The sequence below is a fragment of the Methanomicrobium sp. genome, assembly GCF_055145805.1.
Genome location: NZ_JBSREC010000057.1, coordinates 1 through 45,545 on the forward strand (window position 1 = coordinate 1; position 45,545 = coordinate 45,545).

General features: G+C 41.7%; 42 protein-coding genes, 1 rRNA gene and 1 pseudogene. 26 read left to right on the forward strand and 18 right to left on the reverse strand.

The window, feature by feature from the left end; translation table 11 throughout:
- Both ACTB1O_RS04665 and ACTB1O_RS04670 read right to left on the reverse strand, forming a co-directional pair.
- Positions 1-565: pseudogene (locus ACTB1O_RS04665) on the reverse strand (efflux RND transporter permease subunit); the annotation flags it as partial.
- 133 nt (positions 566-698) lie between these two features.
- The gene (locus tag ACTB1O_RS04670; RefSeq protein WP_462993977.1) at positions 699-1,136 is read right to left on the reverse strand and encodes a hypothetical protein; all 438 of its coding nucleotides are present in this window, start codon (positions 1,134-1,136) and stop codon (positions 699-701) included.
- A gap of 268 nt (positions 1,137-1,404) precedes the next feature.
- On the opposite strand from ACTB1O_RS04670, the gene ACTB1O_RS04675 reads away from it, so the two are divergent.
- A complete protein-coding gene (locus ACTB1O_RS04675; RefSeq protein WP_462993978.1) occupies positions 1,405-2,154 on the forward strand; it encodes a TrmB family transcriptional regulator in 750 nt (249 codons plus the stop codon).
- Between the two features lie 20 nt (positions 2,155-2,174).
- Positions 2,175-2,774, forward strand: a complete 600-nt coding sequence (locus ACTB1O_RS04680; RefSeq protein ID WP_462993979.1) for a DUF2115 domain-containing protein — start codon at positions 2,175-2,177, stop codon at positions 2,772-2,774.
- A 5-nt stretch (positions 2,775-2,779) separates the two neighbouring features.
- Here the strand turns inward: ACTB1O_RS04680 and ACTB1O_RS04685 are convergent, their stop codons facing one another.
- On the reverse strand, positions 2,780-4,909 hold the full coding sequence (locus ACTB1O_RS04685; RefSeq protein WP_462993980.1) for a PAS domain S-box protein: 2,130 nt from the start codon (positions 4,907-4,909) through the stop codon (positions 2,780-2,782).
- Positions 4,910-5,259: 350 nt separating this feature from the next.
- Here ACTB1O_RS04685 and ACTB1O_RS04690 point away from each other — a divergent pair, with 350 nt between their 5' ends.
- Positions 5,260-6,852 (forward strand): hypothetical protein, encoded by a 1,593-nt coding sequence (locus ACTB1O_RS04690; RefSeq protein WP_462993981.1) that lies wholly within the window; start codon positions 5,260-5,262, stop codon positions 6,850-6,852.
- A gap of 76 nt (positions 6,853-6,928) precedes the next feature.
- Positions 6,929-7,678 carry a 2,3-diphosphoglycerate-dependent phosphoglycerate mutase gene (gpmA, locus tag ACTB1O_RS04695; protein WP_462993982.1) on the forward strand — a complete coding sequence of 250 codons (750 nt, stop codon included), beginning with the start codon at positions 6,929-6,931 and terminating at the stop codon, positions 7,676-7,678.
- Between the two features lie 42 nt (positions 7,679-7,720).
- Here gpmA and ACTB1O_RS04700 read toward each other — a convergent pair whose 3' ends face one another.
- Positions 7,721-9,088 carry a PKD domain-containing protein gene (locus ACTB1O_RS04700; protein ID WP_462993983.1) on the reverse strand — a complete coding sequence of 456 codons (1,368 nt, stop codon included), beginning with the start codon at positions 9,086-9,088 and terminating at the stop codon, positions 7,721-7,723.
- Positions 9,066-10,847, reverse strand: coding sequence for a YIP1 family protein (locus ACTB1O_RS04705; RefSeq protein WP_462993984.1), 1,782 nt, complete (start codon positions 10,845-10,847; stop codon positions 9,066-9,068). Before ACTB1O_RS04705 ends, ACTB1O_RS04700 begins: the two co-directional genes overlap by 23 nt.
- Positions 10,848-11,283: 436 nt before the next feature.
- On the opposite strand from ACTB1O_RS04705, the gene ACTB1O_RS04710 reads away from it, so the two are divergent.
- The 3 genes from ACTB1O_RS04710 (at position 11,284) to ACTB1O_RS04720 (ending at position 15,142) form a co-directional block, all read left to right on the forward strand.
- A complete protein-coding gene (locus tag ACTB1O_RS04710; protein ID WP_462993985.1) occupies positions 11,284-12,606 on the forward strand; it encodes a PEGA domain-containing protein in 1,323 nt (440 codons plus the stop codon).
- Positions 12,607-12,704: 98 nt separating this feature from the next.
- Positions 12,705-13,586 carry a bifunctional methionine sulfoxide reductase B/A protein gene (locus ACTB1O_RS04715; protein WP_462993986.1) on the forward strand — a complete coding sequence of 294 codons (882 nt, stop codon included), beginning with the start codon at positions 12,705-12,707 and terminating at the stop codon, positions 13,584-13,586.
- 95 nt (positions 13,587-13,681) lie between these two features.
- Positions 13,682-15,142, forward strand: coding sequence for an MFS transporter (locus ACTB1O_RS04720; RefSeq protein ID WP_462993987.1), 1,461 nt, complete (start codon positions 13,682-13,684; stop codon positions 15,140-15,142).
- An 8-nt stretch (positions 15,143-15,150) separates the two neighbouring features.
- Here the strand turns inward: ACTB1O_RS04720 and ACTB1O_RS04725 are convergent, their stop codons facing one another.
- Complete coding sequence (locus ACTB1O_RS04725) at positions 15,151-16,872, reverse strand: response regulator (RefSeq protein ID WP_462993988.1); 1,722 nt, start codon at positions 16,870-16,872, stop codon at positions 15,151-15,153.
- A gap of 184 nt (positions 16,873-17,056) precedes the next feature.
- The gene (locus ACTB1O_RS04730) at positions 17,057-17,839 is read right to left on the reverse strand and encodes a DUF2115 domain-containing protein (RefSeq protein WP_462993989.1); all 783 of its coding nucleotides are present in this window, start codon (positions 17,837-17,839) and stop codon (positions 17,057-17,059) included.
- 107 nt (positions 17,840-17,946) lie between these two features.
- Here ACTB1O_RS04730 and ACTB1O_RS04735 point away from each other — a divergent pair, with 107 nt between their 5' ends.
- From ACTB1O_RS04735 to ACTB1O_RS04795, 13 genes are all read left to right on the forward strand, one after another.
- On the forward strand, positions 17,947-18,597 hold the full coding sequence (locus ACTB1O_RS04735; RefSeq protein WP_462993990.1) for a metal-dependent transcriptional regulator: 651 nt from the start codon (positions 17,947-17,949) through the stop codon (positions 18,595-18,597).
- Positions 18,598-18,624: 27 nt separating this feature from the next.
- Positions 18,625-20,478, forward strand: a complete 1,854-nt coding sequence (feoB, locus tag ACTB1O_RS04740) for a ferrous iron transport protein B (protein ID WP_462993991.1) — start codon at positions 18,625-18,627, stop codon at positions 20,476-20,478.
- A gap of 100 nt (positions 20,479-20,578) precedes the next feature.
- Positions 20,579-21,034: a hydrogenase maturation protease gene (locus ACTB1O_RS04745; RefSeq protein WP_462993992.1), complete on the forward strand. Its 456-nt coding sequence runs from the start codon at positions 20,579-20,581 to the stop codon at positions 21,032-21,034.
- A 125-nt stretch (positions 21,035-21,159) separates the two neighbouring features.
- The gene (locus tag ACTB1O_RS04750; RefSeq protein ID WP_462993993.1) at positions 21,160-21,813 is read left to right on the forward strand and encodes a hypothetical protein; all 654 of its coding nucleotides are present in this window, start codon (positions 21,160-21,162) and stop codon (positions 21,811-21,813) included.
- On the forward strand, positions 21,810-22,349 hold the full coding sequence (locus ACTB1O_RS04755; RefSeq protein ID WP_462993994.1) for a hypothetical protein: 540 nt from the start codon (positions 21,810-21,812) through the stop codon (positions 22,347-22,349). Before ACTB1O_RS04750 ends, ACTB1O_RS04755 begins: the two co-directional genes overlap by 4 nt.
- 30 nt (positions 22,350-22,379) lie before the next feature.
- Positions 22,380-23,183 (forward strand): cell division ATPase MinD, encoded by an 804-nt coding sequence (minD, locus tag ACTB1O_RS04760; protein WP_462993995.1) that lies wholly within the window; start codon positions 22,380-22,382, stop codon positions 23,181-23,183.
- Entirely contained in the window at positions 23,173-23,367 is a 195-nt protein-coding gene (locus ACTB1O_RS04765; RefSeq protein WP_462993996.1) for a hypothetical protein, read from the forward strand. Before minD ends, ACTB1O_RS04765 begins: the two co-directional genes overlap by 11 nt.
- A gap of 34 nt (positions 23,368-23,401) precedes the next feature.
- Entirely contained in the window at positions 23,402-23,647 is a 246-nt protein-coding gene (locus tag ACTB1O_RS04770; protein WP_462993997.1) for a 4Fe-4S dicluster domain-containing protein, read from the forward strand.
- A gap of 2 nt (positions 23,648-23,649) precedes the next feature.
- The gene (locus ACTB1O_RS04775; protein WP_462993998.1) at positions 23,650-24,213 is read left to right on the forward strand and encodes a hydrocarbon binding protein (contains V4R domain); all 564 of its coding nucleotides are present in this window, start codon (positions 23,650-23,652) and stop codon (positions 24,211-24,213) included.
- 13 nt (positions 24,214-24,226) lie between these two features.
- Positions 24,227-25,144, forward strand: coding sequence for an NADH-quinone oxidoreductase subunit B family protein (locus tag ACTB1O_RS04780; protein WP_462993999.1), 918 nt, complete (start codon positions 24,227-24,229; stop codon positions 25,142-25,144).
- The gene (locus tag ACTB1O_RS04785) at positions 25,141-26,511 is read left to right on the forward strand and encodes a Ni/Fe hydrogenase subunit alpha (protein ID WP_462994000.1); all 1,371 of its coding nucleotides are present in this window, start codon (positions 25,141-25,143) and stop codon (positions 26,509-26,511) included. The genes ACTB1O_RS04780 and ACTB1O_RS04785 overlap by 4 nt, the downstream gene beginning before the upstream one ends.
- Positions 26,512-26,541: 30 nt before the next feature.
- Positions 26,542-26,889: a roadblock/LC7 domain-containing protein gene (locus ACTB1O_RS04790; protein ID WP_462994001.1), complete on the forward strand. Its 348-nt coding sequence runs from the start codon at positions 26,542-26,544 to the stop codon at positions 26,887-26,889.
- Positions 26,886-27,596: a roadblock/LC7 domain-containing protein gene (locus tag ACTB1O_RS04795; RefSeq protein WP_462994002.1), complete on the forward strand. Its 711-nt coding sequence runs from the start codon at positions 26,886-26,888 to the stop codon at positions 27,594-27,596. Before ACTB1O_RS04790 ends, ACTB1O_RS04795 begins: the two co-directional genes overlap by 4 nt.
- Positions 27,597-27,626: 30 nt before the next feature.
- On the opposite strand, the gene nadC is transcribed toward ACTB1O_RS04795, so the two are convergent.
- From nadC to ACTB1O_RS04820, 5 genes are all read right to left on the reverse strand, one after another.
- Positions 27,627-28,484 (reverse strand): carboxylating nicotinate-nucleotide diphosphorylase, encoded by an 858-nt coding sequence (gene nadC, locus ACTB1O_RS04800; RefSeq protein WP_462994003.1) that lies wholly within the window; start codon positions 28,482-28,484, stop codon positions 27,627-27,629.
- 4 nt (positions 28,485-28,488) lie between these two features.
- Positions 28,489-29,385 (reverse strand): quinolinate synthase NadA, encoded by an 897-nt coding sequence (gene nadA, locus ACTB1O_RS04805; protein WP_462994004.1) that lies wholly within the window; start codon positions 29,383-29,385, stop codon positions 28,489-28,491.
- A gap of 18 nt (positions 29,386-29,403) precedes the next feature.
- Positions 29,404-30,162: an aspartate dehydrogenase gene (gene nadX, locus ACTB1O_RS04810; protein ID WP_462994005.1), complete on the reverse strand. Its 759-nt coding sequence runs from the start codon at positions 30,160-30,162 to the stop codon at positions 29,404-29,406.
- Positions 30,163-30,356: 194 nt separating this feature from the next.
- Positions 30,357-31,532, reverse strand: a complete 1,176-nt coding sequence (locus ACTB1O_RS04815) for a serine hydrolase domain-containing protein (protein WP_462994006.1) — start codon at positions 31,530-31,532, stop codon at positions 30,357-30,359.
- Positions 31,533-31,696: 164 nt separating this feature from the next.
- On the reverse strand, positions 31,697-32,050 hold the full coding sequence (locus ACTB1O_RS04820; RefSeq protein WP_462994007.1) for a DUF3427 domain-containing protein: 354 nt from the start codon (positions 32,048-32,050) through the stop codon (positions 31,697-31,699).
- A gap of 9 nt (positions 32,051-32,059) precedes the next feature.
- Here ACTB1O_RS04820 and ACTB1O_RS04825 point away from each other — a divergent pair, with 9 nt between their 5' ends.
- From ACTB1O_RS04825 to ACTB1O_RS04835, 3 genes are read left to right on the forward strand one after another with little or no spacing between them, the layout of a single operon-like run.
- Positions 32,060-35,068, forward strand: coding sequence for an MASE3 domain-containing protein (locus ACTB1O_RS04825; protein WP_462994008.1), 3,009 nt, complete (start codon positions 32,060-32,062; stop codon positions 35,066-35,068).
- Between the two features lie 2 nt (positions 35,069-35,070).
- A complete protein-coding gene (locus ACTB1O_RS04830; RefSeq protein WP_462994009.1) occupies positions 35,071-37,347 on the forward strand; it encodes a PAS domain S-box protein in 2,277 nt (758 codons plus the stop codon).
- Positions 37,348-37,349: 2 nt separating this feature from the next.
- Positions 37,350-37,952, forward strand: coding sequence for a response regulator (locus ACTB1O_RS04835; RefSeq protein ID WP_462994010.1), 603 nt, complete (start codon positions 37,350-37,352; stop codon positions 37,950-37,952).
- A 328-nt stretch (positions 37,953-38,280) separates the two neighbouring features.
- Here ACTB1O_RS04835 and ACTB1O_RS04840 read toward each other — a convergent pair whose 3' ends face one another.
- The gene (locus ACTB1O_RS04840) at positions 38,281-38,574 is read right to left on the reverse strand and encodes a hypothetical protein (protein ID WP_462994011.1); all 294 of its coding nucleotides are present in this window, start codon (positions 38,572-38,574) and stop codon (positions 38,281-38,283) included.
- Positions 38,575-38,674: 100 nt separating this feature from the next.
- Between ACTB1O_RS04840 and ACTB1O_RS04845 the strand changes: the two genes are divergently transcribed.
- The gene (locus ACTB1O_RS04845; RefSeq protein ID WP_462994012.1) at positions 38,675-38,989 is read left to right on the forward strand and encodes a hypothetical protein; all 315 of its coding nucleotides are present in this window, start codon (positions 38,675-38,677) and stop codon (positions 38,987-38,989) included.
- Positions 38,943-39,311: a very short patch repair endonuclease gene (locus tag ACTB1O_RS04850; protein WP_462994013.1), complete on the forward strand. Its 369-nt coding sequence runs from the start codon at positions 38,943-38,945 to the stop codon at positions 39,309-39,311. Before ACTB1O_RS04845 ends, ACTB1O_RS04850 begins: the two co-directional genes overlap by 47 nt.
- Before the next feature lie 23 nt (positions 39,312-39,334).
- Here the strand turns inward: ACTB1O_RS04850 and ACTB1O_RS04855 are convergent, their stop codons facing one another.
- The gene (locus ACTB1O_RS04855) at positions 39,335-40,399 is read right to left on the reverse strand and encodes a DNA cytosine methyltransferase (RefSeq protein WP_462994014.1); all 1,065 of its coding nucleotides are present in this window, start codon (positions 40,397-40,399) and stop codon (positions 39,335-39,337) included.
- A 55-nt stretch (positions 40,400-40,454) separates the two neighbouring features.
- On the opposite strand from ACTB1O_RS04855, the gene ACTB1O_RS04860 reads away from it, so the two are divergent.
- A complete protein-coding gene (locus ACTB1O_RS04860; protein ID WP_462994015.1) occupies positions 40,455-42,113 on the forward strand; it encodes a restriction endonuclease FokI C-terminal domain-containing protein in 1,659 nt (552 codons plus the stop codon).
- 173 nt (positions 42,114-42,286) lie between these two features.
- Here ACTB1O_RS04860 and ACTB1O_RS04865 read toward each other — a convergent pair whose 3' ends face one another.
- From ACTB1O_RS04865 to rrf, 4 genes are all read right to left on the reverse strand, one after another.
- Positions 42,287-42,523 (reverse strand): ABC transporter permease, encoded by a 237-nt coding sequence (locus ACTB1O_RS04865; protein WP_462994016.1) that lies wholly within the window; start codon positions 42,521-42,523, stop codon positions 42,287-42,289.
- Between the two features lie 128 nt (positions 42,524-42,651).
- Complete coding sequence (locus ACTB1O_RS04870; protein ID WP_462994017.1) at positions 42,652-43,137, reverse strand: hypothetical protein; 486 nt, start codon at positions 43,135-43,137, stop codon at positions 42,652-42,654.
- Positions 43,138-43,389: 252 nt separating this feature from the next.
- Entirely contained in the window at positions 43,390-44,484 is a 1,095-nt protein-coding gene (locus tag ACTB1O_RS04875; RefSeq protein WP_462994018.1) for a KamA family radical SAM protein, read from the reverse strand.
- A 960-nt stretch (positions 44,485-45,444) separates the two neighbouring features.
- Positions 45,445-45,545: ribosomal RNA gene (gene rrf, locus ACTB1O_RS04880) — 5S ribosomal RNA — on the reverse strand; the annotation flags it as partial.

A 45,545-nucleotide genomic window follows, 5' to 3' on the forward strand; every position in this document is an offset into this window, starting at 1 on the left:
TGTGCTCTTCCGATCTGGCAAGACCGATGAGAGTCCCCATACTGCTGCCCATATCCTCCTGCATCTCAACCGAAAATGCAGGGCTTCCGGAGGCTGTTATAGTTATCCCTGCCGGTGGCGGTGAAAATGATAAAAGTGAATCTATGCTGTGTACGATACCTGTCTGTGATTCATCAGAAATTCCGGCCTCAAGAGGAATGGATACAAGTGTCATCGTCTTTGACGGAACAAGCAGACTTACATATTCTTCAGGTGCAGAATCCAAAATAGCACTTATATCAGCCTTGTTCTGCGGCAAAACCCCTCCGTTTTGCTGCTTTAAAAGATCAGGAAGACCTGTTACACCGGCAATATATCTCTCGTTTATTATGTCCTCTTCAAGAGTTTCGAGATATTTTATAACATCAGGTGTTGTTATATCCGCACCCTCAACAATGAGAATTATTGAATCCGATCCAAATTCATCTGCGTAGTGGACCATCAGGGACCCGACAGGTTTGTCAGTGTAAAGATAGGTCTCAGTCCCGGTCTTCATTGTCGTCAGCGTGGCGCCGTACATCGCCATTAACAGTACTGCGACTACTATCCCCGCAACAAGAAACGGCCTTTTATTAATGGAGCCCGCTATTAACTCAAATGGTGATCTCAGGATAATCAGGCCTCCGCCATGTATTCCGTATATTTATTATTCATATTTTTCAGGCCTTCAGAGAAGAATATTCCTTAAATATTTCATTTTTATCAGGAATAATTGTTTTTGTCAGATCGTGGAAAATATCATATTCCGGCATGTAATCGGCAATAATTCCTGCGGTGATTTCAGCCGCAATCTGACTTTCATCTTTTTTTGAAATTACAATCCCCATACTTTTTGCATAGCTGCACATCTTTTCATTATCAAAAATTACAAAACTGCCGCCGGACTGCAATTTTGGTTTATTTATCATCCCTGTTACATCCTTTAAGAGGTATTCGGAGATGCTGCCCTCATTTACAAATATAAGATGCAGAAATTCCGTAAAATGCATATAAACCCGCGGCGGGGTAAATCCTGCATCTTCCCAGATTCCTGCAGTCTCCGGACAATTATCCTCAGGAAATGAATAAACGCTACAGGAATTAATTACTCTCCTCATTTTCAAACTTCTCCAGACTAAAAACCCATGTTCAGATAAAAACTCCCGTGCAGTCTTCAAAATCTTATAGATCTTTTGAGGAATCAGATATTAAAAGATCTACAACTACAGGAGTTTCTATCCAATACCCAGGCAATCCGGGCTTTTAAAATAATGTTGTTCTGCTAAAAACCTATCAGATAATTACATCTCTGCTTCGCATTTTCTGCTGCTTAAATTATATAACACACAGATGCGTATTAATTATATTAAACTTAGGGAGTTGTAAATGGTTGAAAGCGTAATAAATACCCTTAAAAAACTGGGATTCACAGAATATGAGGCTAAAGCCTATATTTCACTCACGGGTTTCGGGATGGCAACAGCCCGTGAGATTCATGAACAGAGCGGCGTTCCCCAGGGAAGAATATACTCGGTTTTAAAGAGTCTTTCCGACCGAAATTTTATCGAAGTTCAGGAGGGAAACCCGTCATATTACTATGCCGAAAATCCGGGTGAAATACTTGGTAAACTAAAAACAGAGATGAATAATTCAATAAACGAGTCAATAAATTATCTCTCAAATCTTCATCTCAACTCAAAACCCCCTTCAATGATATGGGCGATTCACTCGGAATGGGGTATAAAAAACAGAATAAAAACCCTCATGCTAAGTGCAGATAAAGAGATTCTTATCTGGGTGCATGACTATTCCCTCTTCGGGTGGATAAGGCCGGAGTTAAAAAAGATAAAGAAAAAAATAAATGTTGAGATATATGCAAAAAACAAGGCTGATTTTACCGGAACAAATCTCAGGGTGACTGAATTCAGCGATATGATGAATTCTCTTGAAAGAGGAATTGCATCCATAGAGAATAAAAATATGCCAACTCCCGAGGGGAAACTGTTTATGATTATTGACGAATCAACAGGATTTTTTATTGGAAAAACTGAAGGAAAAGTCATAGGAACAGTAATTCAGATCCCGCAGCTGACTTACATGTTAAAAACACTGATGATGAGTCTTGATAAGAAATAAAAAATTACTGGTTTTGAAATATGGTGTCCCGGGCTGAAGACTACAAAAAAATAATGCAGGTCGCCGATACGATGAAAACGTTTCGGAAAAAAGGTGAGCTCGGCCGTTTTCTGGCAGAAGAGCTTCTTAAGTATCATATGCATGATCTCCAGATAATTGCTGCAAGAGCAAGGGATGAGATAGATATACTTCCGATGCCGTACAGGGAAAAATTCAGACCACATGCGAAGAAATGGTTCTTCGGGCGCTATCACAGACTTATTCTTAATTACCGGGAGGGTAAGTTTGAAAAGAGCAATGAGCCGATTACAGATTTAAAGACCTATCTTGAATTCTGCGACATGATACCAAAGGGCTGCTTTGACCCGGATAAAGAGAAACACAGACTTGTCGAAGAAAAAAAAGCGCCTTATTACGATCTCTTCTACTACCTCCTGAGTGCATTCGCAATGTTTGTCACAGATGAGCCGGGCCATCCTGTGGGAACACCTTTTCCCGGCGGTTTTGAGGTTACAAAAAATGAAAACGGATTTTTCTGCCCGATACGTGATAAGGAAGAGGAAATATTCCATTCAATATGCAACTTCTGTCCTGCAAAACAGGACGAAAAAAACCTCTGAAATAATTATTTATTATTCTTTTTAGGCCACTTCATAACCCATTTTGTTCCGTTATCTCCTGAAAAAGAGACAGTTCCCATAAGCTGGAGTCTGACAATATTTGAGATTACTTTCATTCCAAGTGTAGAGGACTCCTCCGGAACAATATTTTTTGGAATACCGCAGCCGTCATCTGCAATAACAAGAGAATAATCATTCCCGTCACACTGCATATCAATTGTAATTTTACCCTCAGACATGCCGGAAAATGCGTATTTCATCGAATTAGTCAGTATTTCATTTATAACAAGGCTGCAGGGAATTGCAGAGTTTATGTCAATAATACACCCGGAAGTATCTATATCAAGAGAGATCACTGCAGCGGGTGAATAGGAGATAAGAACAGACTCAAAGAGGCTTCTGAAGTGCTCATCAGCATCCATCCCTGCAACATTTTCGGAATGATAGAGGCTTTCGTGAACGATAACCATCGACTGAATTCTGTTTTCCGCCTCATTTAAAAAGTTCAGTGCATCCTCATCCTTTATTCTGCTCTTTTCAATCTCAAGGATTCCGGATATGACGGCAAGATTGTTTTTCACCCTGTGATGAACCTCCTGGAGAAGAACATTCTTCTCCTCAAGTGACTTTCTTAAGTTCTCCTTTGTCATCTTTATATCAGTAATATCCTGCATTACACCAAGTATTATAGCAGAATCATTTTTTGGGTCCTTTATCGCCACCTTGCTTACTATCATATTTCGCGGGCTTCTGTTTTTAAAGGAAAGTCCGGATTCATATATCTGTATTCCTGACATCGAAAGGGTCATATCATCTCTTTTGGTCTGTTCGGCAGCTGATTTCTCATCTAAAAATTCAGATGCGGTTTTTCCTAAAATGAAATCCTTTTTCTTTCCCAGCAGATTTGCAAATGCCCGGTTGCAGCCGATATATACACCGTTTTTATCTTTATAGTAAACAGGAAGGGGTATTGTTTCAAGGAGAGTTTCAAAAAATTTTGCCTGTTCTGCAATTTTTATCCCGGCATCGACATCCTTTGTAATATCAAGAATTGTTCCCAGGGAACGGATAATTTCCCCGCTTTCAGTTGTGTAGTGATGACATCTGGAATGAACCCATCTTTCCTCCCCGTCTCCTCTGATAATGATGTATTTCATAGAAAAGTCCTTTTTTTCATATACTGAACTTTCATATTCCAAAAGGTACTTCTCCTGATAATCAGGGTGAATGAATCTTTTAAAATCATCCGGGTTTATTGTCATATCAGAAGAGCGGGGTATCATAAATATCCTGAATGTCTCATCCGACCATGACTGAATACCGGTCGTTGCATCAATTTCCCAGTATCCGAGACGGGCAATCTTCTGGGACTCTTCCAGTTTCCACCTGTTCTCAAGGATCTTCTTTTCCACCTCCAGTCTGGTTTCAATATTATGGGCAACTGTTACGTGGACAGTTTTCTTCCCGGTCTCATAAGTATGGGTACTTAATTCAAACGGAACTTTCGTGCCGTCTTTTTTCGCAATCATTACATTGAATGAATCAGGATAATTGAAACCGTGATACTGTCCGGCAAGGCTTACTTTTTCCCTGTCTTCAGGTACGGCAAGATCTTTTAAAGATAGTTCCAGGAATTCCTTCTTTTTATACCCAAGTGAGTCACAGGCCATAACATTACAGTCTGTAATATTTTCGGTATATCTGTCATTATCTGTTTCACTTACAAAAATCGCATCCGAGAGATTGTTAAAGAGATTAAGATATCTGATCTTCTCAGAATACATCTGCTTTGAAAGATAAGAGACCACTCCGCCGGTGATAATAAAAATTAAGATTCTTACGACAGCATCAACATATAAACCGGAGACCGGTTCAATCATTATCCAAAACGTAATAAAATACGATATTGAGATGATTGTGGCAAACATGACACCTTTTCCGGGATATCTGTAGGCAAAAAGAATTATCGGGATATATAACAGACTCGGAAAGACTGTTACCCGGGATATGTTATGGAATACCAAAATTATAAAAAAAGAAAGAAAAGTACTGATAATTATTCCATAATCAAGGATATTGTAACCTTTCCGGCACAATTTATCTATCTTCCAAAAGGCATTCGTATTATTATCCAACTCACATATCCCCCATAGTATATGGTTTTCAAAGAGAAATTTACAGATAATTTACCAGTTATAAACTCTGCAAAAAATTATTGTCCCCCCGCAAAAAACCTGAACACTTTTTTTGATTATTTCTACCGGAAAGGCAGTCAGCTAATTCTAAACTTATGCATAACAATAATATAAACTATATCCTGATTTTTATTTTAATAAAAAACCCCGTTTAAAAAAGATTTTTTAGCTATATATCTGCAAAATCCCATATTTCATGGCTTTTTCCCGGGATTTTACATTTTGGTATTATTATCATTTATCAGGGAATCATTTATGATTTCATTTGTCCTACATTTTAAACAGTAAATATGTACAAACCTCAATTAAATCCCGGAGAAGAAATTATCAGAATTTCACCGGATGTCACTGTAAAAAACGCTTCTTTTGACGCAGTTCTTACAAATAAAAGAATAATTTTTGCAAAAAAAACAGATGATCTCTATGAGAAAAAAGAGCTTGTATTTCCCCTAAATCTTGTAAGGAGATTTGAGCCCCGGGCTGATCAGGCAGGAACACCGACAATTGAATTTTCAATCCAAAAGCCGGCCGGAGATCTTGGGGATCTTATCTTAAGATTCACCCAGACAGGAGATTACCGCTATTCAGAAAGAGACGACTGGATTGAAAAATTAAAACGGGTAGCCCCTCCCGAACCTGATATGCGGTCACCGGTTTCAGGTTTTCAGCCGCAGCAGAGACCATCGCAGACTCCGCCGTATACACCACAGTATGAAGATATTCCCGGAAGAGACCAGGGATTCACCAATGCCCCCTATCCTCCCCCCGGGGAAAGATTTGGCCAGGTGCCGCAACCTGAGCCACAGCAATATGGTGAACAGACACGTTATCCTCCACAGGGGATGCCGCCTGTTATGCCCGGAGAAGACAGAATACCACCCAGGCCCCCTCAAAGAATGCCTGTACCGCCGGCAAATGAGCAGCAGGCCTCCCGGGCCCCGTCTTTCTGCCGTTTTTGCGGCGCAAACATGCCTGCAGGGTCAATGTTCTGCCCTTCATGCGGTAAAAAGGCTGAGGCAGCAGCAACACCGGCACAACAGGAATACGCAAGACCCCCCGCGCCACCTTCAGGGCAGCGTCCGCCTGTTCCTCCGGTCTCAGACCCTTATGCACAAAGAAGACCACCGGCACCACCATATGGTGCACCGGCGGGGGGAATCACTCTTGCAGACGACCCTGATTACATGAATTTAAAGAGGCAGGCGAGAGGAAAACCACCAAAGCAGAGCAGAACACCATCTCCGGGTAAAATTCAAAAAGAACAGCAGAAAGCATACCGCCTTGCCGAAAAGCAGAGGTTAAAAGATGCAAAACTTGCTGAACGGGAACACAAAAAAGGGAGGAGAGGATCAGGGAGAGAGGATTACGATCCTTACGGCTACAAAGAGAGCAGAATACCGGAAGGTCTTCCGAAGATTCTGGGAATCATTGTGGCAGTCGTTGTTGTTCTTGCAGTGGCTGCATACGCTGTTAACAGCGGAATGCTGGCAGGTTCCGGATCATCTGCTGCGCCATCAGGTACTGCTGCAACAGTTTCACCCACAACTTCGACCGGCTCTGCTACCGGCGGCACAACCACCGTCTCTGAGAGCTTTGGAACATGGAATATTCAGATAATCTATTCAGGGGAATGGTCGGGAAGCTACACAGTAAACGGAGTTACAACAACAATAACAGATGATGAAGGATTAACTGAGATGTTTGGTTATAAGCAGATCACACTTAACAGTCCTTCAGGAACAATTGAGGTGAAAGCTACAAAAGAAGACAGCGGAACAGGTGTTTTAATGGTCGACATTATAAACCAGAAGGGAAAATACGCTGCATCCGAGAGCACAGGCTCTGAATACGGAACAGTTACCGCATCCGCAACAGTATCATAATAACCATAACCTATACAATCACTTTTTTTCTACTATCAGCACAAACTAATTATAAATACCCGGAGTTTTTTTTAAAATGTACAAAATCGTCCTGCTTCGCCATGGTGAAAGCGTTTGGAACAAGGAGAACCGTTTTACGGGCTGGACTGATGTTGATCTCTCAGAGAAGGGTCTTTTGGAGGCACATTCGGCCGGAGAACTTCTGAAAAAAGAGGGCTACACATTTGACATGGCGTACACATCTGTTCTGAAACGGGCAATAAGAACGCTGTGGATAACACTTGATGAGATGGATCTCATGTGGATTCCCGTTGTCCGCTCATGGAGACTAAATGAACGCCATTACGGAGCGCTTCAGGGACTCAACAAGGCAGAAACCGCTGCAAAATACGGCGACGACCAGGTCTTTATATGGCGCAGGAGTTATACCACGCCCCCTGATAAGCTGACACAGGATGACCCGCGAAATCCGGCAAACGACAGACGCTATAATGAACTCAGACCTGAGGAGATGCCGCTTACAGAGTGTCTTAAGGATACAGTTGCAAGGGTTTTGCCAATCTGGGAGAAAGAGATTGCAACTTCTGTAAAATCAGGGAAAAGAATCTTAATAGCCGCCCACGGAAACAGCATAAGAGCGCTTGTAAAAATTATTGATGAGGTCTCGGATGACGATATTGCGCAGGTGAACATCCCGACAGGAGTTCCTCTTGTGTACGAACTTGATGAAAACCTAAAACCACTCCGTCATTATTTCCTCGGGGATCAGGAAGCGATAAAAGCCGCAATGGATGCCGTTTCAAAACAGGGAAAGGCAGAAAAATAATTTTTTTTGAAAAATTTTTTTCCTTTTTTATTTTTGACTTTTTCAGGATAAATGGGTCATTAAATAGAGATATTCCTTGTAAAAACCATATAATCTCCCGATCTCTGTTCTGAAAAATTCCGTTCCCGGAATTCCAAATATCTTTGTTCCGGGCACAGTGAGAGCGGAATTTACAGCAGTGGTTGTGACTTCTGTGGTATCAATGTCATAAGTGGGAGCCGCAGTCGTTGCGGTGGATTTAGGGGTTGCGGTGAGTGTCGGTGTATCAGTTGAAACCTCAATATAATCTTCTTTGGTTAAACTATCCTTATATCCATCCGGCCCTGTGATTGTCAGTTTTATATCATATAATCCTGGATATCGGAAAATATGTTCAGGATTTGCAGTATCATCACTTTTACCATCCCCAAACGTCCAGTAATATGAAGTTATATCTCCTGTTGAAGTACTTGTGAATTTTACAGTCAGAGGTCCTTTTCCTGAACGCTGATCAGAATCTGCATAAAATGAAGCTGTCAGATTTTTAACAACAATATTCCTCTCATCCGTACTTGACTTTCCGTTTCCTGTCGCTGTGAGCACAACAGTATAATTGCCAGGCTTTTGGAAAGTGTGCTCTGGATTCTGATCATCGGAGAGAGAAGTATAATCACCAAAATTCCAGCTCCATCCGGAAATGTTTCCTGCCGCAATTGTCGACTGGTCAGTAAATTTAACAGACAAAGGTGCCTTTCCTGTGGTAACATTAGTAGTGAATAATGCAACAGGCCAGGGTTTTGTGACAATAATGTCCTTTGAAGGTGTACTTGTCTCTCCAATACCCCGGGTCACAGTCAGTACAACTGAATAAACATCATCTGTTTCAAATGTGTGAGTGACAGTGGCGGTTGCAGGATTGTCATCACTTTGATCCCCAAAAGTCCAGCCCGTTATAAGATGCCTCCCCAGAGTTGTATCTTCAAAAGTAACCGTCAGAGGATAAGATCCTGATGTGACAGACGCAGTAAAAGATCCTATCAATTCCGGCTCTTCAAGAGTTATCAATCGGGATGTACTAACAGTCCCCCCTCCGTATGTCTCATCTTTTGTCACATTTAATGCAATCATGTATTCAAGTGGTTCACTTATTGAAGGAAAAGAATCTGCAGAATATGTATGAGTCACAGTCTGGCCTGTTCCAACAGCACTCCCGTCTCCAAAATTCCATACCCACTGACTGTCTTCTGTTGCAGTAGCATCTGAAATTGAACCTGTAAACGTAACTTCAAGATATGAATCATTATTGATATTTCCCTGCTGTTCTGCAAATGAAACATCAGCCGCCGACGCACAGCCTGCCATTAAAGCCAGTGCAATAAAAAAGGTAACAAAAATCCGGAATCTTATCTCACGCACCTCCGAATATCGCAAAACTACTCTCTCCTGATATTATAAAGAAATAAAATACTATCAGTGCCAGAACGGCAGGAATTGCGGCTGCAATCAGAGCCTGCATCCCCGACAGGTCATATGTCTCACCAATACCTGTAAACTGGAGATAAAATGCCCATAAAGGCATCAGAAATATTCCGATAACCGGAATTATCCCGCCCGCAATAAAAGCAACAGATGAGTACATTGCAATTCTTATGCCGTCATTTATCTCACTTCTGTACCCGAGTATCCCCACACTCAAATGCAGAAGTACTCCGTAAATCAGCGTCATTACAGCAAGAAATACAGCCATCTCAACTGCGAAGAAGAACGCTGTCCCAAATTCCGCAAATGTACTCAGAACAGGATATGTTGCCGGATCTAAGGACTTTGTATACCAGTTTAAAAACAGGGTATTTCCCAGCGCAAATATCAGAATTGAGATTATAAAGACCGGCGCTGCATCAACTGCATCCTGCCCCTTTGTCATCTGATATGTACGGCCCGGTGATGTGATGAATCCGATAAGTCTTCCGGCAGCGGAATTCTCTGACATGAGCGGCCCTCCGCCACTCTTTCCAAAGATATCCTCTCCGGCAGGCTTTCGTCTTCTTGGCGCCTTTTTGACCCTCGCCTTTTTTTTGGGAGCCCTTCTTTTCTGAGGTGCCGGTGCATACATCGTATCACTCCCGTATGGATCACCGGCACCATAAGGTTCAGAGTCAATAATTCCACCCGAAGACATGGAATAATCAGGATTTGGTGCATGTGACTGTGGATTAGGGATGTGATCTGCTATAGAAGAACCACAGTTTCCGCAGAATTTCGAACCGGGGGGAAGAGGGGCGTTGCACTGCGGACATACATCCGGAGAACCTCCAAAACCGGGTGGTCTTGCAGAAAAACCTCCCTGAGGCGGGACAAATCCTGACTGCGGGGTGCATTCGGCTTCTGTCGGCCTGTAAAGTTCACCCACGCTTCCGGTTGCAAGAATATCCTGAATTGCACGGGTCCAGGTCTCACGCTCACCCCACCGGTTTTTGTCATACCATTGTGAAAATTTAAGAACCATTCTCCTGATATTGCCGTTCTGGGCTTCAACAAGAAGAGCTATTGCAGGCTCTCCCTGATCTCCGGTTTCGCCCTCGGCACTTCTGACTGCCGCCAGCGGAATAGAAGACGGCTTATTGGTACGGTTTGGATCTGTAAGTGTAATCTTTTCGATTGTAAGAGAGACTGTATATTCCTGTGATTTTACTACCACATTTGCAGCAGTAAGAATGGCATCTCCGGGACCCCGTGCCGGTGCCTGTCCGAAATCTCCGGGATTCTGATATGGCTGACCCGGCTGACTCTGCTGACCAAAGCCAAAATCTCCCCCTGGAAATCCGGACTGCGGGGGCTTTGGTGCAGTTCTGACAGTCGTCCGGGATTCTGATATGACACCCTCAAGAACTTTTTTCAGCTGATCGCGTTCCTTATCCCTGATTCCGGAAAATTCCTGTGTGAAGGCAATTACCATCTTCTTCTGGCTGCCGTCAGGTGCTGAAAGGGATAGTTTGAGCACAGGATCGTCTGCAAAATTCGTTCCCTTACCTACTGAGCGGATTACCTGAAGTGGAACAATAACAGGAGATGTTTTTCCGCCATTGTCCTTTAATAATAAAAGCCTCTTATTCGTCAGAAACAATCTGAAATCTATTGATTTCACTTCTACATTTGGTATTTCGGCGAGAACACCCTCATCACCATCCAAATCAGGAAGATTCGTTATGATCACCCATATATATTATCCGTATACGGAGAGGACACTTCGTCCCCCGCATTGTTATTTACAGCTAATCTCAGAAGATATCTTCTTTACAATGAAAAACAACTGCGACATCTTTTAGCAGGCAACTCATGAAACGGGCGTTTCAAAAGTATTTCATTAAAAATTCAAAATGTCTTATGCTCTTATTATAATGAAATAGTTCTCTTCCGGAATTATGAATAGATTTGTATTTATAGATAAAAGGGTTTGCTGTCGAAAAGAAAGGATTAAACCCCTTCTGACATTCACAGAGAATATACGCCGGATTAATCCCTGACAAATCCCCAGGTATTAAAGACCCTTGTTTGGGATTTTTCTGAACTCTAAAAATCCCCCACTCTCAGCAATGTATATCTTTTTGGAAATGGATTAGATTATTATGAAGCAGAATATTATATCCGGAATGCTTGTGCTTGCTATCGCCTCTTTATGCGCATTATCGGCTCCTGCCGGTGCTGTCGGCGGTGATCAGGCATGGTACAACGTCCACTGCAATATAGATGGTGCAAACGTCTACTTCGACGGCAACTACATGGGCCAGACAGCTGCCGGTGTCCTTTCTGTCGGAGTTTATACTACAGGAACACCTTATTCACAGGTTTCTGTTCAGAAATCCGGATATTACACAGGCACAACAAACCTTCCTGCAACACCTGCTGCGGGACAGACTGCCGACGTATATGTAACACTGAATCCAATGCCAACAACAAGTCCCACAGGCTCTGATACCGGCGGATTATACATAACAACCTCACCAACAGGTGCAAGAATCCACTTAAACAACGTCTACCAGGGAGTATCCCCTATCTCACTTTCAGGACTCAGACCTGATACATACACTGTGGAAGCGGAAATGAGCGGATATGAGACTGCACAGACAAGTGTTTCTGTCTCCGGCGGATATACGCAAAACGTCTTTCTGAGTCTTTCATCACCGGGATCGGTATCAGTGACCTCCGAACCCACAGATGCCTATGTTTCAGTAAACGGAAAAAATGTCGGAAAGACTCCTTATGTTATCACCGGCCTTTCATCAGGAAGCCATGAGATAGTGGTCTCAAAGAACGGGTACTACAACTACAAAAAGACTGTAAATGTAATCGAGGGAACACAGCTCTCAGTCTATGCAGTCCTAAACCCGATATCGGTCAACAACGAGATACTTGTGACATCCGATCCTTACGGGGCAAAGATCTTTTTAGACGGAGTCTATGTCGGGGAGACGATGAACGGTGTCTCATATCCTGTGGAAAACGTTGCACAGGGACAGCATCAGGTAAAACTGACGCTTTCAGGATATCCCGACTACGTCACATATGTGACAATGACAGGGACACCTGTTAATGTCTTTGCTGAAATGGGATCAACTCCTTCCACAAATACAGGCTCACTGACAGTATCCTCAACACCAACAGGTGCAATGATATTTTTGGATGATGTGTACACCGGAACACTGACCCCTTATACAAAAACCGGTGTTTCGCCCGGAGAGCACACGGTAATGCTGCGTCTCTCGGGATATTCAGATACATACTCTAAAATTACAGTATATGCAGGACAGACAGCAACTCTTTCCATGGGACTTGTGCCTGCGGGTTCAGGCAGTACGACACCTGTTCCAACACAGTCGTCTCCCGGATTTATTGCAGTTCTTGCTTTTTCAGGAATATTTGCGGCATATATTGTGATGAAAAAACAATAACCTCCCCCCTTACTTTTTTTAAATTTTAAAACACCGGTTTCATCATCAGTTATATATCCGGCGAGAGTTATCTAAGGATAAATAACGGAGGGGTTGTAATGTCAGAAATCCGGAATAATAAAGACGGATACAGGGAGCTTGATTCAGAGGAAAGAAGGATTATAATCAATAAAGGAACCGAGCTTCCGTTCAGGGGAAAATATTTTGATTTTTTTGAGGACGGAATCTACACCTGCAAAAGATGCGGTGCAATGCTTTACTCATCAAAGGATAAGTTCAAATGCGGATGCGGGTGGCCTTCATTTGACGATTGCATGAAGGGAGCAGTGAAAAAATCCGAGGACGCTGACGGAGTCAGAACAGAGATTTTATGTGCAAACTGCGGTGCCCATCTGGGTCATGTATTCAAAGGCGAGCACTTAACGCCCAGAAACATAAGGCACTGCGTAAACTCGGTTTCACTTTTATTCATTCCAAAAAATCAGATTAATTTTGGAGAGGCTTATTTTGCCGGAGGATGCTTCTGGGGAGTGCAATTCTGCATGGAAGATATTGACGGCGTTATTTCAACATCAGTCGGTTATATGGGAGGAAATGTGTTAGATCCAACTTATTCAGACGTATGCACCGGAAAGACAGGCCATGCCGAGACAGTCTTTGTCTGCTATGACCCTGTAAGAATTACGTTTGAGACACTCACAAAACACTTCTTTGAGATTCATGATCCGACACAGACTGACGGACAGGGCCCTGATGTAGGAAGCCAGTACAGATCGGCGATATTCTACACAAACAACGAGGATAAAAAAGCTGCGGAAAAGCTCAAAAAAAGACTTGAAGACAAGGGTCTTTTTATTGCGACGATAATTGAACCGGCCGGGCATTTCTGGAAGGCTGAGGACTACCACCAGGATTATTTTAAAAACAAGGGAATAAATCACAGCTGCCATATTCCCGTCTTTAAGTGGGACGGACCTTAAAAAACCAAATCCGTTTCATACAGCATTAAAAATGAGTCATTTTAATTACATTTAAGGGAAGAATATCTTTCCCTGAAAAAATACCGGACAGCACAGTGAAAAGACAAACGATGATTAAAAACAATAAAATTCTTCTTTTTACAATAGCCCTTGCAGCTTTTATGGGCTCGCTTGACGTAACAATAGTCAATATTGCCCTTCCTTCAATATCGTCGGGCTACGGAATATCAACCGGACTTGTAAGCTGGGTATCCCTTGTATATCTAATTGTTCTGAGCAGTTTCATGCTCATGTCCGGAAAAATTGCTGCCAGCTGCGGATATAAAAAGATGTTTGTCCGGGGATTTGTTATATTTACGACAGGCTCACTTCTATGCGGCGTTGCCCCTCTTATATTCAGTGCATTTCTGCCTCTCATTCTTTTCAGGATTTTTCAGGCGCTCGGGGCATCTGTAATGTCCGCTCTTGCACCGGGAATGGTTGCACTTTATCTTCCCGGGGATATGAGGACGAAAGGTCTTTCCTTCATTGTAATTATGGCATCGGCAGGACTTGCGGCAGGACCTTTCCTCGGAGGCATTCTCACAGAGTATGCCGGATGGCACTGGGTTTTTTTAATAAACGTGCCTGTCGGAATTCTGGCAGTAATATGCGGAGTCCTTCTTATTCCAAAAGACACTGCCACGGGAAGTTTAAAGGGTTTTGATGTTGCAGGCTCCTTTCTGATTTTATTATCTCTTTCCGCCGGTATATTTGCGGTTAACATGGGCAGTGAGCTCGGATGGAATTCAATTATCATAACAGGCGCAGCACTTATATCAGTAATATCCCTTGTATTATTTTACTTAAATGAGAGAAAGCACAAAAATCCGCTGCTTGACCTGAAGATGTTTAAAAGCAGGGCTTTTTCTTATGCAAACTCCGCTGCCCTGATAATAATGCTCGTATTTACCGGAGCATCATTTTTATTCCCGTTCTATCTTGAATACATAGAAGGACTCAGCCCGTCAGTATCCGGAATTATACTCATAATACCATCGGCTGCAATGATTGCAGGCGGCGTTCTTGCAGGAGTTATCTCTGATAAGGCGGGCAGCAGAAACCTGTGTACCGCATCGGCCGTTCTCTGCGGCATATCCTTTGTCCTGTTCACAATGCTCTCTGATGTCACATCATATCTCTTCCTCTTTTCAGGTCTGTTTCTGCTCGGACTCTCAACAGGAATATTTATTCCGGCAAACAGCAGCCTCCTGTTTTCACATTCAAAGGATTATGAGCCGGGGGTTGTATCGGCACTCATGGTAACTGTAAGGGATACAGGTGCATCATTTGGTGTCGCCGTCTTTGAAACGGTGTTTGCTGCAGTCATCTATTCTAAAATATCAGCAGCAGGAATCACGGGTACTGCTCCTGATATGATAAACACAGAAATTCTTGCAGAAGGATTTAAGTACACATTCCTGGCAGGTGCAGTTATCTGTATTCTCGCAGTTATATTCTCATTATATGCAAAAGTGCCGGATGAAAAAAAGACTGAAAAATTAGTGAATCATTAAAGGGAATATTATTCAGAGTAAATCTTTTCAGGAATCTCAATTACGAATTTTACTCCCTGCCCAAAAATACCGGTTTCATGAATTTCAAGACCTGTAATTGAAAGAATCTCCCTTATAAGAAACAGACCAAGGCCTGTGTTTTTGCCGTAACCCTGTTTGAAGATTATGCTTTTTTCCTCATCTTTGATACCGACACCGTCATCCTCATATATGAGTCTGATTCCATGCGGTGTTTTCTCAGAATATAGGAATATTTTTGATATTTTCCTGCCGTACCTGACTGAATTTTCAATGAGATTGTAAAATACCTTTTCAAGAAGGGGATCAGCAAAAATTTTCAGATTCCCGCACCGGTTTACAATATTTATCCCTTTCAGATCAAGGCTTTTTTCTGCCATTTCTATCAGATCTGTCACATTCTGCCATTTCGGTGCCTGGAGGCCAACATCCTGATAATCTCTTGTAAAGCTTATCTGGTGATATATGGTGTCTGCCGCTGCCTTCTGCTTTTCAAGGAAAACTCTCTTTTCTCCATCTTCTGAAAGATCCAGAGATATTTCAAGATATCCCTGGAGAATTGTCATCTGATTGAGGATATCATGCCTCGTAATGCTGTTTAAAAGATTTATTTTTTTATTCGCCTCAATCAGACTCTTTTCAGTGATCTTCTGATCAGTTACATTTGTTGATACAACAGTTACAGCAACCACATCACCTGTTGAAATATCCTTAACGGGGCAGAATCTTCTTGTAAAATGCGAGTTTCCGGACAGATACTCATCTTTTAGCAGCTCACCGGTTTCAAAGACCTGACTTACTATACGGGAGAAATTCTCATTCTTGCCTTTGGGATGAAACTCATCATAGCTTCTTCCGATGAATGTATCTTCAGAGTTTATCCCGAGTCTTTGCAGATGTTGTGTGTTAATTGAAAGATATTTGCAGTTCTCATCGACTATGTATATCGAATCATCCTCAATATCCCCGGCTGTTTCTGTTATATCCTTTGAAATAACACTGGATGCAATTATCTTTTCGTCATTTATACTTCTTACAGGACTGAAAACCCGGATATATTTCCTGTCGCCTTTTTCATATATCTCCTCAAATTCTTCTCCGGTAGAAAATACTTTAAAGACTTTGTCTGAGAACCTTTCGGACTCTTCAGGAGTATGAAAATCCCCATACCTTATGCCCCTGTACATTTCACTCGTTCTGCCAATTCTCTCAAGATGTTTTTGATTCATGAAAAGGTATCGGCAGTCCGCATCCACCATATATATTGAGTCGTCCATGGACTCGATTAGTGAGCGGTATTTTGCCTCATGGAAATTATCATCGTTTCTGCCTCCTTTATGAGTCGCAGCCATGGATATTATCTCTTCAAGCCTGTTTACCTGTTCAGAAAAGTTCTGGTTTTTAAGCAAAAAATAATCAACACCCTCGTTTATGGCATCGACTGCAATTTTATCCCTGCATAATCCGCTTAAAAGAATAAACGGAACTTCACTCCCGGATTCTCTTAGATTCCTGAGAAGCTCAATACCAGTCATCCCGGGTATATTGTAATCCGAAATTATCGCATCAAAATCAGATTCAGAGACTTTTTTGATGGCCTCATGTGGAGAAGTGCAACACTCAAGCTTTATATCCCCGTTATTCTTCCCGATAAGCCCTTCAAAAAGCTCCAGAACAACCGGCTCATCGTCAACAACAAGAACAGACTTCAAAATTAAACCTCAGAATTTTTTAAAATTTTAAATTTATTCAAAATTTTAATTGGTTTTTTACAAAGATAAAATTTGAGTTTGTTCATAATCAAAGAAAAATTAAAGTCAGGGAAAGCTATTTCTTCTCGTTTTGCATGAAAGGAGAAGAAATATTGATTGAAGTTTATTTCTTCTTTAAGGGAATTTATCCCTTAAAATTTGTAAAATAGTTCTGTATATGCCCTTGCTTTTTTCTCTTATCACGCTGTTTTTTGGTATAAAGAAGCATTGACTCGGGAGACTGTTTTGCCGGACAGAAGGGGCATATTGAATATATAACATCGTCTGCCTTATCCCTTACAGGACAGTAATATGTTTTGTAATCCTTCTCCACCTCATGCCTGCCCGGGAAAGGCGTTCCGACAGGATGGCCCGGCTCTTCCAGTACAAACATCCTGAAACCGGCCAGAAGAAATTTCAGAAATAAAAGCTGCGGATCGCCCTTTGAAGCCTTTGCCCTGCATGCCTCAGGAACCATAAGCCAGTACTGGGAAGACTCTTTTACAGGTGCCGAACGATAATCCGAATAATTCCTCTTATCTTTCATAATTCTTATATTGTGATGTGTGTCGAATATCTGCTCATGCATCTTTTTTAAGAGTTTTCTCCTGTAATTCTCATTGATATGGATGGTTTTTTCTGTTATATTTTCCATCATATGGCGGAGGGCTTTTAGGGGAAACTTTTCAACCTCACATCCGATCACATCAATCAGCTGGTTTTTTGAATTTGCCTCTGAAAGAACAGTGCAGACAATTGTAATATTATGAATATTTTCGGAGTATTTTGAGAGAACCGGACCTGCATCCTTAATATCAACACCCGATGTTCTCAAAAGAAGAGAATATGCCAGAGCGTCATCTCTCTCTTTTTTTTTCTTCTTATCATCTCTGTCTAAAATAATTCCAAATAAAGACCGGAACCTCAAACCCTCTGCCACCTCTTAATTTAATATCTGTATGATTTTTAGGTTTTTACTCTTTTTCCTAATAATACCAATCTTTTTCTTATTTTATGCAGACATTATGTAGATCTATGCAGACAAACGAATCCGAAGATTACCTTGAGGCAATAATTAATCACTCATTCATATCTATAACACAAAATTCCCTTGAGAATCTTTCAAAAGTTCTGGAAAAGAAACCTTTGGAGATAGAAAAGGATTTGTCTGAACTCCAAAAACTCGGATATCTGATAATCGGGGAAGACAAAAGTGTTACTCTGACAGACGAGGGAAGAAAAACCGGAGAATGTATAATAAAAAAACACCGCGTTTTAGAGTCATTCTTAACAGAAATGCTTGGGATGGAGCCTGATGCCGCGTCAAAGGAGGCATGCACACTTGAACACGGCGCATCAGACGATACAATAAAACGTCTCCAAAACTATCTCGGAGGTCCCGGCAGATGCAGAAGACAGAGAAAGGAAAATGAAGGATTCTGTTATGCAGATAACTGTTCGGGCTCTCCTCTTACATGTTTTTTTGAGAATGATACAGTAAAGATACTCTGCACAAAAGGGGGTCCGGGACGCACAAACAGACTTCATGATCTCGGAGTGATACCGAAAGAGACGATAAAAATTAAACGAAGGCTCTCGAACGGGGCGATGGTTGTCACAATCAAATCATGCGAAGTGGCATTAAGTCCCGAGATTGCATCATCGGTCTTTGTTGAGAAAATATAAATAATAAAATAAAAAGGAGGACTTTTTTTGAAATTTGGTCTTATCGGGAATCCTAATGTGGGAAAATCCTTAATTTTCAACATTCTTACCGGAATCGGTGTTGAGATCTCAAACTTTCCCGGAACAACTATCGGAATGTATTCCGGAAACGTCTGCTATCAGCGTGAAAAATTTGAAGTCGTTGATTTTCCCGGTGTTTACTCACTGGACGGACTATCAGAGGAAGAATCAGAAGTCCGCCGCTGTCTCATAAACAAAGATGTTGACACGTTAATTGCAGTACTTGACGCAAATCACCTTGAGAGAAATCTCTACCTGCTGTTGCAGATTGCCGAGTTTGGGATTCCCACAGTTGTTGTCTTAAATATGACAGACGAGGCAGAAAAGAAGGGGCTTTTTATTGATACAGAAAAACTCTCTGAAATACTCGGATGTGATGTTCTTGCAACAGCCGCTATTGAAGGGAGAAATATTGAAAAGATAATTCCCCTGGCTATTGAGAAGTCATGCACACCAAAACACAGCGTACCTTATGACAAACATATAGAGGCAGCTGTGAGAAGTCTTGAAAAGATTGGCGGCTGTGAGAGAGTCGAGGCACTTTTATCAATTCTGGGAATAGGAGAAGATGAAGAACTAATAGATTCTGCAAAGACAATTTCAAAAGAGATTGAAGAGCAGCACAGGATGTCAGTCCACCAGATTATTGCCGCAAACAGGCATAATGACGCCAAAAATATTGCAGATAAAGTGGCAAAACATGGAGAGTCAAAAATTACGGGAAACATCGACAGACTCCTTACAAGAACAATTCCCGGTGTGCCGATTATGGCAGTTGTTCTCATATCAACGCTTCTTTGTGTATTTATTATCGGATCATTTTTAGAAGAGATAATAGTCGGATTGTTTGATGAATTTTTGATTGCGCCAATGTACACACTTGGTCTTTCACCTTTCTGGGAGCAGATTGCATTCTCGCTTTTGATTGCAGTTGAGGCAGGACTCGGTATTGCATTTCCGTTTGTCTTTGTTTTCTATATGATTGTATCAGTCCTTGAAGACACCGGCTATATGACAAGGGCGGCATTTCTCGCTGACAGGGCAATGCACAAAGTCGGGATGCACGGGCAGGCCTTAATTCCGATGGTTCTCGGATTCGGATGCAACGTTCCGGCCATAATGAGTATCAGGCAGCTTTCAAAGAGAGAGAGATTTATTGCATCATTTCTTATCACAATGGTTCCGTGTTCTGCCAGAACCGTGATAATAGCCGGAATTGTGGCAGTATTTGTCGGAATCACAGCAGCTCTTTCGATATACCTTCTGGTATTCGTTTTAATAATCCTCACAGGATTTGTCCTCACAAGATTTGCCCCCGGTGATCAGTTCGGGATGATTCTTGAGATGGTTCCGATGAGAAAACCGAGACTTAAGCAGACCCTCCAGAGGGCGTGGCTCAGAATGAAGGAATTTTTATTCATAGCAATGCCGCTTCTGCTTGTAAGCAGCGTTTTTCTGGGAGTGTTACAATACACAGGCGCAATACAGGCATTTCAGGACATATTTGCGCTGTATATGGAATCTCTCCTCGGCCTTCCCGCTTATGCCTCAACATCACTTCTCTTTGGAATACTAAGAAAGGAGATGGCATTTGAGACACTTGCAATACTGGCAGGAACAGCAGATTTGGGATCTGTAATGACTTCGGCACAGCTGTACATATTTGCAGTTGTGAGTGTCCTCTTTGTCCCGTGCATATCAACAATAGCTGTTCTTTACAAAGAGATGGGACTTAAGATTGCGTTTATGGTGTCTTTCTACACGCTATGTCTCGGACTTTGTGCAGGAATAATTCTGAATTTTCTTTTTTCAGTGATTTAGAGTGGAAATATTCTCATCTCATTTTGCTCTTTTAACAAAACAGTATACAACCGGCCCATTCGTCAGAAATATAGCCAAAAAGAACCAAAAAGGATTTAAGATGAACAGATCTGTAAAAAAAACAAGAATATTCGGGTGTGGAAATCCTCTTATGGGAAATGACGGAGCCGGAGTGCGCACTATACAAAGACTCAGAGAGATAAGGCCTGATCTTGATCTGGTGGATGGCGGAACAGGAGGTCTGGGTCTTATCGGGGATATGGACGGGTTTGACCGGATTATAATTGTTGATGCCATGCTTGGAATCGGGAAGAAAAAAGGCGATATCAAAATATTTTATGATACTCCGCCTGTGATTCCGTCCACAATGTCTCTTCATGACGCAGGAATATCCGAGGTTATTGAGGTTGCAAAGGAGATTATTCCGGGAATTGAGATAATAACCATAGGAATTGAGGTTGATTTCGTTGAAGAGTACAGCGAGGATATCGACCCCGAGGTTATGGAGGGAATTGAGAAAGCATGCGGGAGTATAATAAAGATTTTTGAAAAATAAAATAGCTTTTTAAAAAAAAACACAAATCTCCGTTTTTTATAATCAAAAACAGATTATTATCTATAAATTTTTTACAAAAATAAAATAAGAAGATTAATATTAGTGATTATACATCAGTGATCATTATGCAACTGCCAAGGGGCAGATTTGAACGGTTTGTTCGCAATGTTACAATAAGGGATATTTTCAACGAACTTGGTGAAAACAAATTTTCCGGTTGCTGTTCGGGAATATTCGGAGAATCTCAGGGGGAGCTGATCTTTGATCAGGGAGAAACAATTCTTGCTGAATCTCAGGACAATTCAGGTTCAAAAGTCCTCTTTGAAATTTTTTCCGATCCGGACGGCCTTGTTACGGCAGAGTTGTCAGTGTACAATGAGTCACAGATCAAACTTTCAAAAGAGTTTAATCCGAAGTTTCTAATAAGCCAGGAAGATTTTAATTTGGCAGTTTCATCACTTTGCGCAGAAAAATTATCCAAAAAAAAGGAAACTGAGCGAAAAGAAAAGCCTGCTTCAAAAAGTCCAAAAACTGAACGAAAAGAAAAGTCTGCTTTTATAAGTCCGAAAACAAAGCCCGCAGAGTCTGCCGGCAGTATTCAGGACGAAAAAGCCGGTGAAAAAAAGGAAGAGGAAGAGGGGGAATTTGAGCTTTCACTCAATGAATCCGATCTTGAATCAATAAACAAGAACTTCCGTGAGAATGCAAGGGAAATTCTGAAGAGAATCCATCTTGACCATCTTATTGAAAATGAAAAATCCGGAGACAAAGAAGAATGAACATTGATCCAACAATATATGCAAATCTGATGCTTACAGCTATTGCAGTATTACTGTTTTTATTATTTTTAACAGGCATTCTGATCCTGGTCCGCCTTAAAAAGGCATTTCCTGTTAAAATTGAGGAAAAAACAGAGAAGCTGCTCAAAAAGGCACAGAAAGGAGTTATTAACGAGGAACCAAAGGAAGAAGAAAAAGAGGAGGAATCTGATCCCTCAAAGATGTACAGGGACAAATCCATTGAACAGAATTTAATTGAGCTTTTTAAGCACTATAGTCTGACCTCTTTTACAATGGCAACATCTGACGGCCTTGTGATAAGTTCAACCGATCCAAATCCTGACGAGGATGCGGCAAATTACAGTTATCTGTATCTTCAGGGAGAGCAGCCCGAGTCTGCAAATGTAAGATTAATAGGGGTTCCCCATAAGGGAGGAACAGTTGTGGGAATAATTAAATCCGAAGATGACCTGTCTGAGAAAGATCTTGTTTTAATTGAACGTGATATCAGATATATTCTCAGAAGAAATCTTTAAAAATTGTATATTTTAGGGGTTAAAAAATATATGACAACCGTATTTACAATTGCATCTGGCAAAGGGGGTACAGGAAAGACCACAGTTACTTCAAATCTGGGTTCCATGCTTGCCTACCACAAGAAAAAAACATATATCCTGGACTCGGACATGGGGATGGCCAACCTGGGACTTGTTCTCGGCCTCGAAAATATGCCGATAACGCTTCATGAGGTGCTTGCAGGAAAAGCTGACATACATGAAGCAATATATGACGGTCCGTTCGGGGTTTCTGTTATACCGAGCGGACTTTCACTGGAGGGGTTTAAAAGCTCTGATCCCGGCCGGTTAAAAGATGTCTTAAATGATATAATTGATGAATGTGATTTCCTCATCATTGATGCCCCTGCAGGGATCAACCATGACGGAATCATCCCTCTCGCAGTTGCGGATGAGGTAATTCTGGTTGTAAACCCGGATATATCATCAATTGTTGATGCATTAAAAACAAAGATGCTCACCGAGATGATAGGGGGGAAAATCCGCGGTGCGATAATCAACCGTGTGGGTACTATTAATGATACAACAACACGTGACCAGATCGGAAAGATGCTGGGTGTCCCAATCATTGGAATGATACCTGAGGACATAAATGTCCGGCGTGCATCTGCAAGCCGCTCGCCTATTGTTGTAAAGTATCCGACATCGGATGCATCAAGAGCATTCAGACGTATTTCAAGCTCTATTATCGGAATAGATTACAAAGAGGACGATTTGAAAATAGCAAAAAAGAAAGAAAAATTCATAGAAAGATTTGCAAAAGCATTATTCCCCGGAGGTAAAGATGTCAATTGATGTTGTTTTAATTTTAGGACTCGCAGTTTTAAACCTGATATTTCTCTTTATAATATATGTAATGTATGTCCGCATCCGCCAGCTTTTAAAAGATGTAACAGACTTAAAATCAAGAATGGAATTCTCTGACAACGAAATTGAAATTTTAGCCGAAGCTGTTCGCGGAATTAGCGGGATGAAGTGATTTTATAAAAAATCTTCTTTGGTGGTGAAAAAACATGATAGAGATACATGTAGATAAAGATTCATGCGTCGGATGCGGTCTGTGCGTTAAGGACTGCCCGATGAACGTTTATGAACTAATAGACGAACAAAGCGTCCCGGTAAGACCACAGGACTGTATGGGATGTCTTTCCTGTCACGAGATATGTCCTGCACAGGCCCTTGAACATAAGGGAATTTACGCTGCAAAAAGGCACTATATCGACATCAGGGTATGTGAAATGTTAAAGAAGGTGATATGACTATGACTGCAAGTTACATTGACGAACTACATGACAAGTTTAATTCGGACATTACATACAAATCCGAGGATATCCCTCTCCAGTGCATCCCTCCGGCAAAGGAGATGGAGGCGACACTTCACGGCGTTATGAAGCTAAACGGTCTTGTTATCCGTTCCTTAGAGGAGATTGCGGGAAGAGGCGCAAATGCGGTAACATTCAGGGCAGGAAAGAAATTCGGCCATGAAGTTGCCAAATACTTCCAGAAAAGAGAGGATATTGAAGATGCACTCCATGAACTCTCTGACCTGCTTCAGGGACAATACAGCTTTGAGGTCTGGAAACCGGCAGACAGCGACACCTTCATAATAGAAGAAAACGGTGAGAGATTTATCTATCTCGTATTCCATGACTGTATCGTGAGACAGACCCTCAGAAGAAACGGCCAGGAGCAGGAAGGGCCTTTGTGCCAGACTCTCTGCGGATATGTTGTCGGAGCAATAGAAGAGATCACAGGTTCCCGTGTAAAGCTTGATATAATGCATACCGGACCGAACGCATGCTTAAAAAAGCTTATTTTAAAGTAAGGTGTGGTAAATTATGAAGATAGCAATAGAGGAACTTGCAGGATGTTCAGGATGCACAATTGCGGTTTTGGACCTGCATGAAAAAATACTTGACCTTCTAAAAGATGCAGAGATTGTTTACTCACCTGTAGTAATGGATGTAAAAGAGCCGCCCGAAGATGTGGATGTCGGATTTGTAACAGGCTGTGTCAGAAACGAGGAGAATCAGGAGAGACTTCTAAAAATGAGAGCCAGGTCAAAGATTCTGATCGCACTTGGCACATGCGCCTGCTACGGAGGAATATCCGGCCTTTCCATGCTCAGCAGCAATGAGGATCTCTTAAACACAGTTTACAGAGAGGTTGATACTGTAAAAGAGGACGGAAAGATCCCGACTGATGTCCCTCCGTTTACATACAGGGCATTTGCCCTCGGAGATCTTGTGAAGATGGACTATTACATCACAGGATGCCCTCCAAAAGAGCAGTTTTTAAGCCAGATTCTCCCGGCACTTATTAAAGGAGACACACTTGAACTTTCCAGAAAATCTGTCTGCTCCGAGTGCGACAGAAAGATGGGCTCTGTTGAGAACTGGACACTTAAACGACGCTATGAAGGAACACCTGACAGGGAGCACTGCCTTTTGGGACAGGGATATCTCTGCCTGGGCCCTGTAACCTTCGGAAGATGCGGTGCATCATGTCCGAAGAACAATATCCCCTGCCACGGATGCAACGGGCCGTCCCTAGATATATTAAGAGAGCCCTGCCGTGACCTGCACAATATGATGGTCAGAAGAATATGTGATCTGACTGACAGACCACAAAAAGAGATTGAATCCGAGCTCTATGATGTTGCACACACGATGTATCCGTTTACAATCGGCAGTCTGATCATGGAGGACAAGGAAAATTCCAAGATACGTGATCTTGTAAAGGAGAGAAGCGGATGAGAGAGATTACAATAAACCCTGTTACAAGAATAGAAGGGCATGCGAATGTCAGAATTAACTTAGACGATCAGAACAATGTGAATTCAGCGCATTTCCAGGTTGTCGAACTGAGGGGATTTGAGAAATTTCTGATAGGTTCTGCCGTTGAGGAAGCACCGAGGATCACACCAAGAATATGCGGAATCTGCCCGGCCTCACATCACCTTGCCTCAGCAAAGGCATGCGATCAGATATTCGGAGCAACACTTCCGGAGACAGGAAAAAAACTCCGTGAACTTTTGATGCTTGGCCAGTTCATCCACTCGCATTCACTTCATTTCTTCATGCTTGCGGCACCTGACTTTCTTGTGGGGCATGATGCACCTGCTGCAGACAGAAGTGTTATAGGACTTGTCAAAAAGGCACCTGAACTCGCTAAAAAAGCAATAGAAATCAGAAAATTCGGCCAGAGACTTACAGAGGCAATCGGAGGAAAACCGATTCACCCGACAACATGCATACCCGGCGGAATATCCCACCCCCTCACTGAACAGAAGAGAGCTGAAATGCTGGCTATGGCAAACAGTTCACTTGTCATTGCCAAAGAGGGATGGGATACTGCAAAGACCATCCTTGACGAGACAGACCAGAGCTTTGGTTCAGTTGAAACCGCATTCATGGGAATGTCTGATAACGGCAGATTCTCAATCTATGACGGACCTGTGGAAATTGTCGGCAAAGGAAGAGAAAATCTCGGAACTATCTCAGATGTTGATTATCTCAACCATATTGAGGAGTATTCCGAAGACTGGTCATACCTTAAATTTGCAAGGTTAAAGTCGCAGGAATTCTACCGTGTCGGCCCGCTTGCAAGGTTGAACATAGCAAAAGAGATGGGAACTCCGCTTGCGGATGCGGCTCTTTCGGAGTACAGAAGTACTTTTGGTGACTTTACACAGACAACCCTTGCTTACAATCTTGCACGCTATATAGAGATTCTCTACTGCTGTGAAAAAGCGGTCGCAATGCTTTCAGAGTCCTCAATATGCGGAACCGATATACGCACCATGGTTGACGCCATTGTAAACTCAAGGGGCGTAGGCATAGTGGAGGCGCCAAGAGGAACTCTTATTCATGATTATTCTGTCGATGAGAAGGGCTTTATCACAAAATGCAACTTAATTGTCGCAACCTGCCAGAACAACTATGGTATGGACAGAGGTGTTGAGGATGTCGCGAGAAAGGTTATTGAGAACGGTGTCTTAACAGAAAGTGCGGCAAATAAAATTGAGATGGTAATCAGGGCATACGATCCCTGTATATCCTGTGCAACCCATGCAATAGGAAAGATGCCGATTTCAATCGAAATTAACCGCAACAATAAATAATTCAGACGGATATAAGGAGATTTAGGTATTATGTTAAAACAGATTCTGAGTGAGTTTTTGCAGCTTGACGGCGTCACAGCCGCAGTTGTTGCAGGCAGAGACGGTTTTGTAATTGAAAGTGCTGTATCAGGTGATGTGGATATTGAAGCTCTTGGCGCAATGGCATCAACAGGTCTTGGAACATCCGAGGCGATGAGCAGGGAACTTGGAAAAGAGATTATGAATCAGATCATTGTCGAGATGGAGGAAGGTCCGATTCTAATTGCTCCCCTGTCTGATGATGAACTGATAGCGATTGTTGCACAGGAGGGCGTAAACATCGGCCGTCTCAGATATGAGCTCAAGAAAAACCGTGATAGAATAATGGCTGCATTATGAACCCTGGTCTTCCTGCAGGAGAGCGTATTGCGGCGATACAGATCTCGCTTGCCAGGCTCTTTGAGTTCAGTCCGGATTTTACCGGCTATGTAAAGGCAGAAGTAGAAAAAGGCGGGGGTTTTCTTCTTGTTGAGAAGGGAAAACCGGTTGCCGGAGGCTTTATCGCAGGGGATCTGAAGTTATCCGGTAAGGATGCATACAGGACGATGCTAAAGGAGGAGACAGTGAACTGTGTCCTCAGTACATACACACCGGAAGAGCTTGAAACTGCAAAGGCAGAAATCATGGATGATTTCGGTATCCCTGAAGAGGATGAGGAAGAAAAAGAGGTTGTTGGCGACAGCGTTTTATCTCCGGAAACTCTTCAGAGTGTGATGCGTCAGCCGGGAGTCCAGGGAGTTTCTGTTTTCTTTGAGGGTTTTGCTCTCCAGTCAGTAGGAGATGCTGATTTTGAGCATGTCGCTGCGGTTGCAGAGGATTTAGTCCGTGCCGGAAGCAAAATGACAGAAGATCTGATGATGGGAGACCTAAACCAGCTTCTTTTGGAAACTCCCAAAGGTAAACTGATAGTAACTCCAATAAATGAACTTTTCATCTGCGTTCTTGCCGATACAAATGCAAACCTGGGCCTTATCAGACTTGCTTTGCAGACAATAAAATTCGATCTGAGTGAAGCCCGGAAATCCGAAGAATCAGAAGAAGAATAATATACGGAGTCTTTTTCTCCGGGCTTTTTTTTATAGATTTATTCTGACAGTCTTTAATGCCGGTCTTACTTCCAGTGAGACGTCGAAATTTTTAACAGAATGTGTAAGTGCTCCCATGCTTATTCTGTCTACACCTGTAACTGCATAAGAGAGAATATTCTCCTCTGTTATTCCCCCCGAAACCTCAATTAAAATATTTTTGCGAAGTCCCCTTTCCCAAAGGGCATCTATTGTTTCTTTTATTTTTTCAGGCGGCATGTTGTCAAGCATTATTATATCTGCACCACACTCTGCCGCTGTTATTGCATCCGCAATGCTTTCGGCCTCGACTTCTGTCTTTTTATATGCCGTGTATTCATGAGCCCTTTTTACCGCCTCTTTTAAGGGGCAGAGTGCAAGGTGATTATCCTTTATTAAAAATCCGTCAGAGAGGCTGTACCTGTGAGGATCCCCTCCGCCAAGTATTATCGCCTTTTTGTCATACTCACGAAAACCGGGCGATGTCTTTCTTGTGCCTGCAACATTTGCGGACGGGTTTTTGGTCCTGATTAAATCTGACAGCTCTCTTGTTTTTGTTGCAATGCCGCTCATTCTGCCGATTATATTCAGAGCAGTCCTTTCAATTAAAAGAATTGTGGCTGCATCTCCTGAGAGCTCAATTAAGACATCACCGGGTTTTACCCTGTCTGAGTCTTTCCGTTTTTGCTCGCACTCAACTCCGAAATGTGTGAAGAGGGATTCTGCCTCTGCGAGTCCTGCAATGATTCCGGCATCTTTTGCAATGATTACTGCGCTGATTACCTTCTTTGGAACAACGGCACCGGATGTGATATCGCCGCCTGCTATATCCTCTTCAAGGTAAAAGAGAAGTTTCTGTGAGATTACCATTATATCAGCCCTTAATTTTTATCATCCGCTCAATTGCAGATTTTGCCCCTTTTATTACATCTTTCGGAAGGTCTATCTCCGGTTTTTCGTCTTCGAGCGCTTTTTTGAGAATTTCTAAGGTTATCAGCTTCATGTCCTTACAGACAATTGTTTCAAAGCCTGAAAATTCCTTTTCGGGAAACTCTTTTCTGAGACGATGAACCATGTCCTTTTCGGTTAAAACCGCCCATTTATCCGACCGGTATGCCTCTTTTATCATCTGGCCGGTTGATGCCACAAGGTCGCATTCATCCCTTATGGCTTTGGGGCATTCGGGGTGACAGACAACAGTGTAGCCGTCTCTTTTTGCATCCGCTGCCAAAGATGGAGAAATATCGGCATGTACCGGACAGTTCCCCCATTCTGGAAGCGGGATTATTGTTTTTCCGGGCAGATTTTCCGCGACCCATGATGCAAGGTTTGAGTCCGGCCCGAAGAGTATTGTGTCTGATTTTAATGATTTGCAGACTGAGACTGCATTTGCGGATGTGCATGTGATATCTGCCTCAGCTTTTGCTTCTGCGGTTGAATTTACATAGAGGACAACTTCAGCATCCGGGTATTTCTTTTTTGCATCTCTGACCATACCGGCTGTTAAGTAGTCTGCAAGGGGGCATCCGGCATCCTCTGCAGGGATTATCACCTTCTTTTCAGGATTTAGGATTTTGGCGGTCTCTGCCATGAACATGACACCGCAGATTACTATTATCTCCTCTTCTGCCTTCTTTGCCAGTATTGCAAGTTCAAGGCTGTCGCCTGTATAATCAGCCAGGTCCTGTATCTCAGGCGGCTGGTAGTTGTGCGCAAGTATTACGGCATTTTTATCTTTTTTTAACCGTCTGATATCTTCTGCTATGGTCATAATCTTTTTTTGATTTTTTCAGGTTCCTATTACCATCGGCTTTTCCAGGTTTTTTAAGAGCGTTATAACGGAGAGAGCCGCAAGGTAGCTTGTTGCAGGATTCTGCGGGCAGGGATTGTTTTTAATCCTCAGGTAGAAGTCCCCGAAATCGCCCTCGACAAATATCTCATGGATATTTCTTGTTATATCGGGATCTGCCCAGAGTTCAACCTCGGCATCGTGGCCTGTTGCAAGTTCAAGAGCAACTGCGACGTTGATGTTTTTCGGAAACCGCTTTATGCACTCATCAGCTCTTCCCGAGAATACGAGAGTCTTTTTGTCTGTTTCTATACGCAAAGAAGCCGGGTTTTTCGTTGTTCTTAAAAGAAGCTTTGAGATTCCGGAGATCTGGCCTATCTTTAAGTTGTCAAGGCCCATTATTGCGCCGCTCGGGATTCTTATCTTTTTTCCGGCTCTCTCTGCTGTCGATAAGAGGGTGTTTTTAAAATCCTTATCGGCAAAAGCGCCGACTGAAAGAATGACGATATCTTTTCCGGACCTTAAGACATCTTCAGCATGTTCATATACTGCTGCGACCGATGCAGCCTCAACTATTATATCCAAATCCTGAGCTAAAAAATCCTCAAAATTCTCAAAAGCCGGAGCTCCGGTTATTTCTGAGAGATGCTCTGCATGTGAGTGTACGGAGTCAAAAAGCGCCGTTATATTGATGCCGTTATCATCACCGGCAATTACCTCTGCAACATTTCCGCAACCAAGCAGACCGACCCGGATCATTGTATTAATTTAGTGGTGACTGAAGGTTAATCTTTTTTATGATAGGTTTTTGTGCATTTTTGATTGGGAAAATTAGTTTGTTATTTTATCAGGTGAGATTGCTGCTGAAAATTATGGGAAATATCAAAGACTCCGTGCCTCAAAGCCGCGGACATCAGTCAGATAGTCACAGGTCTGAAAAAGGGAGTATGATTTCAATCCTGTTGCTGAATGTAACTGAGAACGGGAATGAGAATCTCCCTGTTTGCCGCCCCTATATCTCCAAGTGAATTCAGATTGATAGTCAATGCAGTCTCTTCCTCTTCCCAGTAGTACCACATAGTATATGATCCCGGATATCCTCCGGTATGTCCCCATAGCGTTACATTCATTGAAGAGTTAGTGATGCGTCCGTATCCAAGTCCATACTCCATTTTGTTAATCGCTTTCATCTCCTGGAGCGATTTGGGACTTATGATCTTCGCATCTTCAAGTAAAAGATGGAATCTGTTCATGTCGGACGGTGTACTAACGATATCCCCTGCCCCCCTGTCAAACTGAATATACAGGTTTGAAAAATCGGGCAGTTCTCCGTCAACATACTCTTCTCCCGGGCACCCCATATGTGGTCCGGGGATGCTGTTGGTCCGGTGGATGAAGGTCTGATTCATGCCTGCCGGCACAAGAATTGCTCTGGTGATGTAGTCCTCATACGGTGTCTGGGCCGCCTGGTCAATGATCAGGGTGAGGAGTATATAATTCACATTCGAATATTCATAGTCCGAACCCGGTTCAAATAGCGGGCTCGCATTGATTCCCTGCCACATCCCGTACTGGTAAGGAACCGGAAGATCTGGTTCGGGGTATTCAGTTCGGATGATCTCATCTTCGTTGTAATCAGCAATACCACTCGTATGGTCAAGGAGCTGCCGTATGGTAATCCCGGAGGAGTACGGTATTTTTTCTGCGATCTCTGCAGGCAGCCATTGATCGATAGGATCATCAAGACATAATTTTCCCTCTTCACTGAGTTTCAGTATGGCAGTGCTGGTGAAGGTTTTGGTGACACTGGCGATAATAAAACGCATATCAGGCGTTGCAGGAACCGGGGGAGAAAGGGAGGCATTCCCGGCGGCAGAACTCCAGATCCATTCAGGTGTTGAAATTTCGATTAATAATCCCGGTACCCCGGTCGTTTCCAGACCTGTTGTAACAATATTCTGTAGTCCGGAGCTGATATCATCCGGAGGAGGCGGGAGGGGGGTATCCTCTGTGGGTGAAGTAATTTCAGAATCAACCGATTTTGAAATACATCCGCATGAAAGAATCAGTCCGAAGATGATGACACACAGAACATATGTATGCACCCGGCTGATGTCCGTAAAATTCATATGCTACATTTGAATGATTTTTGTATATATATTCTCATTTTCCGGCGGAGGATGTGATATTTATATCGCCCGCAGAGTGTTTCGGGTGTGCCGGGAGTTACTATGCAACGCTGTTTTACGAGACGATGCACTGAACGAATACCTGAGAGAATCTGAACAGACCCTCACCCGACAATCATCTTTTTCGCAGACTTTAGAATCCTGGCAGGCATCTCTTCATCCATTCTCCATCTGATATTCATTGGGCGGCTTTTTGTGTGACTTACATATCCTGCTGTTCCAGGACAGATATAGGGCTGTGCTCGATTATTCACCTCTTTATACTCTCTTAAAAGGAGAAGAACTTTGGAACCCTCTGAGTCATAACTGATGTATCTTTTACCTGTCGGAGAATTCTCAGAGGTTTTACTCTGGGATTGCCAGTTAAAAAGAGTCTCATTTACGGCAAAATCCTCAGACCGGTTATTTGGATAATACAGTGCAATTACCTCAAAAATATTTATCAGCCCCTGTGTCAATTAACCAGTATGGAGGATAAAGAAAAGATTTTTTCCATCCTTAACAGGAAAGACTCAATATTTTTACTTGTGCTTGGTATAATACTGGTCTTCTTCTCACTCACCTCACTGTACAGCTTTCTCCTCTTCCATACACTTTCCGAACTCTTCAGCATCGTTATCGCAGCGGCGATATTCATAATCGCATGGAACAGCCGGGATTATATAGACAATAAATACCTGCTTTTTATCGGTATTGCATACCTGTTTATCGGCGGAATTGATCTGCTGCATACGCTGGCGTATAAGGGGATGAATATTTTTGCCGGATTTGATGCAAATCTTCCCACACAGCTATGGATTGCCGGAAGGTATCTTGAGGCGGCAACTCTTATCGCAGCAGCACTGCTAATCTCACGAAAGGTTGATGCATATAAAGAACTGGCTGTATATACTGCAATATTCTCTGCACTGTTGATCACAATATTTACAGGGTTATTCCCCGTCTGCTACATAGAAGGGCAGGGGCTTACAGCCTTTAAGATTGGAAGTGAATACTTAATCTGCCTGATGCTGGCCCTGGCAATATACCTTTTATACAGGCGAAAGGAGAATTTCGAACCGGGGATATTCAATTTAGTCATTATATCCATCTTCTTTACCATTCTTTCAGAGCTTGCATTCACTTTCTATGTCAGTGTATACGATTTTTCAAATCTTACAGGGCATCTCTTCAAGATTGTCTCATTCGCACTGATCTATTATGCACTTGTAGAATCAGGAATCAGGCGTCCACAGGAGATAATATTTAGGGAGCTTTCTCTAAAGGAGAAGGAACTCACAAAAGAGAAAGATAAACTTGAAATGTATCTTGAAGTGGCCGGAGTGATGTTTCTTGTTCTTGATGTAAAAGGAATCGTCAGACTGATAAATCCAAAAGGCTGCGAGATACTGGGGTATGAAGAGAGCGAGATAGTCGGTATGGATTTTATCGACAACATTATCCCTCCTGAAAAAAGGGATGAGGGGCTCAGGATGTTTTCAGTCGCAATGACAGGAGATATTGAATCCTACATATCTTTGGAATATGATGTTCTGACAAAAAACGGTGATATCAGAACACTCCTGTGGCAAAGCAGTCTGATAAGAGACGAAGAAGGAAATATCACAGGCACTCTCAGTTCAGGTGAGGATATAACCTCAAGAAAACAGGCCGAATCTCTCCTCCAGAGAACCCAGTTTGCATTTGATCACTCTCCGGACGAGATATATTATGTCAACAGTGAAGGTCAGCTTATATATGCAAATCTCCGGGCACGCGAATCATTCGGAATCGAATCTGATTTCCCCATAACTAAGACAATCTTTGATATCAACCCTGAGATTACGCAAGATCAGTGGAAGGATATCTGGTCTGAAATATTGAAAAAAGGCCGTTCTAGTTTTGAATCCGTACACAGACATCCTGACGGTACATCATATCCTGTGGATATACTTGAGTACTTAATCACACATGATGGAGTCAGATATTCCTGTACCATCGCCCGTGATATCACTGAGCGGAAAAATACACAGGAAGTGCTGCGCAAGAGTGAGGCTCACCTTCGTTCACTTCTGCAGAATATACCTGATCTAATCTGGCTTAAAGATCCGGACGGCATTTATCTGTCATGCAATACAACATTCGAACAATTTTTCGGTGCAAAAGAGAGTGAAATTGTAGGAAAATCAGATTATGATTTCATAGATAAAGTTCTCGCCGATTCCTTCCGTAAAAATGATATTAATGCTATGAAAGCCGGAAAACCCACAATAAATGAGGAATGGATCACTTTTGCCAGCGACGGACATCGTGCATACCTTGAAACCATAAAGACGCCGGTGAATGATGAAAACGGAGTTTTGATCGGCGTTCTGGGAATCGGGCGGGATATAACTGAGCGCAAAGAGGCAGAGGATGCCCTTCTGGAGTCCAAAGCACAGCTTACCAAACTTATTGGGGATCTCAAAATCATCATCGAAAATGCTCCGGCTATGATCTGGTACAAGGATACAGAGAATAATTTTGTCAGGGTAAACCCGGCAGTTGCAAAGACTTTCGGGAGGTCGGTCAAAGAGATTGAAGGAAAAAATGCCTCTTATCTCTTCCCCTCACTTTCGGATGCGTACTACAAAGACGATCTTGAGGTAATAACGTCAAAAAAACCCAAACTTGGTATTATAGAACCGCTGACAACAGCAGCCGGAGAGAGTCTGTGGGTTCAGACAGATAAGATCCCGCTTTCAGACGAGAATGGCAATGTTTACGGCGTCCTTTTGTTCACTATAGACATCACTGAGCGGAAAAAGGCTGAAGATGCCTTAAAAGAGGTAAACAAGAAACTTAACATGCTCTCAAGCATAACCCGCCATGATATCCTCAATCAGATTACTGTTGCCGCAGGATACATGGAGATGCTGCAGCTCGACAAAGCAATTCCAAAGGATACAAAAGCCGAAAAATATATCGATAATGTTTCAGTGGCCATTGAGACAATAAAAAAGGAGATCATCTTTACCGGATATTACAAGGATCTCGGTGAGCAGGCTCCGCAATGGTTTGATGTGGGGAGTATTATTACGGCAACTCAGGAAAGCTTCAGATTTGACGGGGTGAAGCTTCGAAACGATATCAAAAATACTGAGATATTTGCCGACCCGCTCTTTGAAAAAGTAATCTTCAACCTGATTGATAATGCTATAAAGCATGGCGAAACTATCAGCGAGATCTCATTTTTCACAGATGGTACTCCGGATGAACTTGTAATTGTCTGCGAGGATGACGGAATGGGGATTCCGAGTGAAGCAAAAGAGAAGATCTTTAAGAGAGAGTATTTCAAAAATTCCGGACTGGGGCTCTTCCTTTCAAGGGAAATTCTTGCTATTACCGGCCTTATAATTACAGAGACTGGAATATTCGGCGAGGGTGCAAGGTTTGAAATCCATGTGCCAAAAGGAAAGTACAGGGAGATATCGCCTTCTGATGATGAGAGGAAATGAGGATGACAAAAGAAGATAAAATACCGGAGGAAGATCCAGTGTCCGGCAGAATCGGAAAAATCAGGGTTCTGTATATGGATACCGGCAACTCATTTCCTGAGACAGGAAAACTTCTCCCTGAGCAGGGCGGGGAATTTGAGGTTACAATATGCGGGAATTTAGCAGATGCGGCAGAATTTCTTTTAAAAAAGCCGTTTGATGCAATCATATCTGATTTTCAGATGCCCGACTGTGACTGTCTCAAACTGCTACGCAAAATCCGTGAAAAGGGGGATAATACACCATTTATAATATTCACCGGAAAAGGTCACGAAGATGTCATCATTGAAGCATTCAACAGTGGTGCTGACTATTATATCCAGAAGAAAGGCGATAAAAAAGCAGAGTTTGCCGAACTCTTCCGTAAGATTAAATCAATTGTTTCAAAAAGACGGAATGATATTCTTATTAACTCCTTTTTTTATTCGCACTCTGATCTGATGTTTGTCAAGGATGAGAAACTGAGATACATAATTTTCAATGATACAACCCTGAACTTCTTCGGGCTTAAAAGAGAGGAGCTGCTCTATAAGACAGATTTTGAACTTATGGACTCTTACGCTGCCGCAAAATGCCTTGAATCTGATAAAAACGCGATTGAGACAGGTAAAAAAGTTGTTTCCGAGGAGATTGTTGGTGACCGGGTTTTTGAAACAATAAAATTCCCTCTTGAAATTGCTGACAAAAAGACAGGAGTAGGCGGGGTGATAAGGGATATCACTGATCAGATACGGGCAGGAGAAAGTCTTAGAAAGATAGAGGACTTAAACCAGCACATTATTGACGCCATCCCGGACATTCTTATCCGCTGCAGGGGAGACGGAACTCTGACTGACATCAGGGCACCGGATGAGAGCCTTCTTTTAGCCCCCAAATCAGAGAGCATCGGAAAAACTGTAACTGATATGATTCCGGGTGATTTGGGAGTATTACTTATGAAAACAATCCGTTCTGCACTGAATAGTAAAAGAATGGAGAGGGTTGAATATTCCTTCCCTCATCATGGAGGACTCTCGTATTATGAGGCTCGCATAATACCATATCTTGAGGATGAGGTCATAGCACTCATACGGGATATAACCGACCAAAGAGAGGCTGAAGAAGAACTTAAAAGAAAGAATGAAGAGCTTGCAGCCGCAGAAGAGGAGCTCAGAGAACAGCTTGATGAAATCCTGCAGGCTCAGGAGATGCTTAAGGAAAATGAGGCATACATCAGGACTGTGCTTGACAATATCCCTGTCGGAATAGCTGTTAATTCTGTCAGTCCTGAGATTAACTTTGAATATTTCAACCGGAATTTCCTGAAGTTTTACCGGATAACGGCAGAAGAGCTTAAAAAATCTGATTCATTCTGGGATATTGTCTATAAAGATCCGGTCTTTAAGGAAAAGTTAAAAGAAAGGGTTTTAAATGACTGTAACAGCGGAGATCCTGAAAAGATGCACTGGGAGAATATTCCAATAACCCGAACAGGAGAAGAGACATCCTTCATAAATGCGAGAAATATACCGCTCCCCAAAAAAGGCATGGTGATCTCTGTGGTCTGGGATGTGACTGAGAATAAAAAGGCGCAGGATGCTATAATGCATGAAACGGAACTATTCCTGCGGACATTTGAGTCAATTCAGGACGCTGCATTCGTCGTTGATGGCTATCCGGGCTCTATTCAGGCAGTAAATGAGGCTGCAATATCAGTTTTTGGATATAGCCGAAAGGAGATGACAGGACATACAACAGATTTCCTGCATGTGGACAATGAGTCACTTAAGAATTTCCACAGGCATATTTATCCATATCTCAAAAAGCACGAACCGGTCCCCCGGTTTGAATTTATGATGAAGCGAAAAGACGGAACTTTATTTCCAACTGAGCATTCTGTAACCCCTTTGTATGATTCGGCAGGAAATCTTACCGGACGGGTTTCTATTTTACGTGACATAACTGAAAGAGTAGAGGCGGAAAAGCGTGAAAAGGCAGCTTTTAGTCAGATAGAGGAGAATTTAGAGCAGTTTGCTACCTTAAACGATCAGATCAGAAATCCGCTTGCTGTTATTGCCGGCATTGTGGATCTTAAATGCCCTCAGTCATCTGAAAAGATATTTGAGCAGGTCAGAATAATTAACGATATTATCTCAATGCTGGATGCCGGATGGGTTAAATCTAAGAAGGTCTGGGATTTTTTAAAAGGTAATTACGGGATTGGAATAGAAAATATAGAGACTGAAACGGAGGAGAAATAAAAATGAAAGATATTCTGGTGGTAGATGACACCCCTGATGTCCTCTCTTTATATCAGGAATTATTAATAAATATGGGATTTTCAGTGAGAACAGCCGGTAATGGCAGTGAGACTTTTTCAGCCCTTGCTGAGAAGATCCCGGATCTTGTAATCCTGGATATCATGATGGAGCCAATGAGCGGATGGGAGGTTTTATCCCTGATTCGGGATGATTCACGCACCAAAAATGTTCCTGTGATTGTCCTCACAGGAAAGATTCCTCTTCCACAGGAGATTCTTAATTATGAGGGGATATTAAATGGATTTGCTATGAAGCCTCTTCGCATGAAAGAATTTGGAAGACTTGTCAGCGGATTTTTTGCTGAAGAGGACGATATTGCCACAAAGTGTGAAAAAGCCTTAAAATCCGGCGCAGATGAGGCAGCTGCAAGTGAATATGCCCGGCTTTGTAATAATGTCCGGGTACTTGATGAGATGTTTAACTGCCTTAAAAGGGTAATGGAGGCAGGTTCACCGGTAGAGGATAAAGGGGAGCTTTCTGAAATAGTCAGCCTTTTGGATGCGAAAAGAGCACGCCTCTCTGAGCTTGAGAAAATTATCAACTGATATTCTTTTAATTATGTAAAATAAGATAATCTGAACGTTTGATGGAATATGGGATTTTTTTAGTTAATGTTTTATTAAAGTCTCTTTAAAAAGCTGAAATTGTAATTCACTGGCAAATCAAAACCAAAAAGTTTATTTTCCCTTCAACATATTTTTAATTGGTCAGTTTCGCCTTATCAACCCCCCAAATATGATAAGGACGGATTGGCTGTCTTATTTCCCCCCTTTTTTTAATTAGATAAAACTGTTATACTTGTTCAATATACTAAATCTGAAAGTAAGATAGGATGCATTTTAAGATTATTAGACTGCAAAAATAAAATTAAAGTTAATTATTACACTCATTTGCATCTGTTTTAAGGATATCATCCTCTCCCGGCATAGTAATTTCATCTCTTTTAGAAGAATTAAAAAACCCGTATACCGCCGTTATCCGGTAGAACCCGGACATAACAACCAGGTAGATGTTTTCGGTAAATGCACCCTCAGGAACCCAGATAAGGTTTCCAAAAATCCGGCATGAAAAACCGAAACGCCTGACCTGAGAACTTTTTGCATTGATTCGGGCTGCACCGGATATTCCAAAGATAAACGCTGCTGACGGGAGTAAATGCAATTTCAAAGAAATCCGATGATATAGAATTAAGATCTGAATTCACCCGACAATCATCTTTTTCGCAAACTTTAGAATCCTGGCAGGCATCTCGTTATTCATTCTCCATATGATATTCATTGGGCGGCTTCCGGGCGTTATGTGTGCAGTGGATTTTGAGAGGGTGAGTGTTGAGCTTGGCCGGTGCGGTCTTTGTGATGAGGGGAAGGCTTTGTTTAGGTCTTGTGATCTAAAGCTTGCGATTTGTGAGAGGTGTTACGGGAGGCTTTTGAGGGAGGAGAATGAGGGTAAGGGGAATTTTTTAGGAAAATTAAGATTAAACTTAATATTTGATACAAATGCCGGACTGCTATTCAAAAGAAACCCGAAGCAGAGTGATGTCACACATCAAATCAAAAGACACCAAACCAGAGATTATCCTTAGAAAGTCACTTTGGTCTATGGGATGCAGAGGATACAGGCTGAAATCAGATCTTCCAGGAAAGCCCGATATTGTTTTTGCAAAATACAAAACTGCTGTTTTTGTCGATGGATGCTTCTGGCACAAGTGCCCCAAATGTTTTGTTGAGCCGAAATCCAATACAGAATACTGGCTACCTAAACTGAATCGAAATGTTGAGAGGGACCGAGCAAATAATCAAAAGCTTAAAGAGCTGGGGTGGACTGTCATCAGAATATGGGAGCATGAAATTAAGGAGAATGCTGATGATGCGGCAAAGAAAATAATTGTTGCTTTAAAAAAATAGAAATGAATTGCCTATAAAGATAATTATGATTTGTCCTCGTATTCTGCAAATAATTTCAAAATTTGAGTGAATATCACTTCAGATAATTTAGGAGGCACTGCCATTCCTATTTGTTTCCTCACACTTTCTTTTGAGCCTTCAAAAATAAAATCATCCGGAAACGTCTGAATTCTTGCACGTTCTCGATTTGTAAGGGCCCTGTTCTCTTTCCAGTGATAAACATGGGTTCCTCCGCCTCCACTGCCTGTTATTGTATAAGACGGCTTGTCCGGAACAAGCCGCTTATATATCTGGCTTAATCGTGCAGATTTAACATTAAGTTTAAGATCGTCAGGAAGGTTTGCAGTCCAGGCATTTTCTCCAGGTTTGATGTGCTTCAAACGCTCAACTACTGTTTTAGACTGCCTTGTTAATTCATTATTATATGCATCTTCAGAAATTGGCGGATTTTCCAAAGCATCCCTAGCTGAAATGAAATTATTAAGATGTGTGGGTTTTGGAATTTCATATTTGAAATCTAAACTCTTTTCAAAACCTACAATAATTATTCGATGCCGACATTGTGGTATGCCGTATTCCTCTGATTTGTAAAGATGAGTGTTTAAATTGTAGCCATTGCCTGCATTTTCAAGATCCTTCTTAATAACGTTTAGGGCATTGCCTGAAGAGGCCAAACCCCCTACATTTTCAGCAATAAAAATTTTAGGCTTAAAATGATCCAGCACTTTTAATCCATATGTATAAAGGGGGCCGTATTCGCCGTCAAATCCCTTTTTTTCACCTACAACACTAAAATCATTGCAGGGAAAACCATATGCAAAAGCATCAATATTGCTCAATGATTTAATATCCAGAGTTTTGACATCACTGCATATTACAGAATCAGGATTTTTAGAAGCGATATTCCTCCGATAGGTTTTGCAGGCATCGGCATTAAAGTCATTAGACCATTCATGCATAAATTTGTAAAGAGTGTTATCTGTTCTAAAAGAAGCTTTTGAGGCGCCCAATGCTAAACCGCCCGCTCCACAAAATAACTCTCCCAGCCTAAAAACCCGCTGTTTTCGCTTGTGTGATCCTGTCCTCATTACCACTATAGTTTGTACTTTTTAGTTACTTAAGAGAAGTGCATCGCAAATAAACATGAGATTCTTAGAAAGATTGATTGTACAAAAAAATAAACCTGAACAACAGATGCCGATGAATACTTGGATGGTTCCAAAAAACAAGAGAACTTTGTCACATATCCCAGGCACTTTAACTGCATTTGTTGCAGTCAATGAAGGAAAAGGCTGGGCAGGGAATCGGGAGATGCAGAGCAGATTTGAAAAACTGCTTGAACGTGCGGGATATAAAGGAGGAGGACAACAATACGATCCAAACAGCGGAGGTGCAAGGACATATGAAGCACAATTATCAGCTTTGGGTTTAATTTTTAAAGATAACACAGACGGGACAGAATGTTTCCGGACAACATTGGCAGGGCAGGCAATAATTGACGGGGCAAATCCAGTAGATATTCTGCAACACCAGCTTCTAAAATTTCAATATCCCTCACCATACAGCCTCCGGCAAAATGTTAATATAAACCCAGATTTTAAAATCAGGCCATTTTTGTTTGTTCTTCGGCTTTTACTTGACAATGAGATAAAATTTCTTGATCACAAAGAAATTGCTTTGTTTCTGCTTCCTTACGCAAAAAATGAAAAAGACCTTAATTCAATAAAAAAATCCATTTTAAAATACAGGGCGGATGGCCACTCTTATCAATATCCTGACACTTTCATGAAAGATACTTCTTCTGCAAGGACAACCAGACATACACTTGAACAAAGATTGAATTACCTCATGGACAAGGTAAATATTTTTGTGAATTATTTAGAAAGCTGTCAATTTATTGTTCGGCCCAATAAGTCAACAATAGAGATCGATTCTGATGGAGCAGTTATTGTTCAAAACTTCCTTAATAGCAATAAACCTCTAATTGATTCACCTGATGATCAGCTCAGATTCCAAAGAAGATATGGCATTGATCCAGATCATACTAAAGATACACGCAAATTTGACGCAAAAAATCCTATTTCTGAAGAAAATGTCAGTGAAAGGTGGATTATGGCTAAATTCTTTGATTTAGCTTCTGAAAGTCTGTATCCTGAGATTAATTCTGAATTAATTGACAAGTTGCATGAAAGTGTTGGATATCGCAAAGAAAAGATCCGAGAAGTTCTTGAAAAGAAGAGGCCTGACAGCTTGGTGTACTTTGAAGAGAATTACATAAATATGGCACATCAGGGGCAAAAAAATGCCATTGCATTTGAAACGGCCACAAAGGAAATATTCAGTAAAATATTAGGGTACAAAGCAAAACGTGTCGGTCAAATTAAACCAGTGGGAAGACCAGGCGGCAACCCCGATGTAATTATTATATCAGAATCTGACTTTTATTGTGGAATATTAGATTCAAAAGCTTACAATAGCTATTCATTAGAAAACGATCACAAAAATAGAATGCTTTATAATTACATTCCAAATATCAGTGAATATTCAGAAGGAACAGAGCTGAAATTCTTTACATATATCAGCGGCAATTTCTCATCATCTTTCAGCACATCAATTAAGAAGCTGGTTGCGGAAACATCAGATTATGAAAGCAAAAAGATTCACGGCAGTGGCATTACCGCAAAGAATTTGATTCGCCTTTGCCAAAGGGCAAAAAAGGAAACTATCAGTCATTCAGCATTGAAGGATTTGTTCAGCTGTGACTCAATAATTACAACCGCCGAAATTGAGGCAATAGCATAATGGGAGGGATTCACCCCCTCATCTCCACATAACTCATCCTCCCATGAACCCCATCCTTCTTCACAAGATCAACAAGCCGAAGCTCCTCTAATTTTTTAATATACTCAAAAAAGTAGGTGTAACCGATATTAAGCTAATCCTGTCTAAAAAAAATAAAAATTTATTATTAAACCTCATTCAGCCCTCAAAGCCTCAATCGGGTCAGGCTTCGATGCACTCCATGCAGGATATACACCTGATATCAGACATATCATAATTCCGATAAACATCCCTGCCGGGACATACATGATACTGCCAAACGAGAAGAAATACCCGGTTGTCCCGGGCATTCCAGGCGTTAAGAGATATCCTCCGGCAAAGCTGACTGCAGCGCCGATGCCTGAATTAAACCTGAAATTTCCTATTCTCAATGATATTATATTCTGCGGATTTTTGTAAGTCTCTTTTTAAGATTTTTTGGTCTGATTAAATCTTTTTAGTGTGGAGTTTTTTTGGATGCCGGAAATATTTCCGGCTTTATGGATGTTTTGCTATTTTTTTAGTTTTTACTCATGCGATTCTTCTGAAATGCACCGTCTCTGTTGCCACCATCTCCGGGGATAATTCCTGCATCGTCCAGAAGAGCTTTCATTAAGTCTCTGGCGGTATCATGATCGCCGGATTCAATGGCTGCACGGATATCTGTAGTGTCATAGCCCTGTGCATCAAGGTTGTCAAGCATTTTTTCAGGACCTGCACCGCAGCCTCTGTTGCCAGTATTTCCGGCCTCAAATCCTGCATCGTCCATAAGAGCTTTCATTAAGTCTCTGGCAGTATCATGATCGCCGGATTCAATGGCTGCACGGATATCTGTAGTATCATAGCCCTGTGCATCAAGGTTGTCCAGTATTCCAAAAGGACCCTGAGACTGCCTGTCTTCTGTTCCTGACATATTTGGAGCTGCTGCTGCAGGCATCATTACAAATGCCGAAATGCAAAGCATTGCCGCAAAAAACAGTCCTGTTATTTTTAAATTCTTTTTCATGGTTCATCTCCTCCTTACCGGAGTTATACCGGGATCAGAGGATAGTCGAATATCACGGGGATGTATTTCATCCTCCTCACCCATGTATAATATACTATACATTATGTTATTAAATGTATACTATAGGTCTGGTTATATGACCTATATGTAAAAACAGGATGACATGAAAAAAGAATGAAAAAAGCAATAACAGAGACAGGTAAAAATTTTTACTAAAGATCAGATGGTTTGATTAATTTAGAAGATTTTAGTCTATGACTCTGAAACACAGCGGCCATAATCCTCAAGCCATCTTGCATCAGGATTTTTCTTAAATATCATGAATTTCCCGATATTAACGGAGTCTGATGCCTGATGGTATTTCATATAGATAAAATTCTCATCAGCGGCAAGAATCTCAATCTTGCCGGTCTTATGCGACATTATGAATTTTGCCCTTTTTGCAAGCCCGGAACAGTTTATTTTGGCTTTTTTGATAAGTTCGCATGTCTCTTCAATCGGAACTGAAAAATGATGATTCCCGATTGTGGGTCTGCACTGGAACAGATAATACGGCGGGACGCCGATCTCCGCAAGTTTGTTTAAAAGTTCACATAAAACATCCGGATTATCATTAACCCCGCGTAATATCGGAGTCTGATTTGTAAGTATTGCACCGGCCTCTATGAAGGAGGATATTGCATCCACAGCAGCACCTGTTATTTCCCTCGGATGGGTAAAATGCGTCATAATATAAATCCGCCTCTCTTTTGTGCTGTATTTTTTAATAATTTCAAAAAGATGCGAATTGTCTGAGATACTTTGAGGATTAAAAGCAAGCATCCGTGTTCCTATACGGATGATTTTGACATGCTCTATATCCCTTAATTTCTGAATAATTGTCTCCAGTCTTGATGCCGGAAGCGTCAGAGGGTCTCCCCCGGTCAGAAGAACATTTGAGATTGAGGAATTATTTCTTATATATTCAATCTCTTTTAGGCAGTCACCGACAGTCTCGGATTCTGCACCTGTGAATATACGTTTCCTGAAACAGTACCGGCAGACTCCTCCGCAGGAGTCGCTGACTATCATAAGAGCAGTCGGGCCGTATTTATGCTGTATTCCTTTTACAACGGTATTATCAGATTCACAGGACGGATCAAGGTCCCCTCGTGTGTCAAGTTCATCAGGAGAAGGTATTATAACACGGCGTATAGGATCATTTTTGTCATTCCAGTCAATAAGTGACAGATAATATTCATTTGAAAAGAAAGGATACATCTCCTCAACTTTTTTGAGCAGTTCAATGTCTTCTTCAGGTATCCCTGATATTTCTTCTATTTTTGTAATAATCCCGGGTAATGCCATAATTTCACCTGATTTTCTGTTTTTATTCTCATAATCTTCTAATTTTATCACGTTTTTGTTGCTAAATCTGATTCGTTTATCCGGTAATCTCGTCTTTATCTGAAAGGGCATATCACATAAATTTCATATTCCGGCCTGCACCAGACCTGAGCCCGCGCAGGTATGCACAGGGGAATTTTAAACGTAACCCTCAGACAGATTAGAGGTTATCTATGCGAATTTTTTAAGTCAAACCTCCAGGCTATAATTTCTGGTGCTTTTTTACCGGACTATTCGATAAATCATAAAGAGAAGATATCTGAAATTTGCCGTGGAAAATATATCAGCACACTTTTGGTTTGTAATAGGTCATTATAGAATATAAAAATATTCTAATTACTATTTCTTTGAAATGGTTGCAGGATGCCCGTATCATCATATGGCCGGCAATTAATACAGCAAATAGATAGGATTCAATAAAAAACGCAGATCTGACAGTAACGATTAAAATAACTAATAAAAATAACTCGCGTATATCATAACAGCATCTGACATCAAAATATACTCAAAAACAAAAAATCCAGACTTAACATTAACAAGTAAAAAAACACAAAAAAAGACTCTTCATCTCAATCAAAACAATTGCAGCCGTTTAGATGGACACGAAAATGCTTCCTGCATTTTCTCATCTTCACCAGGGCTCAGATTCCCAAAGAACTCGCGTATCTCATACAGGATATGATATCAGGATAACAAAAAATTGCAAAATATACCTGACAGTAACAAATAAAAAAACACAAAAAAAGACTCTTCATCTCAATCAAAACAATTGCAGCGTTAGATGGTCACGAAAATGCTTCCTGCATTTTCTCATCTTCACTTCGTTCAAATTCCCGAAGAACTCGCGTATCTCAGTACAGAACAAAAAAAACTTAACAGTAACAATTAAAAAAACTCACAAAAGAACTATTCCGAATCAAACAATTGCAGCGTTAGATGGTTCCCGAGAACTCGCGTATCTCAGTACAGCATCTGACGTAAACGGGCTTAACTGCCGGGTTCGGAATGAGTCCGGGTGTTGC

Bases quoted from the DNA above. Each gene is read 5' to 3' on its own strand.
- ACTB1O_RS04875 (WP_462994018.1), bottom strand. From the start codon at position 44,484: ATGGCATTACCCGGGATTATTACAAAAATAGAAGAAATATCAGGGATA.
- ACTB1O_RS04815 (WP_462994006.1), bottom strand. From the start codon at position 31,532: ATGAATTTTACGGACATCAGCCGGGTGCATACATATGTTCTGTGTGTC.
- ACTB1O_RS04770 (WP_462993997.1), top strand. From the start codon at position 23,402: ATGATAGAGATACATGTAGATAAAGATTCATGCGTCGGATGCGGTCTG.
- ACTB1O_RS04785 (WP_462994000.1), top strand. From the start codon at position 25,141: ATGAGAGAGATTACAATAAACCCTGTTACAAGAATAGAAGGGCATGCG.
- ACTB1O_RS04755 (WP_462993994.1), top strand. From the start codon at position 21,810: ATGAACATTGATCCAACAATATATGCAAATCTGATGCTTACAGCTATT.
- ACTB1O_RS04780 (WP_462993999.1), top strand. From the start codon at position 24,227: ATGAAGATAGCAATAGAGGAACTTGCAGGATGTTCAGGATGCACAATT.
- ACTB1O_RS04830 (WP_462994009.1), top strand. From the start codon at position 35,071: ATGACAAAAGAAGATAAAATACCGGAGGAAGATCCAGTGTCCGGCAGA.
- ACTB1O_RS04735 (WP_462993990.1), top strand. From the start codon at position 17,947: ATGCAGACAAACGAATCCGAAGATTACCTTGAGGCAATAATTAATCAC.
- ACTB1O_RS04825 (WP_462994008.1), top strand. From the start codon at position 32,060: ATGGAGGATAAAGAAAAGATTTTTTCCATCCTTAACAGGAAAGACTCA.
- ACTB1O_RS04860 (WP_462994015.1), top strand. From the start codon at position 40,455: ATGAGATTCTTAGAAAGATTGATTGTACAAAAAAATAAACCTGAACAA.
- ACTB1O_RS04795 (WP_462994002.1), top strand. From the start codon at position 26,886: ATGAACCCTGGTCTTCCTGCAGGAGAGCGTATTGCGGCGATACAGATC.
- ACTB1O_RS04765 (WP_462993996.1), top strand. From the start codon at position 23,173: ATGTCAATTGATGTTGTTTTAATTTTAGGACTCGCAGTTTTAAACCTG.
- ACTB1O_RS04675 (WP_462993978.1), top strand. From the start codon at position 1,405: ATGGTTGAAAGCGTAATAAATACCCTTAAAAAACTGGGATTCACAGAA.
- ACTB1O_RS04775 (WP_462993998.1), top strand. From the start codon at position 23,650: ATGACTGCAAGTTACATTGACGAACTACATGACAAGTTTAATTCGGAC.
- ACTB1O_RS04715 (WP_462993986.1), top strand. From the start codon at position 12,705: ATGTCAGAAATCCGGAATAATAAAGACGGATACAGGGAGCTTGATTCA.
- ACTB1O_RS04680 (WP_462993979.1), top strand. From the start codon at position 2,175: ATGGTGTCCCGGGCTGAAGACTACAAAAAAATAATGCAGGTCGCCGAT.
- nadC (WP_462994003.1), bottom strand. From the start codon at position 28,484: ATGGTAATCTCACAGAAACTTCTCTTTTACCTTGAAGAGGATATAGCA.
- gpmA (WP_462993982.1), top strand. From the start codon at position 6,929: ATGTACAAAATCGTCCTGCTTCGCCATGGTGAAAGCGTTTGGAACAAG.
- ACTB1O_RS04855 (WP_462994014.1), bottom strand. From the start codon at position 40,399: ATGAGGACAGGATCACACAAGCGAAAACAGCGGGTTTTTAGGCTGGGA.
- ACTB1O_RS04790 (WP_462994001.1), top strand. From the start codon at position 26,542: ATGTTAAAACAGATTCTGAGTGAGTTTTTGCAGCTTGACGGCGTCACA.
- ACTB1O_RS04845 (WP_462994012.1), top strand. From the start codon at position 38,675: ATGATATTCATTGGGCGGCTTCCGGGCGTTATGTGTGCAGTGGATTTT.
- ACTB1O_RS04690 (WP_462993981.1), top strand. From the start codon at position 5,260: ATGTACAAACCTCAATTAAATCCCGGAGAAGAAATTATCAGAATTTCA.
- ACTB1O_RS04670 (WP_462993977.1), bottom strand. From the start codon at position 1,136: ATGAGGAGAGTAATTAATTCCTGTAGCGTTTATTCATTTCCTGAGGAT.
- ACTB1O_RS04835 (WP_462994010.1), top strand. From the start codon at position 37,350: ATGAAAGATATTCTGGTGGTAGATGACACCCCTGATGTCCTCTCTTTA.
- ACTB1O_RS04870 (WP_462994017.1), bottom strand. From the start codon at position 43,137: ATGAAAAAGAATTTAAAAATAACAGGACTGTTTTTTGCGGCAATGCTT.
- ACTB1O_RS04850 (WP_462994013.1), top strand. From the start codon at position 38,943: ATGTCACACATCAAATCAAAAGACACCAAACCAGAGATTATCCTTAGA.
- nadX (WP_462994005.1), bottom strand. From the start codon at position 30,162: ATGATCCGGGTCGGTCTGCTTGGTTGCGGAAATGTTGCAGAGGTAATT.
- nadA (WP_462994004.1), bottom strand. From the start codon at position 29,385: ATGACCATAGCAGAAGATATCAGACGGTTAAAAAAAGATAAAAATGCC.
- ACTB1O_RS04745 (WP_462993992.1), top strand. From the start codon at position 20,579: ATGAACAGATCTGTAAAAAAAACAAGAATATTCGGGTGTGGAAATCCT.
- ACTB1O_RS04750 (WP_462993993.1), top strand. From the start codon at position 21,160: ATGCAACTGCCAAGGGGCAGATTTGAACGGTTTGTTCGCAATGTTACA.
- ACTB1O_RS04710 (WP_462993985.1), top strand. From the start codon at position 11,284: ATGAAGCAGAATATTATATCCGGAATGCTTGTGCTTGCTATCGCCTCT.
- minD (WP_462993995.1), top strand. From the start codon at position 22,380: ATGACAACCGTATTTACAATTGCATCTGGCAAAGGGGGTACAGGAAAG.